The sequence below is a fragment of the Hymenobacter sp. CRA2 genome (assembly GCF_002007105.1).
In the GTDB taxonomy this organism is placed as follows: Bacteria; Bacteroidota; Bacteroidia; order Cytophagales; family Hymenobacteraceae; genus Solirubrum.
In genome coordinates, this window is sequence record NZ_MVBC01000002.1 from 228,383 (window position 1) to 286,053 (window position 57,671).

Genomic DNA, 57,671 nt, shown 5'->3' on the forward strand with positions numbered 1-57,671 from the left:
CACACACAGACGCAGCCGTGGTCCGGGAGTTGCGTATCCCGGCGCCTCGCCTACGTGCTGGCCACAAATAAACGCCCGTCGGGGCTGGCTACCAAACCGGCAACCAGCCCCGACGGGCGTATATCCGCCGTAAGCTTGCCCGGCGCTTATACCGCGGCGGCTTTGCTTCGGGCGGGCGCCGGCGCGGGCGCGGGCTCGGCCACAGGCAGCAGCAACACCGGCAGCGTGGCCTGGCGCAGTACCCGGGCCGTGACGCTGCGGTGAAACAGCTGCCCCAGGAAGCTGCGACGCCGGGCCAGCAGCACCAGCAGGTTGGCGTTGCGCTCGGCGGCCGTCTGCAGCAGGCCGGCTTCGGGCGTTTGGGCCAGCGGTTGGTAGAAGCTCACTTCCGTATCGCCGGGCACCAGGCCGCTGGCTTGCACCGCGCGCAGCACCTCGTTGCGGCTCAGGCTGCTGTCGGGCGTGGTGGTGTAGGTGATGGTGGGCACGGCCTGCCAGGTGGCGAGCAGCTCCTGAAACACAGTGCTGGCAGGGTCGCGCACCGCAAAGGCTTCGCCATCCACGCCGACTACTACACGGCGCGGGGGCAGCAGGGCGGCCGTTTCGGGCACGAGCAGCGCGGGGTAGGCGCTGTGGCGCAGCAGCGGCAGGGCGCGGTTGGCCAGCATGGCGTCGAAGTAGTTTTCGGTGGCCGTCAGGCCCAGCACCAGCAGCAGGGGCTGGTAGCGGGCCACGGCCGCTTCCAGGGCTTCGCCGAAGGCCCCGTCGACTACCTCTACCGTGGTGGGCACCAGCATTTCCTCGGCAATGGCGCGCAGGGCATCGGTCACTTGCTCCCGGTCGCAAGGCAGCACGTCGGTCAGGGCCAGGCCGGTTTCGGCGGGCAGCACCGGCGGCTGGTACACGTGCAGGAGCACCACGCGGGCGCCCAGCGGGCCGGCGAGTTGGGCAGCGTAGCGGCGGGCGCGCTCGGCCGCCGGCGAAAGGTTGGTGAGTACGACGAGGTTGTCCATGGCTGTGAGAGCGGGTTGGAATACGTCGTAAAGGTCCAGCTCGGGGGAAGCGGCGGGCATGAGCGTCGTCAGCCGAAAAGTTGATTTTGCTCAGGCCTGGCGGCTACCACAAGCCGCGCTGCTGCAGCATGCGGGCCACGGCTGAGCCCGGCCGCACCACCGCCCGCAGCTCGCGGTAGGGAATGACGATGGGCACCTGCTGAATCACGTGCGGCGCACCGAAGCTGCCGAGCAGGCAGTACGCGCCTTCGCTGTTCAGGCCGAACTCCTCCGGCAGCGAGACCAGCTGGCTTCCGTCCTCCCCTCCCGGTATGAGGCCTTCGGCGTAGGGCGAGGCGCGCAAATACCGCGTCAGCAGCCGCTGCAGAGCTTTTTCCTGGCCCGGGCGCAGCCAGTCCGCGGTGTGCACCTGCTTGCCGGTCATCAGGTCAAAGGTCTGCAGCTCCTGCTGGTTGTTGGGGTAGGCACCGCCCGTGTCCTCGCTTTCGTCGAGCTGCAGGCCGAGCAGTCCGTAGCCGTTCAGCACGACCATGACGAAGCCGTATTGGCCGAATGTACTCTCGCAGTCAAGGGCATCCAGCTCCACGGCCAGCTGATTGCGGCGCTGCTCGGGCAAGGGGCACTGCAGCGGGCGCAAAGCCGGCTGCAAGGTATCGGGGCCCAGCAGGTGCAGAAACACGCGCCCCACCTCGGGCGGGCGTGGGTGGGGTACTTCTTCTTCCGCGGCGGGCGGGCACGGGGCGCCGGTAGCCGTTTCGCGCAGCAGCTCGTAGCGCACGGCGCCGGTGTAGTCTTCGCGCAGCGCAAAGGGCAGCCGGTGCCGGCCGTCGGCGCTTTCCCAGGTGCCGTTGAGCACGGGGCCCGCGGGCTGAGCGGCCCGCCAGCGGCCCGTTGGGACTGTTTCGGCGGGGTTGTCGGGCTTGGGCCAGCCTTCGTTTAGCAACAAAGGCTGGCCGGGCTGGTATTTAGCCGGGGCGCTCAGGAGTAATTCCTGACCGCGCCGCTCGTAGTAGTAAGCGCCCGAAAGCGGCTCGGCGGAGCCAGCAGCCGGAATGGTCAGCTCAAGCACCGCCGGCAGCTTGCCCACGGTGCCCACGTAGCGGTGGTACCCGGTAAAAGCAGCCTGGGGGCTGGCGGTGGGCCGTGCCTTCGTGCGGGCGGGTACCGGTGCGGCGACGCGGCCGACCTGCTCCGGACTGGTCTGGCCCTGGCAGGCCCACCAGGCCGGAGCGGCTAGCAACAGGCTTAGCTGTTGGCCTAAGCGGCGAAATTTCATGGAATAAGGAATCAGATGCCCGAGTCAGCGACCTTGCCCGACGGCCCGATGCTGCCTACTTAAAACGTGCCAGTACCGGGGCCAACGGGCCGGTTGGACGGAGCAGCGGGCGCAGGTCGGCGTAGCTGATATTCACGGTCTGCGGGCCGATTACGTAGGGCCCTATCTCGTACTCATTCCACTGAAAGCTTATTTCGCCCGGCATGAGGCTGAAGCCGCTGCCGGGCAGCGGGACCAGGGCTTGCGGGTTTCCCTGCTCATCGGTCCAACGCTCAAACGGCTGCCCCGGCTGGCCGCCCTCGTCGCGGTAAAAATCCCCGTAGAGGTTGTCGGCGAGCAGCCGCTTGGTCAGCAGGCGGCGCAAGGGCTGCTCGTAGCCGGGCTTGAGTAAGTCAGGCAGCAGCAGCCGGCGCCCCGTGCGCAGGTCGAAGGTGAGCGGGGTAAACTCGTGCGTGGGGTGCGCGCCGCCAAACTGGTAAATCTGCTCAAACCGCGTCAGCGACAGCAGCTGGTCGGCGTTGTACGTTACCTGGGCCTGCTGTTCGGTCTGCTCGCAGCTACTGCTCGTCTGCTCATCGGCGTAGGCCTGCAGCGTCGGGTAGGGCGCGGGCAGCAGCTGTTTCTGGATGCGCTGCAGCACCGGGTTGCGGTCGGCGTCGAGCAGGTGCACTACCTCCAGGGCGTAGCTGGCGGTGTCGCCTGCCCGGAGGCATCCCACGCTGTCGGCGGCCTTTTTGCCCTGGCTGCTGTACCACTCTATGGCGTAGCGCACGGCGCCGGTGTAGTCTTCGGTCAGCTCGAAAGGCAATTCGCGCCGCCCATCGACGCTCCGCCAGGTGCCACTCAGCCGGGGGCCGGGCGCCTGGGCGCTCTGCCAGCGACCCGTGGGCTGGCTACCCGCCGTTTCCTCCAGCAGCAGGGGCTGATCCGGCCGGGCCTTGGCCGCTTTCAGCCCCAGGGTGCCACCCCGGCGCTGGTAGTAGTAGGTGCCGGCCGTGCCCGAGTCCGTGATTAGCAGCTCCACGACCACGGGCAGCTGCCCTACCCGCCCGGTGTAGCGGCGGTAGCCTTCAAAAGTGGCCGCCGGGGTCGTTTCCGTCGCGGCGGCCCCTGCCGAAGCGGCTGGCGGGACACTGCCCAAACTACTATCAGCGGGCTTTTCAGGCTGACAAGCGCTTAAAAGCAAGCCGACCAGCAAGCTCATACTTGCTGGTCGGCGGCAGGGTGAAAACATCATAGCTGCAAGTATAGCACTTGCCCCACAGGCGGCCGCCCGTGCCGGCTTACTTTTTCTGGGCTCCGTAGCGTCGCGCCACGGCCGTGGCCGGGCCGCCGCTGGCCGGCAGCTTCACCTCGAACAGGTAGCCAAATTCGTCGTCGGCAATGGTTTTGACGGGCCGCACGGCGCCCAGGGCCTCGATGGTTTCGAGCACGGTGTTGGAGTGGCCCACCACCAGCACGGCTTTGCCGGGCGTGGTCTGCCGGATGCGGGCGGCCAGGGCGGCCAGGCCGGGGGCATCGGTAGTGTACGTTTCGGTGGTCAGCTTTTTAGCCTCGGCCAGCGGGGCGGCGGTGTCGCGGGTGCGCTTGGTATCGGTGGAGTACACGGCCACGATGGGCTGCTTGCCCAGCGCGTCGCGCAGGGCGAAGGCGCGCTGGTCACCCGCCGTGCTCAGGGGCTGCTCGGCGGGCTTCTGCGGATCGGCCAGCGGGCCTTTTTCGGCGTGGCGCACGAGGTACACGGTTATGGCTTTGGGCTTGGCGAAGTGGGCCGGAGCGGCAGCCGGGGCGCTCAGCACCGTGAGCAACAAGTAGAATAAGCGGGTCAGCAGCAACATAGGCGAGACGGAAAAGGGAAAGGACACGGCCCAGAGACACAGCCGCGCGGGGTCGGGTGGCTTACTTCAGCTCCAGGATTTGCTTTAAATCGGCGGCCGACACGGTGAGCAGGCCCACTTTGGGCAGCCGCTCGGTGAGGGTGCGCCAGTTGGGCTCCTGGCGGAAGATGGGCTGCAGCAGCTTTTTGGCTTCGGCTACCTGCCCCTTGTTGGCCAGCGTGATGGCGTGCCAGTAGCGCATCTCGAGGTTGTTGGGGAATGCTTTTTCGGCCGTCTCGTACTCGCGCACGGCGGCGGGCATGTCGTTTTTCTCCACGGCCAGGTCGCCGGCGTTCATGTGGTCGTAGGCGCGCTGCAGCTGCAGCAGGCGGCGCAGCTCCTTGAGCGGCTCCTGGGCGTCGTCCACGCGCAGGTCCACCAGCCGGTCGTCCCAGGGGGCGGCGCTGGCCGTGCCGCGCACCACCAGCAGGGCCGCCGACTGCCGGCCGCGGATGTCGCCACCCTGGGCCTGGGCCGCGTCGAGGGCGGCAAGCATGCGCTCGGGCAGTGGCAGCTGGCTGTTGGCTTCGAAGGCCTTGGCCATGGCGGGCCACACCTTGTCGGAAAGCATCATGTTGGCCTGCACCGAAAATTGCTTGCCCTGCTGGTGCCCGGCCATATCCACGCACTTGTTGCCGGTGTGGGTGGCCACGTTGCCCTTGCTGTCGACAATGGCTACCTGGCGCACGTCGCGGCCTTCGTCGGTGCTGAGCAGCTCATCGAGGGCCTGCTGGGCAGTTTTGCCGCTTTTCAGCAAAGCCAGCCCGCGCAGGCCGAAGGATTTATTGGTAAACGACTGGGTGGCAATGGCCCCTACCCCGGCCTCGGCCCAAGACACGGCCGTTCCCACCGAAAACCAGTGGCTTTGCACGGCCACGGCCAGGTCGCCGGTTTGCGGGTCGCGGGCCACGATGGAGAAGGTATGGGCCAGCGGGTCGGTGGCGCTGTACACGTGCTGGGCGTGGGCCCGGAAGGCCGGGCTGCCTAGCAGCAGGGCCAGCAGTCCGCAGAGGCGGAACAGATAAGCGGAAACGGCCGGAAAACGGAGCATAGTCAGGTTAATTACAGCTGGGCAGGCAAGATACGCCGCGGTTTGGTTTGCCCTCATCCGGCCTTCACCCGGCACGTCTAGATTCAGATCATCCAGTCACCATAACCACATCATTCACAGCATAAAAAGCCCTTGCCCCTGCTACCCCCGCGCTGGTAGCTGCCGCCGCAGCCCAAGCCCAGACCACGCCGACCAAAACCACTACCACCACGCAAACGGGGTCGGCGTCGACGCGCACCAAGACCATGACCACGCCCAGCGGCCAGTCGTACACCGTGGTGCACTCGAAGGCGGCGAGTCAGCACCGCAAGACGATGACGCACACCACGCCCAGCGGCACCAGGCAGACCAAAACGTCGAGCACAACTACCAAGTCGGCTTCCCGGCAATAGGCTCCGCTTGGTCCGATAAAAAAACGCGCCCCGGTCACTGCTCGACCGGGGCGCGTTGGCTTTGCAGCGGGTGGCTTAGCCCTGCGGGTTGGCCGGGCCGTAGTCGCCGGGGCTGACGGGGCGCGGCTGGGCGGGCTCGGCCGGCACGGAGCGGCCCGGCACCTGTAGCGTCCAGTCGCTTTGCAGCTGGCGCAGGCCGGGGTGGTTGGTGAAATCGAACTGGCAGGGCACGATGCTCACGTAGTTGTGCGCCAGGGCCCATTCGTCGGTGTCTTCGGCTTCGAGGTCTTCGTTGACGAAGTTGCCGAGCACCCAGTAGTACGGGCGGTTGTAGGGGTCCTGGCGGGTATCAAACTCCTCCTGCCACTTGGCCCGGGCCTGCCGGCACACCTTGGCGCCCACGATGTCGTCGTCCGACTTCTTGGGAATGTTCACGTTCAGGGCAGTGCCGGCCGGAATGCCCTTGCTCAGGGCTTCGCGGGCAATGTGCTCAATCCACGGCTCGGCGTGGGAGAAATCGGCCTGGTGCGAGAAGTCGCAGAGCGAAAAACCGATGGCGGGCAGGCCCTCGATGGCGGCTTCCAGGGCGGCTGACATGGTGCCCGAATAAATCACGTTTACCGAGGCGTTGGAGCCGTGGTTGACGCCCGATACCACCAGATCGGGCCGACGGCCCTTCAGCACCAGGTGCTTGGCGATTTTGACGCAGTCGGCGGGCGTGCCCGAGCAGGTGTAGGCCTCCAGGCCAGGAAACAGCTGGCTGCGGTCGAGGCGCAGCGGCTCGCTGAGCGTAATGGCGTGGCCCATGCCCGATTGCGGGGCGGCCGGCGCTACCACCACCACCTCGCCGAGGCGCTGCATCACGCGCACCAGCACGGCAATGCCGGGGGCGGAAATGCTGTCGTCGTTGGAAATCAGAATTAGCGGCTGCGGGGAAGCGTCGGCACTCACGGCAAAAAATGGTCAGGTGAAACCCAAAAACTACGCGGCAAAGGTAGACCAGGCAGGTAAACGGAAGGTTAACGAATAAAAGGGGATTAAGGTCGGGCCGCTTGGATTCGAGCTTTGTACCGCGCTCCAGGCCCAACAAGCCGCGGGCAAGTGTCGTAGGTTTGCGCCATGCTTCGCTCCTTCGCTCTTTGCGCGGCCGCCGGTGCGGCCCTGCTGCTCAGCGCCTGCGGCCCCGACCGCCGCCCCGCCTCCGCCCCGACCACCACGGCCCCGATGCCTGCCCCGTCGGCGCCGGCCCCAGCCGTGCCAGCACCAGCGCCGCCCGCCGCGCCGGATAGCAGCCTGCTGCTGCGCGCCGGCTACGTGGGACCGCTGCGCCTGAACATGAAGGAGACGGCCCTGCTGGAGCTGCTACCGCCCAGTTCTCTGCGCAAAACCACCCGCAGCTTGGAAGGCATCGAGTACCCCGCCTACGAATACCGGCCGGCCGGCGCACCGGCCAGCGCTGCGCCCCTGCTGTTGGAAATGGTGACGGCCCTCGACGGCAACGGCAACCGCCTGTGGCGCGTGCAGCTTCAGGACCCGCGCTACCGCACCGCCGAGGGCATCGGGGTGGGCAGCCGCTACGGCGACGCCCGCCGCACCTACGGCGTTCAGACCATCGAGCGGGCCGAAGGGCGGCTGGTAGCCGTATCGGAGCGCGTGGGCATGACCTGGGTGCTCGACAAAACCGGCCTGCCCACTAAAGGGCTGCTGCGCAAGGATGACATTCCCCCGGCCACGCGCATCACCGGCATTATACTTTACCAGTAAGGCTTGGCTTTTGGCGGTGCGAATCAGCTGACGTTTGTGTACTTTGGCGGCGAAGGCCCGCAGTCGGCAGCTGGATGTTGCCGCGGCGCGGGCCGGTCCGCCCTACCTCACCGCCTACTGCCGCTATGCCCCTGCTCGAAAACCGTTACCGCTTCGCCGACTTGGGCCTGCTGCTGCTGCGCCTGGGCCTGGGCGTAATGCTCGTCGCCCACGGCTACCCCAAGCTGATGAGCGGGCCCGAGAAGTGGGCGGCGCTGGGCGGCGAGATGCGCCACTTCGGCATCACCTTCGCCCCGGTGGCGTGGGGCTTGGCCGCGGCCATAGCCGAAACCATCGGCGGGCAGCTGCTGGTGCTGGGGTTGCTGTTTCGTTGGGCCTGCGGGGCACTGCTGCTGACCATGGTGGTGGCGGCCGCTTCGCATATTGGCACCGGCGAGGGATTCAATGCTTACTCGCACGCGGTAGAAATCGGCTTTGTGCTGCTGGGGCTGCTGTTTATCGGGCCGGGCAAGTACAGCGTAGATCAGCAGGTGTTTCCGCCGAGCCGGCGGCGGTATTAGTAGCCGGGCAGTCAGGGCTCTGAGGCGACCGGGCGTTACAACGGTTCTTGCCTGAGTTGCTGTTTGAGCATCTGGTATTGCGCTAGTGTGTAGACAATCAGCCCGTCACTGGTTTTACCGCCGCCCAAGTACACCACCACACCATAGTCAGAGCCGGCGTAGAGCCGCCAACGCGTCTTGTTCACGCCGCGCCGCAAGGAGCCCTCCGGCAGCAGTTGCGCCGCCGGGAGCTGATTGAGCAATCCTCGAAACCATTTGGCAGTCGGGCCCGATAATTCCACGCGGTCAATCTTCCTTTCCGTTCCCAGGGCGTAGGCGTAAATGATGCCTTCGTTGCTAAGCCAGGCAATTTTGTTGCCTGTAACGTCGCCGTAAGAATAGCCGCGGCTGACCATGAATTTGTTATCAGCCATCAGGGGTTGGCCCAACAGGCTCCGCATTTCTTGCAAAGTCAAACGCTGGGCTTGCGCTTCAAGCGCAGTAAATGTCAGCATAACCGCCGCAGCGAGTCGGGGCATGAGCATGGGGGTACGCAAAACCGGGTAGTTGAGCAACCGAATCTAGTGGGTTCTTGTCAAGATAAGGCACCTCGTAGCTTTCTGGTGGCGAGCCGCCGGCATTTGCCGCTTCCGTGGCATCTTGCCGGCCCGAACGCTTTTCCTCATGCTCGCCACCCTCATGCTAGCCGCTGCCCTGCACACTGCCCCCGCCGCCGACAAACCCGACTGGCGTACGCCCTTCGAGCTGGGCAACGGCAACACCACGGCCACCTACGCCGAGTGCATTGCCTACTACAAGCGCCTCGACGCGGCCTACCCCGAAGTGACCATGCGCGAAGTAGGGCCCACCGACAGCGGGGAGCCGCTGCACGAGGTGGTCATTTCCCTCGATGGCGACGCCGATCCGGCTTCGGTGCGCGCCAAGAACCGGCGCGTGGTATTTATCCAAAACGGCATTCACCCCGGTGAGCCAGAGGGCATAGATGCCTCCATGATGCTGGTCCGCGACTACCTGCAGCAGAAAAAGCTGCGCGAGCAGCTGCAGAACGTGACCCTGGTGGTGGTGCCCGTGTACAACGTGGACGGCATGCTCAACCGCAACGCCACCACGCGCGTCAACCAGAACGGGCCCGAGCAGTACGGCTTCCGCGGCAACGGCCGGCACTACGACCTCAACCGCGACTACATCAAGCAGGAGTCGCGCAACGCCCGCTCCTTTGCCGAGCTGTTTCAGCGCTGGCGGCCCGAGGTGTTCGTGGAGACGCACACCTCCAACGGCGCCGACTACCAGTATACCATGACGCTCATTGCCACGCAGAAGGACAAGCTGCACCCGGTGCTGAGCCAGTACCTGCAGCAGCGCCTGCTGCCGGCCCTGTACGGCGGCATGGAGAAGCGCAAGTGGCCGATGACGCCCTACGTGGACTTCGAAGGTCAGACGCCGGAAAGCGGGCTGATCGGGTTTCTGGAGTCGCCGCGCTACTCCACCGGCTACGCGGCGCTGTTCAATACCATCGGCTTCATGCCCGAGACGCACATGCTTAAAGCCTTCAAGCCGCGCGTGGAATCCACCTACGCCCTGCTCGATGAGGTCATCCACTTCGTGCACCGCGACGCCGACGCCCTGGCCGCCGCCCGCGCCGAGGCCGACCGGCAGCTACTGGCCCAGACGCTGTTTTCGCTGACCTGGCAGCTTGACAAGTCGGCCGCCGACGAGGTGCAGTTTCGCGGCTACGAGGGCCGCACCCGGCCCAGCGAGGTGAGCGGCCAGCCGCGCCTGTACTACGACCGGAAAGCGCCCTTCACCCGCCCTGTGAAGCACTACAACACCTACCGCCCCGCGGCCACGGTGCAGAAGCCGGCTGCTTACCTGATTCCGCAGGCCTGGGAAACGGTGATTGAGCGCCTGCGCCGCAACGGCGTGCAGCTCCAGCGCCTGACTCAGGACGCCACCATCGAAGTCGATGCCCAGTACATCGAGGAATTTCAGACCACGCCGCGCCCCTTCGAAGGCCACTACGTGCACAGCCGGGTGCAGCTGCGCACGGTGCGCCAGTCCCAGCACCTGCGCCGCGGCGACTACGTGGCGCGGCTTGATCAGCCCGCCGTGCGCTACCTTGTGGAGACGCTGGAGCCGCAGGCCACCGACTCCTTCTTTACCTGGGGCTTCTTCGACAGCATCCTGCAGGGCAAGGAGCACTTCTCCGACTACGTATTTGAGGACCTGGCCGCTGAGGTACTGCGCCGCCAGCCGGCGCTGCGCCAGGAGCTGGAGGAGAAGAAAAAAGCCGACGCGAAGTTTGCCCAGGACGGTGCCGCCCAGCTCGAATGGGTGTACCGCCGCTCGGAGTATTCGGAGCCCGGCTACCGCCGCTACCCGGTGCTACGCCTGACGGGCGCGGAAAATCTGGTAGTGGAGTAGCACGTCCAGTCGAATTCTATTCTCAAAATCAGCCCCGTGCCAAATCAGCTCTATCTTCCCTGGTCTATTTTATTTCCTGTTAGTAATGCAAAACGCCCTGCGTATTTCACTGGCCGCCGGCTTGGCCCTGCTGAGCGGTGCTTGTGACACCTGCAAAAACGATGAGTCACCGACCAACACCCTGCTTTTCCGGCTCGTCTCCCTGGCTAACCAAAACCTGATTGGCCAGGGTCCTACCCAGTATTCGCCTGATTCTATTCGCGTGCTGCTGAACGGCCAGCCGTTCGACTTCGAGGTGACGACGCAACCGCTGTTTGGGGACGCTCCCGTTGTCGGACTATCGGCGCGTCACCTGTTTGCCAGTCCGCCCGAGGCGCGCCTGCTGCTACGGCTCAGCCGCACCGATACCGACACCATCGATTTGCGATACGCCGTGCGTGAAGGCCGCTGCTTCCGCTCCCTTGAGTACCAGGCCGTGCGCTACAACGGCCGCCTGGCGGCGCCTGACCCGGTCAGCGGCTACTACCACTTCGTCAAGCGTTAGCACGCTTTTCCGCTCCCATGTCTGCCATTCTCGACATTCAACATCTGACCAAGCGCTACGGCCGCACCACGGCCGTGCAGGACCTGACGCTCAGTGTACCCGCGGGCAGCGTATTCGGCCTGCTCGGGCCCAACGGCTCCGGCAAAACTACCACGCTCGGCATTGCCCTGGGCGTGCTGCACGCCACGGCCGGCTCGGTCAGCTGGTTTGGCGCGGCGCCTACGGCCGCGGCCCGGCGGCGCGTGGGCGCCTTGCTCGAAACACCCAACTTCTTTCCCTATCTCTCGGCCCGCCAAAACCTGCAGATCAGCGCCGACACCAAGCGCGCTACGCCGGCCACCATCGAGCGGGCCCTGGAGACGGTGCAGCTGGCGGGCCGCCAGCACGAGCCGGTGCGGGGCTTCTCGCTGGGCATGAAGCAGCGCCTGGCCCTGGCCGCGGCCCTGCTCGGCGAGCCGGAGGTCCTGGTGCTCGACGAGCCCACCAACGGCCTCGATCCGCAGGGCATTGCCGACGTGCGCCGGCTGGTGCAGCGCCTCGCCGCCGAAGGCCGCACCGTCATCCTGGCCAGCCACCTGCTCGACGAGGTGCAGAAAGTGTGCACCCACGTGGGCGTGCTGCACCAGGGCCACCTGCGCGCCGCCGGCCCCGTAGCGCAGATCCTGTCCACCGCCGACCGCGTGCACCTGCGCCTGGCCGCCGACGCCGACCCGCAAACCTTGCCCGAGGCGCTGGCCACCATTCCCTTCGTGCGCGACGTGCAGGCCGGCCCGCAGGGCGCCGTCAGCCTCACGCTTGCCGCCGACCACTCCGCGGCCGACCTCAACCGGGCTTTGTTTGGGCGCGGCGTCACGCTAGCCCACCTGAGCACGGAGCAGCGCAGCTTGGAAAGCCAGTTCCTGGAATTGATCAAGCCCGAAAGGTGAGGAAGGAAGCCCGGCCACTGCCGGCTTGGCTCATGTAGCTGTGGCCAGCAGCGGCAACTGCCGCGCCGGCCCAGCGCCCTACCTATTCTTCGTTCTTCATTCCTCCTTCGTCCTTCATGTTAAGAACCGAACTCCGCAAGCTGCTGCCCTACCGCACCGCCTGGATTATTCTGCTGTTGTTTACGGGCCTGCTAGCCGCCACGGTGGCCGGTGCGGGCAGCGTCAATGTCAACGGTTAGCAGCTGGGCCAGGCGCTGTACGCGCTGCCGGGGCTGTGGACCAATTTGGTGTACATCGCCGGGTATTTTTCCCTGCTGCCGGCCTTTCTGCTCATCATGCTCCTCACCGATGAGTTTCAGTACCGCACGCTGCGCCAGCAGGTTATCGACGGGGCCTCGCGTGGGCAGTGGGTGCTCGACAAGCTGCTGGTAGCCCTGCTGCTCACGGCCTGGGGCATGCTGTCGGTGCTGCTGGTAGGCGTGTTTTTTGGCCTGACGCGCACGCCCGACGCCTCCTTCGGCGCCGTGCTGGCGGCCGCGCCCCGGCCCCTGCTGCTCTACGCGGCGCAGTTGCTGGGCTACTTGTCCTTGGCCGCGCTGCTAGCCCTGCTCATCCGCAAGAGCACGCCGGCCATCGTAGCACTGCTGCTTTACGTGTGGGTGGTGGAGCGGCTGATTCGCTACTTTCTACCCGACGCCATCGACCGGTTTCTGCCCGTCAAGGCCCTGGATATTCTCACACCCTCGCCTTTTGCCCAGACGCTCGATACCGTGCTGGGGCCCAGCGGCGCCCTGTTGCCCGGTCAGGCCGTACTGGTGGCCCTGGGTTACGCGGCGCTTTTTTGGCTGTTGAGCCTCGCGTGGATACGCACCCGCGACCTATAGCCGTTACCTTTGCCGCGTTGCGTTTTTCAGCCGCAGCCGATGCGCGTATGCGTCCAGTAGCTTTACTCACCGGCGCCCTCGTGGCGCTGTCCCTTACCGCCACCGCCCAAACCGCCGGCACGCTCGAAGCAGAGCTGAAGTCCGGCCGGGACTTTGTGGCGGCCAACAACTTCGAAAACGCGGCCTGGCGCCTTGAAACCGTGCGCCAGCGCTGGCCCGACAACGCCGAGGCCCGTCTGTTGCTGGGCCAGTGCTACGTGGAACTAGGCAAATACGCCGACGCCCGCACCGAGCTGGCCAAAGCCGCCGCGCTGAACCCGGCTCTGCAGGAGCGCGCCAACCAGTACCTGGCCCTGGCCAGCACCCGCGAGCAAAGCGCCTCCCAGGCGCAGGCCAAAGCGCAGACCGAAAAGGACGCCATCCGCGCCCGCGCCGCGGCTGCCCTGCAGGCCCGCGCCACTGCCGACGCGGCGGCCAAAAATGCGGTGGGCGGCCCGGCCGCCACGGCGCCCATTGCCGCCGCGCAGCTGGTATACGGCGCCTACGTGTGCACCTACACCCTCGTCGACCCGGCCTCGAAGCGCATGACGTTTGTGCCGAAAGGCGCCATTCAGCTCAACGCCAACGGCACCTACCGCTACCTCGACGGCGGACCGCTGGGCCGCTACACGTACAATGCCGTCACGCGCCAGCTGACGTGGATATCGGGCTTCTTTGCCGAACGTGGCCAACCCAAAACTACCTTCTCGCCCGGCGACAAGGAAGCTCAGCTCGACATCGAGCTGCCGACCGCCACCGGAACCCAACGCTGGCTCTGCGGCTGCAACAAAGCCCAGCCCGTAACACCCAAGCCCGCTACGACCACGCAGCCCTGAACAGAAAGGCCCGGCCGCATGCGGCCGGGCCTTTCTGTTCAGGGCTGCGTGGCTGCCGGCGCCAGCGAGTTGGCATAGTCGACAATGCGCGACAATTCCTCGGGTTTGTTAAAGCTGAGCTTGTGCTGACGCGCATACTGCTTGATAGCAGCAGCGTTGGGCTTAAAAAGGGTCAGCGTTTCTTTTTCGGCTTGCTGCACCGGTACCACCAAGGCCGTAGAAGTAACCAGGTACAGTTGCTGCTCAGTCCTGATCTGCCGGGTCTGCGTAGTTTTCACCGGCGAAGGAATATCCTTATAGACCATCTGGTTGCGCAGGTCTCTGCGCATATCCGCCGTCAAAATGGGGTCCGTTTCGTACTTGCTCCGCTCCGGCGTGGATTTGCTGGGGCTGGAGTGCAGCGAGGTACGCTGCCACAGGCACACATCGCCCACGCTTAGCACTTCGTAAAAGCCGGGCTCCCCTGCACCCGGGCTTTGAGCTGCCGACTGCCGCATGATGCCGCGGTAGCTCACGAAGGCGTGCATTGCCGTATCCAGGGCTACTGTGGTGTAGGCTTGGTTGTGATACAACGTCTCGCCCATAGCGTTAATGTTTTGGTCTCTAAAAGCCAGCTTCTGCTGCACCTTCTGCAGCAAGCGCCCTTTAGCCGCAAAAGCCTTCACCGTGAGGGGGGAGTGCGTACTGGTCGCGCCGTCCGCGGTTTTGACGACGAGGGTATTGCTGTCGTTGTAGAGCGTCAGTTGACCGCGGAGCGTGTCGCCGGAAGCCAGTAGCACTGTTCCGCTGGAAAAACTCATTCCCAATTCGACTTGCGCCGAAGCCGGCAAGGCAACAACTACGCCCGCAGCCATAATGCCAGCTAACAGTAGGTACTTCTTCATAGGCGAATGGCTAAAAATGAACCTTAAGCTCAGAGTGAGCCAGGCCGTAAGCGTAGCAAACAAATAACGCGCCTAATTGCCCGCAGCTCGCAATTAGCTAGTCGGCTTCAGCGGGGAAAGCAGGGCGCAGGCATCGCGGAAAGGGCGGTGCCGGTTCTGCGAACAGCTGGCCGGAGCCCGAATACAAGCTGGCAGGGGTGCGGCGCAGGTGGCACAGCGCTACCCAGCCAGCGTGAGCAGCAAGGAGATTGGCTCCCGAATGAAAATGCAATAGGCTACAGAACCGCGTAAGGCATCGACCTAGAGGCAGTAGCGCCGATAGCGCGCCCACCCTGCTCCGGCTTTTTTATATGTTCGGGCGGTTTTTACGTAGCTGCTTTTCGTCTCATCCGCTATTCCCTATTGCCCATGTCCCTTTGTACTTCCCGCTGCGGGCTACTGGCCGCCGGTATCGTGCTGGCCACAGCGCCGGCTTTCGGCCAGGCCCCCGCTCTTACGGCCATCAGCCCGGCCCGGCACGCGGTCAATGTGCCCCGCACCGCCGGCATTTCGCTCACGTTTTCCCAACCCGTGACGGGCGCCGGCACCGTGCGCATCCACAGCAGCCAGTGGCGCGGCTACCGCGCGGCCAGCAACAACGGCGACGGCACCACCACCCTGCGCCTGCAGCCCACGCAGGCTTTCGCTCCCGGCGAGCTGGTCAGCGTCACCGTTCCGGGTACCGTGCAAAACAGCAGCGGCCAGAGCCTGACGGGCGGCAGCCAAGTACTGCAGTTTCGGGCGGCCGCCGGGCCGGGTAGCGCCACTTTCACCGGCTCGGCCGTGTACAACGAGACCAGTGCGTCTATTTACACGCCCCGGCTGGCCGACGTCAACAACGACGGGCGCCTGGATTTTCTGCTGGTCGACGGCCAGAGCAGCCGGGTGAAGCTGCGCCTGGGCGACGGGCGTGGCAACCTGGGCAGCCCCACCAACCTGATTCTGGGGCAGGACCCGCGCGAAATTCAGCTTGCCGACTTCAACAACGACGGCAACCTGGATCTGGCCACGGCGGCGCTGGGCGTTACGCGGTTCGTAACGGTGGCGCTGGGCTCCGGCACGGGCGCCTTCGCCCTCGTCACGCCCATACCCGCCACAGCCCTGCCCACGGGTCTGCAGGTGGGCGACGTGAACGGCGACGGCAACCAGGATCTGGTGTTTGCCGTGGTGGCGCCCCCGGCCACTCCGGCCGGCCCGGCCTCGCTGGCGGTACACCTCGGCGACGGGCAGGGCGGCTTTACGGAGCTGCCAGCTATGCCGCTCGTCGCGGGCAGCTCCTACCCCTACCTGCACGACCTGAACAACGACGGCCGCCTGGATTGCGTGGTAGGCAACGCCACCACGGGCCTGCTGACTTCTTACCTAGGCTCGGGTACGGGCACCTTTACCCCGGCTACCGGCGCCTCCCTAAGCGTAGGCACGGCAGCGCCGGGCGTGTCGGTAGCCGACCTTACCGGTGATGGAACCCTGGACGCCGTGGTGCCCGACAACACGGCCGGAACCGTGCGCGTGCACCCCGGGGACGGGCAGGGCAACTTCGGCGCGGCCGTGCAGACGCTGAGCTTGCCCGGCGCGCTGCGTACCTGGACGGCCGATATGAATGGCGACGGCGCCTTGGATATTGTGGTGGTAACGGGCGGCAGCGGAGCCCTGAACGGCAACGTCTTCGTGCTGCTCCGCAACAGCACGGGCGGCTTTCAGCCCGCGGTACAGGCCGCAACCGGCGCCACCCAGCTGGCCACCGGCGACCTGAACAACGACGGCACCCTCGACCTGGCCCTGATGGACCTGGGCATCAGCGGGACCGACCCGAAAGTGCAACTGCTGCTCAACCAAGCGCTGCCCACGGCGCCTACCATCAGCAACTTCACCCCTACCAGTACCAATCCGGGGGCGGTAGTCACGGTGAGCGGCACCAATTTTACCGGCGCTACGGCCGTGCTGCTGGGCGGAGTGCCTACGTCCTTTGCCGTGAACAGCGCCAGCTCCCTGCAGTTCTTCGTGCCGGCCGCCGCCACTGGCCAGGCGGCCCTGGTGACGGTGATTACCCCAAATGGCACGGCCACCGGCTTTGTGCCCTTCACCGCCGTGCTGGCTACCCGCCGTGGCGCCAACGCGCTGGCCGTAACGACCTACCCCAACCCTGCGCACGGGCGCCTGTTCGTGCAGCTAGTCAGCCCGGGCGCCGTGCACCTGACGCTATATAATCAGCTGGGGCAGCAGGTACGCCGGGCAGCCGCGACTTCCGGCAGCACCCCGCTTTCCTTCGACCTGACGGGCGTAGCGCCGGGCCTGTACACGCTGCGCGTGCAGACGGGCGAGCGGATGGCCACCCAACGCATCCTGGTAGAGTAATAACCTGCTAACCTGAAAACGCCACGCCCGCTACCGAATTCGGCAGCGGGCGTGGCGTTTTCAGAGCTAACGAATAGCAGCTTCCGCTATTCCGTGGGCAGCACTTCGGCGGCGGTTTGGGCGGGGTGCGGACCGCGGTCCTTCGTCAGAATGGTGTGGCCCAGCTTGTCGCGTTTGGTGGTCAGGTACCGCTCGTTGTGCTCGTTGGGCGTCACCTCGATGGCCACCGTATCCACGATTTCCAGGCCGTAGCCGATCAGGCCGGTGCGCTTGCGGGGGTTGTTGGTGAGCAGGCGCATCTTGGTCAGGCCCAGGTCGCGCAGGATCTGCGCGCCCACGCCGTAGTCGCGCTCGTCCATGCCGAAGCCCAGCTCCAGGTTGGCTTCCACGGTGTCGCGGCCATGCTCCTGCAGCTTGTAGGCGCGCAGCTTGTTGAGCAAGCCGATGCCGCGGCCTTCCTGGTTCATGTACACGAGCACGCCTTTGCCTTCGCGCTCAATCTGCTGCATGGCGTGGTGCAGCTGCGGGCCGCAGTCGCAGCGGCAGGAGCCGAAAATGTCGCCGGTCACGCAGCTTGAGTGCACGCGCACCAGCACGGGCTCGTCGCCGGAAATGTCGCCTTTCACCAGGGCCAGGTGCTGGGCGCCGGTGCTGCGCTGGGTGTAGGCTATCAGGTCGAAGTCGCCCCACTGGGTGGGCATCTTCACCGAGATTTCGCGGTCGATGAGGCTTTCCTGCTTGAGGCGGTACTTGATCAGGTCCTGCACCGAAATTAGCTTCAGGCCCCAGCGGTCCGCAATTTCGCGCAGCTCGGGCAGGCGGGCCATTTCGCCGTCTTCCTTCAGGATTTCCACCAACACACCAGCGGGCTCGAAGCCGGCCAGACGCGACAGGTCGATGGCGGCTTCGGTGTGGCCGGCGCGGCGCAGCACACCTTCCTTACGGGCCTTCAGCGGAAAGATGTGGCCGGGTTTGCCCAGCTCTTCGGGCTTAGTATCCGGGTCGATGAGGGCCAGGATGGTCTTGGAGCGGTCGGAAGCCGAAATGCCGGTGGTTACGCCGTTCTTCAAGAGGTCCACCGATACGGTGAAGGGCGTTGCGTGTAGGGCCGTGTTGCGACCCACCATCAGCTCCAGGCCCAGGGCTTCGCAACGGTCTTCGATGAGCGGGGCGCACACCAGGCCGCGGCCGTGGGTGGCCATAAAGTTGATGACTTCGGGGGTAGCGCAGCGGGCGGCGCAGATAAAGTCGCCTTCGTTTTCGCGGTCTTCGTCGTCCACTACCACGACCACTTTGCCGGCGCGGATGTCGGCAATGGCGTCTTCGATGGGGTCAAGCATGGCTTGCTTCAGGAATTGCGGCCGGCTGAGATGGGGCGGCCGCGGTGGGGTATTGGGCTGACAACCGCCAGCGGCCCTACAAAGTTAACGGCCCGGCCGGAATCGTTGGTGGTAGCCAGCCGAACACTTGTTAGGGTCGGTGCTCTTTTCGCTGCAGGCCCTGGGAAAGAGCGAAGCCGGCAGGCCAGTCCAGGTGGCCCCGCCCACAATCTAGCGCCGTTTATTCATGCTACCGCCAGCGGCTGCGGCGGCCCTGAATGCGGCCCGTAGCCGCAAACCGTTCGTACTCTTCGCCCTCCCACTGGCGCAGGCCGGCCCGCTCAAAGGCAGCGCTTAATGCATCGAGTTGCGCAGCACGGCAGTACACGTGCAAGGTCCCGTACTTGCACACGTGGGCCACAAAATCGTCGGTATCAGAAGTTAAGAAGATGTACTCGGGCGCGGCGGCATCGTAACGGCTGATGCGGAAGAGCACCCGCACAAATGCCGCCGTGGCAGCCAGCGGCACGTGGTAGGCCCCGCAGTAGCCGGGTGCGGCGCCCCAGCGCTTGAGTTGCCGCGTAGCCAGCTGCACCGGGCGGTACGAGTGGCGCGGGTTGCCTACCAATGGCCAGGCGCCAAACGGCAGACAATACCAGGTGCTGGCGCCCAGTTCTCGCAGCACCTGCCGCAACGCCGCGCCCAACTGGCCGGGCAGCGTCGCTAGCTCGGGACCGGGATGGTAGAGCCGTAACTCCAGCGTCGGCAGGTTGGGCGTCGGCAGCAGCTGCGGCTCGAAACCCCTTGCTACGATGTCGGCGGGAGAATCCTCGTCGTCATCGGCCAGGAAAGCGCGCTGCAAGCCGGCTACGACACTGCGCAGCAAAGGCAGAGCCAGGGCTTCGGCGCGGCTGATGAGTCGAACGGCATTTTGCATGGGGCTGCTTAACTACTCCCGCAGCAGCTGCGCCAGCCGCTCGGTGGTGCCCTCCCAGGTGTACCGCTCGCGCACAAACTCGCGGCCCTGCGCCGCCAATCCCGCCGCTTCCGCGGGCTGCTCCAGCAGCTGGCAGATGCTCTCGGCCAGCCCCACGGTATCAGCCCCTACGAGCAGGTGCTGACCGGGCGTGCCGCCGAGGGCGTTGTTGGCCAACGGCGTGGTCACGCTGGGGCGGGCCATGGCCATGGCTTCGAGCAGCTTGTTTTGCAGGCCGGTACCGGTGCGCATGGGCGCCACGAATACGCGGGCCGAGGCGTAGGCCGTGCGGATATCGGGCAGCCAGCCGCTCACCGTCACGCGCGGGCCTTGCAGAGCCAGCACGCGCGCGGCGGGCGTAGTGCCAGCCAGCAGCAGCCGCGCTTGCGGGTGGCGGCGCTGCACCTGGGGCAGGATTTCCTCGGCCAGCCACACGGCGGCTTCCACGTTGGGGTGGTAGGCCATGTTGCCGCAGAACACCAGCTCGTACGGCTCACCCGCAGCTACGGCATCGGGACGAAAAAACTCGGTGTCGATGCCGTTGGGCACCACCTGAATGCGCTGCCGGGCTTCGTGGTCGATGAGCTGCCGGTCCTGGTCGCTGATGATGGTGTGGTGGCGAAACCAATCGAAGGCGCGAGCTTCGTACTGCTGCAGGCGGCGCGCTTCCAGGGCCATAACCGGGCGCTGCCAAGCGGGCGCTTTGTCGGCCCAGCGCTGCATGCCGGTCGAGAATACATCCATGTAGTCCAGCGTGAAGGGCACCCGGTGGGCGTGCGGACGGGCGTACTCGGCCATGCGGATAAGCTGGCAGTAGCCGCGCTCGGGCCGGAACTGGCGCACCACCTCGGCCAGCCGGCGCTGGGCGGCCGCGTCGCGGAAGTAACCAACCTGGAAGGGCTGGCCCTTGAGGCCGGCCAGAGCCATGTTGGCGGCAATGCCGGGCTTCTGGAGCCGGTGCACGTGCACGCCGCCCCGGCAGAGCGGGGCCACGGCGGCATGGGCGTCGGGCGTTACGTCTTCGTCGCTAAGGGCGAAGAGGCACACCTCGAAGTGCCGCGCCAGGTAGCGCAGCTGGTGGTACGCGCGGAGCTTGTCGCCCTTGTCGAGCGGGTACGGAAAGCGGGAAAGCAGGACGAGCAGCTTCATCGGGGCGGCAAAGCTACGGCCTGGCCCGCACCCACGCGCTGGTACAGCTCCACAAAGCGCTGCACCACCTGCCGGTTGTCGTAGAGGCGCTGCACGGTGCGCCGGGCCTGCGCGCCCACGGCCGCAGGCTCCACCTCGCCGCGGCAGTACTGATCGAGCACGTGCAGCCACTGCTCCGGCTCGTCGCACACCAGGATGTCGTGCCCGTGGTGCACGGCAATGCCTTCGGCGCCCAGACCGGTGCTGATGATGCACTTGCCCAGGGCCATGCCCTCAATGATTTTGACGCGCATGCCGCCGCCCGAAAGCAGGGGTACAATCATCACCTCGTACTGCTGCATGAATGCCGCCGCCGATTCCACGAAGCCGTGCACCTGCACGCCCGGCAAGCGCAGCTGCCGGATGTACTCGGGCATGTTCTTGCCGGCCACGTGCAGCTCCAGCTTGGGGTAACGGCGCCGCGCCTCGGGCCACACGCGTTCCAGAAACCACTCCAGCCCTTCCTGATTCGGCCGCCAGTCCAGCGACCCGAGGAAAAACAGCGTGTGAGGCGCGGGCCAGATGGCGGAATCGGGCTGCATGCGGATGAGGTCGGCGCCGGCCGGGATGAACACCACCGGCTCCTGGCAGCCGAGCTGGCGCAGGCGGCGCTGGTCGGGCTCGGTGATGGCGGCCACGGCCGAAAAGCGCGGCAGGTACCGAGCCTCGAAGCGCTTAAGCCGGCGAGCCAGGTGGCGCAGGTAGCGGGCTTTGAACAGTTGTCGCTCCCCGGTAGCCAGCTGGTCCCAGATTTCGTGCTCCACGTTGTGGGCGCGCAGCACGGTGGGTACTTGTGGGGCCACGCGCTGCACCACGTCCACGTACCAGGCCACGAAGGTGCCTTCCATCTGCACCACGTCGAATTGCTCGGTGGTGAGCAGCTCCGCCAGCCGGGCCGCCAGCGCGTCGGACATGAAGCGCTCCACGTTGTAGGGGTTCGGGCTAAAGAGCAGATTGCGCAGAGCCTTGAGCGGCGACAGGCTCGTGTCCACGTCCACTGTGACCAGGCGCAGGTTGGGCCCGAGGTGCGCCAGCGCGTCGGCGGCCTGGCGGTGCTTGGGCGTGTTGGCGGCCAGCAACGTGACCGTGTGGCCGGCCTGTACCAGGCCCGCCGCCACGTCGTACATGGCAATGGCGCCGCCATCGGTGGGCGGAAACGGGACGCGGGGGCAGAGCTGAAGAACGTTCACAGACCGGTGCGGCTGGGCGGGTGGACCGCAAAGATAATGGTGTGAGTAGGTGATTGGGTGGCCACGGTAGGCAGATGCAGCCAGAACGTCATCCGCAGGCGCCACCGAAGGACTTCTCCCGACAGAGAGTAACTAACCCGGGTTAGGTTACGGAGCGGGGCTAGAGCTAGCTCCCCTCCCCAGCTGAGGAGGGGTTGGGGGTAGTTGAAAGGTTAGGGTTAAGGTTACTATCTAACGTCAGCACGCGGGATGTCTCGATTCCTCGCTTGATGCGCGACATGCTCGACATGACGGTCTGTTTCAGATGTTCAAGTGTCAGGTCAACCACCCCTTACCCCTCCTCAGCTGAGGAAGGGAACTAGCTCTAGCCAGTTAATGCTTGTTGCTCAGCGGTGAGAAGGTCCTTCGGCGGCGCCTCAGGGTGATAGTTTCAAAACACTTCCACCTGCTTCCCCAATCACCGCCGCAGCTCCCGCACCACGGCCATGATCTGCTCGTCGGTGCCGAGCAGCAGCAGCACGTCGCCGGAACCGGGGCGAAAGTCGGCGGCGGGGCTGACCTGGAACTGGCCGGTGCGGTCCTTCAGCCCGATGACGGTGGCGCCGGTACGCGAGCGGACGTCCAGCTCGCGGATGGAGCGCCCGCGCAGCTCGGGGCGCAGGTCCTGGTAATCCAGCTCTTCCAGGCGCAGGCGGTTGGGGCCCAGGCCGCTGATCATTTCCAGGAAGCGAATCACCTCGGGGCGCATCACCAGGTTGGCCATGTGCGAGCCGCCGATTTCGTCGGGCATCACCACCGAGTCGGCGCCGGCGCGCAGCAGCTTGGTTTCGGAGGTTTTGAGCGAGGCGCGGGCAATGATTTTCAGCTGCGGGTTCAGCTCGCGCGCCGTCAGGGTCACGAACACGTTGTCGGCGTCCTTGGGCAGGGCCGAAATCAGCGCCCGGGCCCGCTCGATGCCGGCCTGGCGCAGGGTGTCGTCGGCGGTGGCGTCGCCGCAGATGACGGGCACGGCCGCGTCGCCGAGGGCTTCGGCGTGGGCGCGCATCAGCTCCTGGTTCTGCTCGATGATGATGACTTTGGCCCCGTTGGCGCGCAGCTCGTGAAAGGCCTTGCTGCCGTTGCGCCCAAAGCCGCAGACGATGACGTGGCCCTGGATGTGGCGAATTTCCTGATCGGTCATAAACATCTTGAAAAGGGTGCGCAGCTCGCCATCAAATAGGTACTGGGTGAGCACCGACACGAGGTAGGCCACCACCACCAGGTTGTACATGATGTAGAGCGAGACGAACAGCCGTCCGCCGCCGGACAAGGGCTTGACTTCGCCGAAGCCGGTGGTGCTGACGGTGATAATCGTCATGTAGAAGGCCTCCATGAAGGTATAGCCCTCGATAATCATGAAGCCCGCCAGACCGATGCCCAGGCTGAGCACCGTCAGGATAATGGCCAGCATGAGCCGGCTGAGGTTGGCGCGTTTCCACATAATGCGTGGCGCGAAGGTAGCGGGCAACGCGGCTAGTTCGCACCTGAGCTTCCGGGCACGAGTATCGGCCGCCCCGGCTTGCCTGCAAGCCCTATTTGTGCGTATCTCGCAGCCACTTTCCTATTCCAAAGCACTTTATCAGATGTCATTTACCCCCAAGCGTTTGTTGTTCGTGCTGGTCGGCTTGTATCTGCTTTACCTGGCGGGCGGCATTGCGCTGGCGTCGCAGGGCGTTGTCGACCGCGTCTACTTCTTCCCCGGCTTTTCCATCAAGCGCCCCCATTCCGATCAGTCGGCTTTCTCGCCCGACGGCCCGCTGGTGCACTACCTCCCCGACGGCGCGGCCCTGAGCCGGTGCATCGTGCCGCAGGGCTCCGGCTTCGCGGTGCGGCTCGATACGCTGCGTCGCCCCACCGATTCGCTAACCTGCTTCGTGCAGGAAACCGGGCTCTCCTTCCGCTTCCCGCGCCACGCTTTCACTACTGAGGCCGCGGAGTATCCGGCCCCGGCCCGCATGCTGGTGGTGTCCGACATCGAAGGCAACTTCAAAGGGCTGCAACAGCTGCTACAAGGTGCGGGCGTGACGGATGCTCAAGCGCGCTGGCGCTTCGGCACGGGCCACCTGGTGTTCGTGGGCGACATGTTCGACCGCGGCCTGCAGGTGACCGAGTGCCTGTGGCTGCTCTACAAGCTGGAGCACGAGGCCGCGCAGGCCGGCGGCAAGGTGCATTTCCTGCTCGGCAACCACGAGGTGATGAACCTGACCGGCCACTACAAGTACCTGCGCCGCAAATACCGCAAGAACGCCGACTCGCTCGGCGTCGACTACGCCCGCTGGTACGCGGCCGACACGGAGCTGGGGCGCTGGCTGCGCACCAAGAATGCGGTGGAGCGCATCGGCCCGACCTTATTCGTGCACGGCGGCCTGAGCCCGGAAGTAGCCGCGTTGCAGCTGCCCCTCGCGCAGCTCAACGACCTGACCCGTCGGAGCATCGACGCACCGGCCACCACTGATCGGAGCGCCGCGGAAAAGCTCATTCGCAACCCCAAGCTTAGCCCCGATTGGTACCGCGGCATTGCACAGGAAGAGGCCCCGGCGGCGCACGTGCAGGCGGTGCTGCGGCAGTACGGCGCCACGCGCATGGTCATTGCCCACACCCCCGTAACGGAAATCAAGCCGCTCTACGACGGGCGCGTGGTGGCCATTGACCTGCCGCACCAGGAGCACACCGGCCAGGGCTTTATGCAGGCGCTGTGGGTGGAGGGCGGAAAGCTGTCGGTGGTCGACGACAAGGGCCGGAAGCGGGCGTTGTAGAATCCGCCCATCATTTGTTTACGCCTCTATATCATTGCTAATGATTCGCCAAGCAGCTGGTCTGGCCGCTACCTTACTCATGCTCGGTGCTACTCAGCTCAGGGCCCAGACCGACCACCTGGTCCCGGCCCCGGGCTATTTTTCCAGCTACTCCTACGCCCCGGACTACTACGCCAGAGTGCAGCAGACGCTGCTGAAAGGGCTTGCCGACAGCCCGGTACTGCGCATAGTCGTGCTGCCCTCGTTTTTGCCCGAATACGTGATTTCGCTTGAGCAACAGGGCCAGACCTACGCGCTGCAATGCGTCACCGCTCGTAGCAGCGTCTGGCACGCATTGCAAACCAAGGCGCCGGCGCCGGTAATCGTCGCCCGACACACGGCCGCCATCAGCCCGGCCGCGGCCCGCGCCGTAGCGGCGGCCTTCAACGCCGCTATCGACCAGACGCACTACCCCAGCCCCACGGACCGGCGCATGGTCATGGACGGGGTCAATTACCACTTCGTATCGTTTCGCGGCGGGCTGGGGCTGCGGGAAGGCACGGCGCACTCCCCGGCCCGTGGCAGCAACCTGGCCCTGCTGGTGCAGCTGACGGATGGGTTGCAGCAGCTGGCCCTACAGAGCCCGGACGCACCCAAAGAAGCCGAACTGATCAACCTGGCCGAATCCGCCGCAGCCAAATTCACCGCTGCTGCCCCGGCTACCGCGAAATAATGGTGCCCAGCATGCCCGCCAGCTGCATGTCCAGCTGCTTGAGGCTCTTGAAGATGGCCATCTGCGCCAGGTACTCCTCCACGTTGTTGGGGTCCAGGGAGTTCATGGTGTTCAGACACTGGGTCAGCTCGCGTTCCACGTTGCACTTGTTCAGGCGCAGAATGGCGTTTTCGCAGGCCACCTGCAGCTGATCCAGCTCGCGCGGCACGTAGATGCTGTGCGTAATCCAGTTCGGGCTCAGCTCGTGGGGCTCGGTCACCAGGTCGCTGATGGCGGCGCGGATATCGGCCCGGTCGTGGCGCACCAGTTCGCGGGCGTCGGGAAAGCGGCCGGCCTGCACGGCCTGGGTGCAGAGGTGCAGGAGGTCGGCGTAGAGCGGGGTGCGGAAGGGCGTTTCATCGACCTGGCCGAGCAGGTATTCGGCCACCGGCACGCCGTCGGCCAGGGGTTGGGCGGGGTAGTTCAGGATCAGGCGCACCACTTCCCGCTCGCAGCTTTGCTGCGCGTCGGGCACCGGCTCGTTGTCCAGGGCGTCGCCCGTGGGTTCGTCTTCCTCGTCGCCCATGTAGCCGTAGGCCTCGGGCGGCAGCTCGTCGTCGTAGCCGGGGCTGGTGGCCGGGGTCGGGCGGGCGCTGCCGAGGCCCGTGAGCTGGCCGCCGGGCTGCACGGCCGAGCCGCTGCTGGCCGGCCGTGGCCCCGCGGAGCTGGCGCCGGCGTTGCGGCTGCCCTCATTGCTGCGGCTGCCGGCACTGCTTCCACCGCCGGGGCGCGGGCCCGGCGCGGCCTGCTTCACCTGCTTGTTGTAGGCGTCGATGAGCACCTGCTCGTCGATGTGGAAGGTGGCCGAGGTCTGCTGCAGAAACACCTGCCGCTTGAGCGGGTCGGGCACCTTGGCAATGCTCTGCAGCACTTCGCGGATGGCTTCGGCCTTCTTCACCGGGTCGTTGGCGGCGTCTTTGGCCACCAGCCGGGTTTTGAAAGAGATGAAGTCCTGACTGTTTTCCTCCACAAACTGGCGGAAGCGCTGGTCGCCCACCTTGCGGATGTAGCTGTCGGGGTCGTCGCCGTCGGGAAACAGCACCACGCGCACGTTCAGGCCGTTTTCCAGGATGATGTCCAGGCCGCGCAAGGCCGCCCGGATGCCGGCCGCGTCGCCGTCGTAGAGCACCGTCACGTTGTCGGTGTAGCGGCTGATGAGGCGGATCTGCCCCTCGGTGAGCGAGGTACCCGACGAGGCTACCACGTTCTTCACCCCGCCCTGGTGCAGGCTGATAACGTCGAGGTAGCCTTCCACCAGATAGCACAGCTCCTCCTGCCGGATGGCCTGCTTGGCCTGAAACAGGCCGTAGAGCACGTCGGATTTGTGGTAAATCTCCGACTCGGGCGAGTTCAGGTACTTTGCCCCGGCCTTTTCATCCCGCCGCAGGGTGCGGGCCCCGAAGCCCACCACCCGGCCCGAAATGTTGTGAATCGGGAACATCACGCGGCCGCGGAATCGGTCGTAACGGCGGCCGTCCTCCTCGCGCTTGACGACGAGGCCGGTTTTCTCCAGGTACTTCACGTCGAAGCCCGCCTGCTGGGCCGAGTTCAGCACGTCGTCCCACTTATCGAGCGAGTAGCCCAGCTCAAAGGTTTCGATGGTTTGCTGGTTCAGGCCGCGCTCCTTCAGGTACGCCCACCCAATACTCTCCCCTTCCTCCGACTCGCGCAGCAGGGTCTTGTAGCGGTTTTTGGCCCAGTCCGACACGATGTACTGCGAGTCCCGCTCGTTCTGGGCCAGCTGCTGCTCGGGCGTGCGCTCCTCTTCCTTGATTTCGACGCCGTACTTCTTGGCCAGCCACTTGATGGCCTCGGGGTAGCTCACCGATTCCACGTCCATCACGAAGCGCACCACGTCGCCGGCCTTGCCGCAGCCGAAGCACTTGTAGATGCCCTTGGCCGGCGCTACGGAGAAGGAAGGCGACTTCTCGTGGTGGAAGGGGCAGCAGGCCCACAGGTTCTGCCCTTTCTTTTTCAGGGAGACGAAGTCACCGACGACCTCCACGATATCGGCGTAGTGGAGGACCTGGTCAATGGTTTCTTTGGGGATGAGGGCCAAAATACGGGGGGCAATAGGAGTGGTCAGGGCAGCGGGGCCGCAAAAATAACCACAAACCCCGGCCCCGCTCAGAAGTTGTGGCTGGCGGTGGTCTGCGGAATGATGACCACGTAGTCGTAGCCCAGCAGCACGGCCTGCAGCTCCTGGTCGGGCACGGGCAGCCCTTTGTAGAGCATGGCGCGGCGCAGCGGGCGCACATCAAACACCTGCCAGGCCGCGCCGGCGGGCGTGGCGGCCATAAACGGGCGCAGCATGGCCTCGTCGGCGGCGGAATAACTGCCGCTGTTCTTGCTGAAATCCTCCGGGTTCTGTCCCATCACCTTCGTGCCCTGCTTGCCGATGACGAAGATGTGCAGGGTTTTCTGGCTGTGGGCGTCGGCCAGGTTCACGGCCAGGTTGCCCACGTCGTAGATGTCGCCCCAGATGCTGCGGCCGCGGCCCAGGTGGTTGGCCCCGAACTTGAAGAGCATGGGCGGCAGCGGCTGCCCGGCCGTTTGGTAGGGCTGCAGCTCCTCCAGCAGGTTGCGCTTCATCAGGTTGATGCGGGCCTGGTGGCCGCCGGGCTTGCCGGCCGCGTTGGTTTGGAAGATGGCCACGCTGGCCTCCAGATCCTGCAGCATGCGGCGCACCTGCGGGCGCTCGGTGCGCGTCAGCAGCCGCAAGCTGTCGAGCGTGGCGGAGCGCAGGGTATTGACGGCCACGCTCTCGTAGCGGCCCGACACGAGAGCGGCGCGGTCCTGGGCCTGCGTGGCGGCGGCCAGCTGCCGCAGGTAGGTGCGGGCCAGCTTGGTTTTGGCCTCGTCGGCCATCAGCTCCAGCACGCGGCCCGGCGCGGCAAAGCCCACCTGCTCCACCCCTACCAAGGAGGTGCCCTGCGCCCGCAAGGCCCGGGCCAGCTCAAACTCCTCCGCCCAGCTGTAAAACGACAACTCCATCGGGTGCTGCTTCAGAAACGCCGACGGCAGGCCGGGCTGCGCCGCCAGGCGGCTCAGGTCGCGGGCCTGGTACCGGTCGATTTCGGCCACATAAACTTTGGGCTTCAGCACCTGGGCCACAGCCTGGGCGAAGGCCGGAATTTCAGCCATGCCGTGGTCTTCGCCTACGAGCACCCAAGCACTCTGGCGGATATCCTGCTGGAGCTTGTCCCAGCCCGGCCCGCTCAGCTGCGCTCCGGCCACCGTCAGCGGAGCCTGGTGCTTGCGCATCAGACGCACGAAAGCGGTATCTGCCGGTGCCGGCGCCTGGGCCACGGCGCGCTGGCCTGTCCACAACCCGCTCATTACCCCCAGCCACATGCCCACTGCCCGACCCGCCTTGGCCGCCCCGCTAATTCTTTTAATCATCCTGGTTAGAAATTCATTGCTTCCCAAGTTACAGAGTAGCTTAAGGCTAGCGGTTAGGGTTAGTTCCCCGCCTCAGCTGAGGAGGGGCTAGGGGTGGTTGGCCGAAGCGGCTGAACGTTATCCAGCTCCATATTTTCTAGCCCTAGTTTTTCAACTACCCCAACCCCTCCTCAGTTGAGGAGGGGAGCTAGAACTAGCTCCCTAATTTGGGTTTGCTACAAAACGCCTGAAGATAACGGCCGGCTGCCAGCTTTGGGCCCGCGCAAACCCTTCCGCCCTTTTCCGGTTTTTTGGCACGACCCCGCCGGTTTCGGGGTTATCTTTGCCGGATGGTAGCCCGTTTGGCTGCCCGCACGTTTGCCATGAGCATCACCAAAGAAGCTGTACTGAAAGCCCTGAGCTACGTCGAGGAGCCCGACTTGGGCAAGGACCTCGTCACGCTCAATATGATTGAGGACGTGCTAGTTGACGGCCTGAACGTCTCGTTCACCGTCGTACTGACCACGCCCGCTTGCCCGCTGAAAGAACTGATCCACAACGCCTGCGTGCGCGCCATCCACACGATGGTCGACAAGGATGCGCAGGTGACCGTGAACATGACCTCGCGCGTGACGACCATGCGCCAGAACCGCGACGTACTGCCGGGCGTGAAAAACATCGTGGCCATTGCCTCGGGCAAGGGCGGCGTGGGCAAGAGCACCGTGACGGCCAACCTGGCCGTGGCCCTGGCCCGCTCGGGCGCCAAAGTCGGCCTGATCGACGCCGACATTTCGGGCCCGTCCATGCCGGTGATGTTCGGCGTGGAAGACTCCCGCCCGCACGTGTTTCAGGCCGAAGACGGCCGCAACCTCATCGAGCCCATCGAGCGGTTCGGCGTCAAAATCATGAGCATCGGCTTCCTGGCGCCGGCCGAGTCGGCCATCGTGTGGCGCGGCCCCATGGCCTCGTCGGCGCTGAAGCAGTTCATCACCGAGGTGGACTGGGGCGAGCTGGACTACCTGCTGCTCGACATGCCCCCCGGCACCTCCGACATTCACCTCACGATGGTGCAGACGCTGCCCGTGACGGGCGCCGTCATCGTGACCACGCCGCAAAAAGTGGCCCTGGCCGATGCCCAGAAGGGCCTACAGATGTTCCGCCAGCCGCAGATCAACGTGCCGGTGCTCGGCGTCATCGAGAACATGGCCTGGTTTACGCCCGAGGAGCTACCCAACAACAAGTACTACATCTTCGGGCAGGGCGGCGGCGCGGCCCTGGCCGAGAAGCACGAGGTGCCGCTGCTGGGCGAAATTCCGCTGGTGCAGGGCATCCGCGAAAACGGCGACCAGGGCATTCCGGCTGTGCTGCAGAGCACCTCGCCGGTGGCGCCGGTGTTCGAGCAACTGGCCGAATCGGTAGCCCGCGCCGTGTCGATTCGCAACAACGTGGCCCCGCGCACGCAGGTGGTAGAAATGAAGTAACCGGCCGAAGTGCCGCGAATGTGCGAACTTCGTGGCCCGCCCCAATGTCTCGTAAGTATGTCTGCAACCGCCACCTTGATTGAACACCCGCTGCTGCCGCGCATCGAGCAAGCCCTCGACGGCATCCGCCCGTACCTGAAAGCCGACGGCGGCGACGTACGCGTGCTCGACATCAGCGAGGATATGGTCCTGCGCCTGGAGCTGCTCGGCGCCTGCGGTACCTGCCCCATGTCGCCGATGACGTTGAAAGCCGGCGTGGAGGAATCGGTAAAGAAGGCCGTGCCCGAAATCCGCAGCGTGGAAGCCGTGAACGTGGCGAACATGCAGCAGCCCGCCGGCCAGGAAGGCCGCCCGCAGCCGCCCACCCCGGTGCCGACGCCCAACTAGGTTTAGTATTTCTCTCAACAGCAGCGCGCCCCGCTCCTGCCGGTTTCGGTGGAAGCGGGGCGCGGTGGTTTTTTGGAAACTACGTTCAGAGGTTGGGGGCTCGAGCCGAATCGAAAATACAAAACCTAACTAGCCCGTTAGCTTCGTTTGATGCAGTATCCGGCTATGCGGTATTTTACCTTGCAATTCTTTTATCAGTTGGCACATTTATAATCCCGCAGCCGTCGACCATCCAATTATTATTTTCCGGAGCTACTTTTATTGCCAGTTTAAAGTCTGGCCAGTCCTTTCCTTTAACCACTACATAGTTTGTCTTGCCATCCAAGGAATCTAGCACAAAGCCCTGATCGGGGTAGTCCTGGGCGTCGAATATTGGATCTGCGTCCAAGCCCATTTCGGGGTCCAGCTTGTAAGCCTGATCTACTATTGATTTCACTTCAGATTTGAAACGATTCGTTGCCAAATTATTTGACTGCACCCATTCAACGACCCCGACTGATTCTTTCATTTTATTACAGTTATTGACGTATGCGTTTATAAATTTTAATGCAACGTCAGCAGCTCCGTTGGCTTGATCCTTTGCTTTTGCCGCATCTGCTTTTCGTATCGTTTTAGTTTCCGCAACCTGCTCACAAGAAGCGTTCAGGAATATCGCCAACACCAAAATTATTTGCTTTACAAACGTTTTTCCGGAATAGAACATAGAATCTGGAGGACTGCTCGGTATTGAGGTCATTGGCCCAACAATGGTCGCATGATAAGCGAATTGTTCCTGACGGCAACCGTTCCCGCCAGTTGGAGGCGGCTCAAGATAGGCTGACCACTGATTTTGTGCAAATGGCCACTTGTCAGATGGCTCCTCCCCAATTCCTCATCAGCGTCTACCTTTGCCCCTACACCACCCCTACTCCGCATTCCGAACATGGCCAACCCCAACGACCCCGCCCTGCACTCCTGGATTGACATTCCGCCGCACAGCGACTTTCCCATCCAGAACCTGCCCTTCGGCGTGTTCTTTACCGAAGAGCGCGGTACCCGCGTGGGCGTGGCCATTGGCGAGTACGTGCTGGATTTGTACGCAGTAAGCCAGTTCGGCTTTTTCCGCGGGCTGGACCTGCCCACCGAGCCCAAGGTGTTTCGCCGCCGCTCCCTGAACAGCTTTATCAGGCTGGGGCGCCCGGTGTGGCGGGCCGTGCGCCAGCGCGTGAGCCAGCTGTTGCGCCACGACAACACCGAGCTGCGCGACAACGAGGACGCCATGCGTAGCTGCCTCGTTCGTCAGCGCGACGTGCAGATGCTGCGCCCGGTAAAGCCCCAGAATTACACCGACTTCTACAGCAGCATCGAACACGCCACGAACGTGGGCACCATGTTCCGGGACCCGAACAATGCCCTGCTGCCCAACTGGCGCTGGATTCCCATCGGTTACCACGGGCGCACGAGCAGCATCGTAGCCAGCGGCACCGACATTCGGCGCCCCAACGGGCAGCGCAAGGCCCCGGATGCGCAGGTGCCCACCTTCGGGCCCTCGCAGCAGCTGGACTTCGAGCTGGAAGTATCGATGGTGGTGGGCCAGGGCACGGCGCTGGGCCAGACGGTGCCGCTGAGCGAGGCCGAGGACCACATCTTCGGGCTGCTATTATTCAACGACTGGTCGGCCAGAGACTTGCAGAGCTGGGAGTACGTGCCGCTGGGGCCGTTCTTGGGCAAAAACTTCGGCAGCAGCGTCTCGCCCTGGGTGGTGACGATGGACGCGCTGGAGCCCTTCCGCGTGGAGGGGCCGCGGCAGGAGCCCGAGCCCCTGCCCTACTTGCAGCAATCGGGCGGCGCACACAACTTCGACATTCAACTGGAAGTGAGCCTGGCTCCGCAGGGCGGCGCTGAGACGGTCATCAGCCGCACCAACTACAAGGACATGTACTGGAGCATGGCCCAGCAGCTGACGCACCACGCCTCCAACGGCTGCAATATGGAAGTCGGTGACCTGTACGCTTCCGGCACCATCAGCGGCGCCTCGCCCGATTCCTACGGCTCGATGCTGGAGCTGACCTGGCGTGGCACCCGCCCGCTGACCCTGGCCGACGGCTCGCAGCGTAAGTTCCTGCAGGACGGCGACACGGTCATCATGCGCGGCTTCTGCCAGCGCGGCCCGCTGCGCATTGGTTTCGGCGAAGTGCGTGGCACGGTGCTGCCGGCGGTGGAATAGTAGCGGATTAGCTAATAAGTGAACAAGTAGAAAAGCACGTCATCCTGAGCGCAGCGAAGGCCCTTCTCACCTCAGAACGATAATCGTATCGACGACTCGTTCCCGTGAGACAAGGTCCTTCGCTGCGCTCAGGATGACGTGCTTTAAGCTGCCGTTCTGCTTATCTGTTCATATACCGACGCCAAATCGACTGATGTGCGCTTCCTGACGCAGGCGGCGCCAACGCCGCACCAGTAAGAAACCACCAGCCAGGCCGCCCAGCACCACCCAGTACACCAGCTCGGCGGCCCACACGCCCGCCAGCGGCAGCTTCAGCAGCTCCACGGCGGCATAGGCGGCAGCTAGGTACGCGCCGATGGCCACGACTTCCATCTGAAACGCCTGCGCGGCTCCGCCCAGGCCGATGATGCTGTTGTAGAGGATATTGCTGACGGCGAAGAGCACCAGAATCATCACCAACACCGGCGCCAATGGCACCAGGGCCTCGTTCAGCACCGCCTCCGATGAGAACAGCCCGCCGATGTGCACCGGCAGCAGCCCGATGGCCAGTGCGGCCGGCAACGTGACCAGCAAGCTCAGCAACACGGTGCGCCCCACCACAGGTGCCAGCAGCTCGGGCCGGCGCTGGCCCAGGTAGCGGCTGGTGAGCGTGTAAATAGCCGAAGCCAGGGCCAACGACGGCAGACTCACCACGGTGTACACGCTGCGCAGGATGTTGGACACGGCCAGCGCCTGCGTCCCCAGCCGGCCTATTAGCACGAAAAACACGAACCAGCCGGCCGTTTCGACCAGCTGCTTGCCCACGATAGGTGCGCTGAAGAGCAGCAGGCGACGCATGGACAGGCGCAGTGGGCCGTGCCGCAGCAGGGCGTAGCGCGGCCGCAGCCCCGGCCGCCACAGCGTCAGCAGCAGGACCAGCGCGCCCAGCATTTCCGATACCACAGCGGCCCAGGCGGCCCCCACAATGCCCAGCAGCGGAAACCCGGCCCCGCCCCACACCCAGGCATAGTTGAAAAACACGTTGGCACCCGTCATCAGCGCGGTGCTCAGCGTGATAATGCGCGTGCGCCCAATGCCGGTGTAAAACCCCGACAGGCAGTGCCAGGTGAAGCTGGCCGGCAGGGCCCACACTACCGTTTGCAGGTACAGCTGCATGGGTCGGGCCACGGCCTCCTCGGCGACCAGCAGGCGGGCCAACGCGGGTGCCACTGCGTAAGTGAGGCCGCCCAGCGCAGTAGCCAGCCCCAGGCTTAGGTACAAGGCGTTGTCGAACAGCCGGCCGACGGCCCGGCGGCGACCCTGCCCGATGCGCCGGGCGGTAAGAATCTGTAGGCCCACGGCCAAGCCCGCCCCCACCGTGGTGAGCAGGTAAAACAGCAGCCCGCCCAGGCCAATGGCAGCCAGCGGAGCTTCGCCCAGGCGCCCCACAAACACCGAATCGGTGAGGTAAATGGCGCTTTGGGCGAGGCTACCCAGCATGATGGGCGCGGCAATGTCGAGGATGGCGCGGTAGGACGCCGGACGCCGGCGACGGGGCATGGGGCAAGTGGTGAAATGGAGAGGTTGTGAAATGGCGAGTTGATGTTCTGACGGCGCAAGCTGAACGCCAACTCACCACTTCACAACTTCACCACCTCCCCTTTGTAGTAGCAATTCAGAATGGAATCCATCGGCTCGCGCCCGGCCGCTACGGCCGCCACTTTGGCCTGGTAGCGGGCTTCGAGCAGCGGCAGCAAGGGCTGGGTCACCTGGTTGAAATGGCGGAAGGCCTCGGTGAGCTTGGCATCCCACTCGGGGTGGAAGTTCAGCAGGTCATCGGGCAGCACTTGGGTGCGGGCGCTGCCGGCCTCGGGCAGGCAGTCAAACGGCTCCCATACATTCAGGTAGCCATAGTCGTCGGTCAACTCCTCGCCGGGGTGAATGTCGCGCACGGCCAGTTCGAAGTTGTAGGCGGTGGACACGAGCGAGCTGTTAAAGGAGTGGTTGACGTAGCGCGAATGGTCCCAGCACAGCACGAAGTCGCCGTGCGCGTCGCGGTAGCTGTACTTGTTGAGGACGTCCTTGTGGATCTGGTCCAGTTGCTGCACCTGCGCGGGGCTGAAGACCTGATCAAAAGCGTCGAAAATCCAGCAGATCGTGCCCTTGGGAATGAACTGCGTAGCCACCACGCCATACCCGATTTCGGGGGAAATGAAGCGCAGTTCGGTGTTGGGGTGAATCATAAGGAGCGAAGCAACGAAAACCCAAAACAGGTCGCTGCGCGTGCGGCACCGCCAGCTGAAGCCTTCGTAACGTGAAGGCCTCGTTTCGGTTACAGCGTCGGGGGCGGCAATTGGTATTCGGCGGCCAGTTGGCGAAAGGCCTGCACCTGCGCCGCAGCCCAGGCGTCGTCACGGCCCAACTCCTGGGCCAATAGCTGCGCCACCGCCGGGGCCGAGCGTGCGGCCGCCGCGGCGTTCAGAAACAAGGCGCGGTTGCGCCGGGCCAGCACGTCCTCCACCGTGCACGCCATTTCGTGGCGGGCCGCCCACACTACCTGTCCCGCCAGGATGGGCAGCTCGGCATCCAAGGGCTGGCGCCAGGCCGCATCCTGCGCCAGCAGCGCGTCGAGTTGGGGCTGATCAGTACCGTACGGGGTACCGAATTCTGCGCCTTCGGCCTCAGCTGGGGCACCGTGAATGCGCAGGGCGGCGCTGCGGCTGGGCCGTGGCGGCAGCTGCCCGAGCTGCTGGGCCCACGCCACCGCGTCTTGCCCCATCTGGCGAAAGGTGGTCCACTTGCCGCCGGTAACCGTCAGCAGCCCGGCCGGGCTTACGTGCAGCTGGTGGCTGCGCGACAGTTCTTTGGTGCTGCTACCGTTGGCGGCAGCCAGCGGGCGTAGGCCGGCCCACACGCTGAGCACATCGGCCCGGGTGGGCGGCTGCGCCAGGTAGCGCCCGGCGGTGCGCAGAATGAAGTCGACTTCGGCGGGCAGGGCGCGGGGCTCCAGGCTGGCGGTAGCCACCGGCGTATCGGTGGTGCCCAGCACTACGTGGTCCAGCCAGGGCACGGCGAAGAGTACGCGGCCGTCGGCGGTGCGGGGAATGAGCAGGGCGGCCGGGCCGGGCAGAAACCGGCGCGCCACCACCACGTGTACGCCCTGGCTGGCCTGCACCAGCGGTGTGGTGGCGGGCTCATCGAGGCGGCGCAGCTCGTCCACAAACACGCCCGTGGCATTGATGACCGCCCGCGCCCGCAGCTCGTGGGCGGTGCCGTCTTCCAGATCTTCGGCCCTGACGCCCGTGATGCACCCCGCCGTGTCTTTGCGCAGGCTTGTCACCCGCAGGTAGTTCAGCACGGTGGCCCCGTGGGCGACGCAGGTCTGGGCCACGTTGAGCGCTAAGCGGGCGTCGTCGAACTGCCCGTCGTGGTAGAGTACGCCGCCCCGTAGCGCGGCCGGTTGGGCGTTGCCGAGCAGCCCCAGCACCTGATTACGGCCCAGCAGCCGCGCCGCGCCGAGGTTGCGGCGGCCGGCCAGCAGGTCGTAGAGCTTGAGCCCGAGCAGGTACCAGGGCCGATTCCACCAGCGGTAGGCCGGAATGACGAAGCGCAGGTCGCGGACGAGGTGCGGGGCATTCCGGCGCAGCAGGCCCCGCTCGCGCAGGGCTTCGTGCACGAGTCGTACGTTGCCCTGCGCCAGGTAGCGCACACCGCCGTGCACCAGCTTGGTGCTGCGGCTGGAGGTGCCCTTGGCAAAATCGGCCTGCTCCAGCAGCAGGGTTTTGTAGCCGCGGCTGACGGCGTCCAGGGCCGCACCGAGTCCGGTAGCCCCGCCCCCGATGATAATAATGTCCCACTCGGGCGTGGCAGTCAGCTGGGCCAGTTGGGCTTCACGGGCGAATGGTACGAGGTAGGCGGGCTGTGGCATATGGTACCTGCTTACGGCGTATGGCCCGCTCGGAACAGTTTCTTGTGCCACCGACTGTTTGTGAGCTTCAGCATAGGGGCACTTTGAGCGTAACTATTAAAGTTATTTACTATCCGCAGCTGCACACTGCTAAACAGGTTTACTGACTGTTCGAGGTTTTTAGGTTATTCAGGGGCCATATATAAGTAACCTATCTTATTTCTACATGCAGTTCAATTGTAGACTTATCTCCGATCTGCACACGCCTTTACTTCTCCCTACTAAGACCAAATGTGACTGTGGCCGTCAAAGCTGCGGGCTGAGTGAGGCTTTATCCGCGGCAATATAGGCCGGAAGCCGGATGGTAGGTAGCACCCAACTACCTTCATTGCTTGTCTCTCCAAGCTCGGGTATAACTGCTGCGCTACCAGCCAATTCGCTTTTGGCAAGCTCGTCATTTGAAACCTTCCCTCCTATAGTTAGTACTATTTCAACTCGGCATTCAACCATCCACCCCCGGGCGTCTCCGGCTTCCGGCGCACCTTGGTTGGCTACCGAGCTTGTCCAATTGCACCCCTAACCAAAATACCTATGCTCGCCATGGATTACCGGGGCCCGAAACGGGTCCGCGTTACCCAAAAGCCCATGCCCGAAATCAAGCATCCCGAGGATGCTATTGTCCGGGTGACGCGCTCCTGCATCTGCGGTTCCGACCTGCACCTCTACAACGGCAACGTGCCCGACACCCGCGTAGGCACCACCTTCGGCCACGAGTTTATTGGGGAAATTGTGGAAGTTGGCTCCGAGGTCACCAAGGTGAAGGTGGGCGACATGGTCATCGTGCCCTTCAACATTGCCTGCGGCCGCTGCAGCTTCTGCCAGCAAGGCCTGTTTGGCAACTGCCACGAGTCGAACCCCATGGCCACGGCCGTGGGCGGCATCTTCGGTTACTCGCACACCGCCGGGGGCTTCCACGGCGGGCAGGCTGAGTACGTACGTGTGCCCTACGCCAACGTCGGCCCGACGGTGATTCCGCCCGGCATGGACCCCGATGACGCCGTGCTGCTCACCGACGTGGTGCCCACCGGCTACCAAGCCGCCGAAATGGCTGGCATTCAGCCCGGCGACACCGTCGTGGTGTTCGGCGCCGGCCCCGTGGGCATTATGGCCGCGCGTTGCGCCTGGCTGTTCGGCGCGGGCCGCGTTATCGTGCTCGACCACGTCGACTACCGCTTGGAGTTCGTGAAGAACTACGCGCCGGCCGAGGCCTACAACTTCAAAACCGACATGCAGGACCCGGTGCTCTTCATCAAGAAGCAGACCGACTGGCTGGGTGCCGACTGCGTTATCGACGCCGTGGGGGCCGAGGCCACCGGCGACGTGATGCAGACCATCACCGGCCGCAAAACGCTGCTGCAGGCCGGCTCGGCCACGGCCGTGCACTGGGCCATCAACTCGGTGAAGAAGGGCGGCATCGTGAGCATCGTGGGCGTGTACGGGCCCACCGACAACCTGGTGCCCATTGGCAACGTGCTCAACAAGGGCCTCACCATCCGGGCCAACCAAGCCTCGGTGAAGCGCCTGCTGCCGCGCCTAATCGAGCACGTGAAGAACGGCGTCATCCGGCCCAAGGAGCTCATTACGCACCGCATCCCGCTGGAGGAAATTGCCGACGGCTACCGCCTCTTCTCCGACAAGCTCGACAACTGCATCAAGCCGGTGCTGACCATGCCGTCGTCACGCTAATTCCCCACCCTTCCTTCGAACACCATGCAAAAGCACGTAATCGATCCGAAATCTGTGCCGGGCTGGGGCATCGACGCCGACCCGGAAAACGACCCGACCTACCCCATGAAGCCCAACCGTACTGACATCGAGCAGGCGGGCTACAGCTGGGAACGGCCCACGCAGCAACCCATCGACGTGGAAGTGCTGCACTCCAACGAACGGCCCAACGTGTCGTCCGTCTTCGGCACGGCCTCGCCCCCGATGGGGCTGAGCGGCATGATTCGCCGCTGGGCCTTCCGCTGGAGCGAAAACGAATACAACCACTGGCTCCCGCTGATTCTGGCCGACCGCGTCAACGTGGTCGAGGGCGTTCTGGAAGACATTGCCCACGGCAAGTTTCCGAACATCTGGAAGGAAAAAGGCTACAACGCGTCCTGGAAGCACGACCGTACCAGCCTGATCCTGCGCCTGGCCACCTTCACGGCCGTAACCGGCGGCCTAATCCTGTGGCTGTCGTCGGGCGACGATAAGAAGAAGGCCAAGCGCGCGAAGCACTACCGCGGCGCGTACTACGATTACGACGAATAGCCGTGTGCCTCTGAGCTATGCCACAAGGCCGCCCGACGCATTGCCGGGCGGCCTTGTTGTTTTTGAAGCGGATGCAGTGGTTTGAAGCGGCCAGACAGACAAACGGTAGCACTAGTTGTCATTGCGAGGACGAAGGACGAAGCAATCCTTCCTCTCGTGGCACAATGGCGCGGGCCCGTTAACTGAACTCGTGCAGCTCATACAGTATTCGCTCAACAACATCCTGAAAAGCTGTCCTTCTTGATTCCAACTCTTTTTGGGGAGTTGACTTAGTCACACTTTTATTCTCGCAAGCAACAGCGTACGCCAACTCTTGCGACTGGGTCTGTTTCAACCTAAACCAAGTTTGATGATTTAGTAAAGCGACCTTTTCTACTACGTCCTCCATGAGCTGACTTAGGCGGTAAGTTTGTCCGGGGCGCAGGGCCTTGATCTGCTCGATCAGGATCTTTAGTTCAGCCTTTGTGGTGTCGTCATTCATATTTTTCGTGCCTCCTACTTCCGCCCCTCGATGATTTCGTCGACCACGGTGGGGTCGAGCAGGGTGGTGGTGTCGCCGAGGTTGCTGGTTTCGCCCTCGGCTACCTTGCGCAGGATGCGGCGCATGATTTTGCCGGAGCGCGTTTTGGGCAGGCCCGAGACAATCTGAATCTTGTCGGGCCGGGCGATTTTGCCGATTTCAGCCACCACGGTTTCGATGATGCTGGCTTCGAGGTGCTGCGGGTCGTTGTTCACTACCCCGTCGCCCGGGCGGCAGATGACGTAGGCGTAGATGCCCTGGCCTTTCACGTCGTGCGGGAAGCCCACCACGGCCGACTCCACCACGTGCGGGTTCTGGTTGATGGCATTTTCAATTTCAGCCGTGCCGAAGCGGTGGCCCGACACATTAATCACGTCATCGACGCGGCCGATGATGCGGTACAGGCCCTGCTCGTCGCGGCGGGCGCCGTCGCCGGTAAAGTAGTAGCCGGGGTACGGCTGGAAGTACGTCTGCTCGGCGCGCGTATGGTCGCCCCAGGTGGTGCGGATGACGGCCGGCCACGAGGCCTTGATGGCCAGGTAGCCCTCCTGGTCGTTGCCCTCGATTTCCTGGCCCTCATGCGTCAGCAGCACGGGCTGCACGCCGGGCAGCGGCAGGCCGGCGTGGGCGGGCTTGCTGGGCGTGATGCCGGCCAGGGCCGAGAGCATGATGCCGCCGGTTTCCGTCTGCCACCAAGTGTCCACCACCGGGCAGCGCTCCTTGCCTACGTGCTGGTAGTACCAGTACCAGGCTTCCTCGTTGATGGGCTCCCCCACCGAGCCGAGCACCCGCAGCGAGTCGAGCGAGTAGCTGAGCACGTTGTCGAGCGGGGCGGCCATGAGCGAGCGGATGGCCGTGGGCGCGGTGTAGAAAATGCTGACCGAGTGCTTGTCGATGACCTCCCAGAAGCGGCCGGCGTCGGGGTAGGTGGGCACGCCCTCGAACATGAGCGAGGTGCTGCCGGCCAGCAGCGGGCCGTAGAGCAGGTACGAGTGGCCCGTGACCCAGCCCACGTCGGCGGTGCACCAATACACGTCGTTTTCCTCCACCTGAAACACGTTGCGGAAGGTGTAATCGGCCCACACCATGTAGCCGGCGGTGCTGTGCACCACGCCCTTGGGCTTGCCAGTGGAGCCGGAGGTGTAGAGAATGAACAGCGGGTCTTCAGCGTCCATTTCCTCGGCCGGGCAGGTTTTGGCCACGTCCTGCACTTCCTCGTGGTACCACACGTCGCGGCCCTCGTGCATGTGCACGGGCCAGCCGAGGTGCTCCACCACCAGCACCTTGCGCACCGAGGGGCAGTGCTCCAGGGCCTCGTCGACCACGCGCTTCACCGGAATCTGCTTGGGGCCGCGGTTCAGCCCGTCGGCGGTAATCACGAAGCTGGCCCCCGCGTCGTTGACGCGGTCGGCAATGGCGGTGCTGCTAAAGCCGGCAAAGATGACCGAGTGCACGGCCCCGATGCGGGCGCAGGCCAGCACGGCCACGGCCAGCGGCGGAATCATGGGCATGTACAGGCACACCCGGTCGCCCTTCTCCACGCCGAGGTTGTGGAGCACGTTGGCGAAGCGGCACACCTCCTGGTGCAGCTCGCGGTACGTGAGGCGCAGGTGGCGCTGCTTGGGGTCGTTGGGCTCCCAGATGATGGCCAGCTTGTTGCCGCGCTGGGCCAGGTGCCGGTCGAGGCAGTTCTCGGTGATGTTGAGGCGGCCGCCGTCGAACCAAGTGCTGCGGCCGGCCGGCGAAAACTCGCCGCCGCGCACGGTGTTCCACTTGCGGCGCCAGGTAAAGGGCTCGGCTACTTCGGCCCAGAACGCGTCGGGGTCTTCTACGCTGCGGCGGTAGGCGGTTTGGTAATCTTCGAAGGAGCGGATGCGCGGATGCGTAGCGGACATGAGGTGTTGGCTGGTATTCGGGGCGGCAGTTTACAAAAAAGTCGATGGGCCGCCGTTGTCCAATCGTCGCAGATTGTGGCGCGGAAGTCGCAAAACGGCGTGTAGCGCGAACGTTCAGTTCGCGTTTCGTTGCTGTGTTTGCCCGGTAGTCGTTCTGCGATACGCGAGGTAAAACTTGACTACGTCGAGCTTCGCTTCGCGCTGCATCAATCCATGATGCGCACGTTGCGCACGTCCTTCATCAGCGCCGAGCCAATAACCCAGCAGATCAGCGCAATCAGCACCGGGTAGATCAGGCCCGACAGGGACGCGTGCTCGTGGAAGAAGGTACCTTCGGGCTGCGCCTTGGCCCACACGGCAATCCAAGTGGCCACCAGCGGTACGAAGCCGCCGAAGACGCCGTTGCCGATGTGGTAGGGCACCGACAGCGAGGTGTAGCGCACTTTCGTGGGGAACAGCTCCACCAGGTAGGCCGCAATGGGGCCGTACACCATCGTCACGAACAAGACCAGGCAGAAAGTCAGCGCGGTCATCAGCAGCAGGTTGGGCGCCAGGGCTTTCTGCACGGCCGCTACGGCCTGGCCGGCCGCATCCACGGTGGCGGGTGTGGTCTCGGTGAGCGGCCCGGCGTAGGCCTGCAGGCCGTAGAAAATCGGCACGGTAAACAGCGTAGCGCACAGCATGCCGGTCATGATGATGCGCTTGCGGCCGATGCGGTCGGACAAGGAGCCGAAGTACACAAAGAAGGGCGTGGCCAGCACCATGGCCACCACCAGCACAATGCTGGCGTCGACGAGGTCGAGCTTGAGCGTGTTCTGCATGAAAGAGTAGGCGTAGAACTGCGAGGTGTAGAATACCACGCCCTGGCCCATGGTGACGCCAAAAAGAGCAATGAGCACGAGGCGACGGTTCACCGGGTTCATAAACGACTCGCGCAGCGGGTGCTGGCTGGTGCGCCCTTCGGCCTTGGCCTTGGCAAACAGCGGCGACTCGTGCAGGCGGCGGCGGATGTAGTACGAGGCCACAATCAGCAGGGCGGAAAGCAGGAAGGGAATGCGCCAGCCCCATTCCTTAAAGGCCGCGTCGGGCATGGCTTTCTTGGTCAGCACAATCACCAGAATGCTCAGCACCAGGCCCGCCGTAGCGGTAATCTGGATGTAGCTGGTGAAGTAGCCGCGGCGCTTGTCGGGCGAATATTCGGCCACGTAGGTGGCGGCCCCGCCGTACTCGCCGCCCAGCGCCAGGCCCTGCAATAGGCGCAGCACCAGCACGATGAGCGGCGCGGCCACCCCAATGCTGTCGTAGCTCGGAATCAGGCCCGTGACGACGGTGGCGCCGCCCATGATGAGCAACGTGAGCAGGAAGGTGTACTTGCGCCCGATCATGTCGCCGAGGCGGCCGAACACCAGCGCCCCGAAAGGCCGCACCACAAAGCCCGCCCCGAACACGGCCAGCGCCCCCAGCAGGGTATCTTCGGGCTTGCCCTGCGAGCCGAACAGCACCGGCCCGATGATGGCCGCCAGGGAACCGAAGATGTAGAAGTCGTACCACTCGATGACGGTGCCCACCGAGGAGGCCGTGATGACCTCCCAGATTTTGCCGACGGCGACGCTGTTGTTGTCGTGGGCAGCGGGCGCGGCCGGGCCGGCGGTGACGGGCTCGGTGGCCGGGGCGCGCTGGGGTAAAGCGGAATGCATGGCGAGGCGGGAAGGTTAGGTAGTAGGTCGTGTGCCGTCCAAGGTACACGCTCCGCGGGCCCAACCTGCCTGTACTCACCCATTCCGGGCCGTCAAAACCTATCTAAAACGGTTTCGCCTGCCTCAAGACGTCTTGGTCAAGTCTTCCTGCGTGCGAGTTGGAAGCTTAGCTCTTGTTCATTACACACAGCACTTACCTTGTACCCAATTATGCTAACCATCAAAGATTTTTTCGCACTCGACGATTTAATAATGGCTCGGTGGGGACGTAATGCGTTCCGTTACGTGGACTACTGTGGGCTGATTCCCATTCGCCCACTGGAAAATTGGGCTTACGCGTGCACGCCGGTTAACTCGTTGAGCTTTGCGCGCACGGGTGGCAATGGGGTGCATTTTGGAATTTTAGAGGCACGTGATGTAACGGCTACCGGCCCGGTCGTCATGACAGTGCCAATGCCCGGGGTGAACATCGTCGTTGCGGAGACGCTGGACGAATTCTTTGGCATTGGCTGCTGGGCGGGCTGGTTTGGGCTGGAACAACTCGTCTACGACACTCCCGAAACCTTGGCGTATTACGCCGCTGAACCGACAGATCTATTGCCCGAGGAGCTGAACTTTCTGGATATGGTGCGCGCCGAGCTACGTACGCAGCCCGTTGCCCTTACAGCCGAGCGTTTGGCCGCGCTTGAGCAACGTTTCCAGCCGCAGCTGCAAATCAAGCCGCACGACGGTAAGTATTAGTCCACAAGTAAAGGTCGGCACATTCTAAGCTCACGCATCAGAGCTACTAATCACAAAATCCAGCTCGTACCTACACCCGCAGCAGCGCGGCCAGCACCGCATCCGTAGCCAGGGCCAGACGGTGTAGGTCCAGCCGGGTCAGGGTGTCGCCGGTTTGGTGGTACTCCCGGTTGCGGTAAAAGGCCGTGTCGGTGAGCAGCAGGGCTGAGTAGCCGAACTTCCAGTAGTTCAGGTGGTCGGAGAAGTCGATACCGGGCAGCCAGGCCGGGGCCTGAAAGCGGCGCACCGGCAGCTGCGCCAGCTGCCGGTAGTGGCGGGCAAAGGGCCGAGCGAAGGAACCGTGGCCGAATTTGCGGGCAGCCGTGACGTAGTTGCCCCGCCCGCCGTAGATCAGCTTCAGTGGGCCGAAGGGGTAGTGCTGGGTGCCGGGCCGGTCGTCGTAGTAACCGAGCATTTCCAGCGCCACCATGCCGCGCACGGGCACCTTGGCATCGTGCAAGGACTTGGCGTGCACGTAGCTGCCCATCTGTGGGGTGCGGAAGTAGGGCGGTTCCTCCAGGGTGTAGGCCACCAGATCAATGCGCTGCCTCAGGTTGGGTTGCCGGCCGAGCAGGCGGGCCAGCTCCAGCAGGGCCGCTACGCCCGTGCCGTTGTCGTCGGCGCCGGGCTGCTCGCCGCACACGTCGTAGTGCGCGCCCACGATGATGCGCGGGGCGTTTTCGGGCCCAAACGAGCCGATAACGTTGCGGTAAGTGCGCCCGCTGACCTGGTAAGGCTGCTCCGTGACGCGGGCCCCGGCCTGGCGCAGTTCGCGGCCGAGGTAAGCGGCCACGGTATCGAGCACGGCCACGTGCTGGTAATTGCGCGGCTGCGGGGTGCTCACAAGGTAGCGCAGGTGGCGACGCAGGCGCGCGGAATCGGCGGACGCGGGCGCCGCAGCGGCCGTGAGCGGAACCAACAGGCTAAGCAGAAGGAATAAGCGCAGAATCATTACAACTTACGGGCACCGAACAACGCGCCTCGTTCCCGTGAAAGTATCCATCCGCCGGGATTCCCTACTGCTCACCGGCTTATTTCTAGTCGCCTTGGTGTATGCCCAGGCCGAATGGAGCGATTGGTTCCTGCTGCTGTTTCAGCTCCTTATTGGCCTGGGCCTGGCGTTTGTGTGGTTTTTGCTCTGGCTGGCCTGGTGGCCGTGGGCCGTGCCCTTCCGCCGGGTAACGGGCGCGCTGACGGTGGCCATTTTCCTGAGCTGGCCGTTGCTGCTTCCCATCTGGCACTGGCAGGAACAGCGCACCCAGCACCGGGCGGCCCGCATCGTGCAGCAGCTCGATGCCTACCGCCGCGCCCACGGCCACTACCCCGATTCGCTGGCCCAGCTCGCGCCCCACTACCTGCCGCAAGTGCCCACCACGGCGCAGGGCGTACTGCACCCACCGGCCTTTACCTATTGGCACTGGCCGGAGCGGCCCGCCGAATTTGCGCTGAGCTACTACGCCGGTTTCTGGGTGGATGCCACCTTCAGCAGCCAGACGCGGCAGTGGCAATACGCCGATTAAGCCGCCCCTGCTTCCACCTACCGGGTACGTTTCCGGGGCCAAAGCTGCTATATTTGATGATGCGGTGATTCCCACGTCGCCCACCCACCGCCCGCTTCCCCTTGACTACCCCCACCCTATTGCTTCGCCGCTGGCTGCTGCTGACGGCCCCTCTGCTGGGGTTGCTGGCTGGCTGTGCTCAGTCGGAAAAAGCCCCCACCTACCGCATCGGCTTCTCGCAGTGTAGCACCGTCGGGCCCTGGCGCAAGGACATGCTGGCCGGCATGGAGCGCGAGCTGACCTTCCACCCCGAGGTGGAGCTGCGCATGCTCGACGCGCACGACAACAGCCAGGTGCAGCAGCAGCAAATCCGCGAGCTGCTGCGCGACGGCATCGACCTGCTCATCGTCTCGCCCTACGAGTCGGGGCCCGTCACGCCCGCCGTGGAAGAGGCGTTCCGCCGGGGCATTCCGGTAGTGCTGCTCGACCGCCGCACCGCCTCGCCGCAGTACACGGCCTACGTCGGCGGCGACAACCTGGAAGTCGGGCAGACGGCCGCTCGCTACGCCGCCCGGCTGCTTCGCCAGCACGCCCAGGCCCTGGAAGTGCTGGGCACGCCCGGCTCCTCCGCCACCACCGACCGCCACCGCGGCTTCGTGCAGGGCCTCTCGGCTTACCCCGGCATGCGCCTCGTGGGCCAGGTGACGGGCCACTGGAAGGAAAAGCCGCTGCCCGAGCTGACCAAGCTGCTACAGGCGCACCCCGACGTGACGCTGATTTTTGCCCAGAACGACGCCATGGGCCGCGCCGCCTACCAGGCGTGCCAGGAGCTGGGCCGCACCAAGCAGGTGCGCATCATCGGCGTTGACGGGCTGGCGGGCCACAACGAGGGCATCGACCTGGTGCAGCGCGGCGTGCTCGACGCTTCGGTGCTCTACTCGCCCGGCGGCGAAGAGGCCATTCGCACGGCGCTGAAGATTCTGAAGAAGCAGCCTTACAAGCGCGAAAACACCCTCGGCACGCTGGTCATCGACTCCACCAACGTGGTGAGCATGCAGCAGCAGACCGACAAAATGGTGAGCCAGCAGGAGGACATTCTGCGCCAGCAAGGGCTGCTGCGCACCCTGCGCGCCACTTACGGCCGGCAGCAAACGGTGCTCTACGGCCTGGTGGTGTCCTTGCTCGGGGCGTTGGTGCTCGGGGCCGTGGCGCTGAAATCGGCCCGGCGCAACCGACAAATCAACCAGCAGCTGGCATTGCGCAACGCCGAAATCGACGCCATCAACCACCAGCTGGTGGCGCAGAACGAGGAAATCAGCTCGCAGCGCAACCAGCTGGAGGCCATGGCCGCCCAGGCCCGCGCCGATACCGAAGCCAAGCTGCGCTTCTTCACCAACTTCTCGCACGAGCTGCGCACGCCGCTCACCCTCATCCTGGGCCCGGTGGAGGAGCTGCTCACCAGCGGCCAGCAACTCACCGCCCCCCAGCGCCACGACCTGGGCCTGGTGCGCCGCAACGCCCAGCGTCTGCTCCAGCTGGTGAATCAGCTGCTCGACTTCCGCAAGCTGGAGGTGGGCAAGATGCCGGTGCGCGCCACCGAGGGCAACCTCGTGGCCTTCGTGCGTGACATCGTGGACGCCTTCGAGAAGCCGGCCCGCCTGCGCGGCCTGCGCCTGCGCTTCGAGGCCGCCGAGCCGGTGCTTATGGCCTGGTTCGACGCCAACGTGCTCGACAAGGTGTTCTTCAACCTGCTCAGCAACGCGCTGAAATTCACGCCCGACGGCGGGCAGATTACCATCAGCCTGCAGCCCGCCGACCAGGGCCGCCGCCTGCGCGTGAGCTTCGCCGACACCGGCCGGGGCATCAGCGAGCAGGACCGCGCCCACATCTTCGAGTGGTTTTACCAGGGCGAGCAGGGCGCCGTGGCCAAGGGCTCGGGCATGGGCCTGGCCTTGGCCCAGGGCCTGGCCCGCCTGCACCAGGGCGAGCTGACCTTCAGCAGCCAGCCGGGCAAGGGCAGCACCTTCGTGGTGACGCTGCCGCGTGAGCTGCCCGCGGCCCTGCGCGCCGGCAGCGCCGAGCCGGCCACCTTCGTAGCCGACGAGCTAAAACCCTGGCCCACTGACCTGGACGACGCGCCGGAGGCTGTTAGCAGTCCGGCCGAAGTAACCGAGACGCTGGTACTCGTCATCGAGGACAACCCCGAGGTGAACGACTTCCTGGCCCGCAAGCTGGGCTCGGCCTACCAGGTGCGCACCGCCGCCGACGGGCACTCCGGCTTCCGGCTGGCCACGGAGCTGATTCCGGACCTCATCGTGTGCGACGTGATGATGCCCGGCCTGAGCGGGCTGGAAGTGGTGCAGCAACTGCGCGACGACTGGCGCACCTCGCACATCCCCGTCATCATGCTCACGGCCCGCAACGCGCCCGAGCAGCAGCTGGAAGGCGTGCAGGCCGGTGCCGACGTGTACCTGACCAAGCCCTTCAACCCGGCCTTTCTGCTCGAGAGTGTGCGCACACTCATGGCCAACCGCGCCCGGCAGCGCGAGCATTTCCGCCGGGAGCTGTCGGTGGATACGGCCACGGTGGCCCCGAGCAATCCGGACCAGAAATTTCTGAGCGACCTGACGGCCATCGTGGAGGCAAACCTGACCAAAACCGACCTATCGGTGGAGGAAGTGGCGCGCGGCCTGGGCATCTCGCGCATGCAGCTTTACCGCAAAGTCAAGGCGCTGCTGGGCACCGGCGTTACGGACTTTATTCAGGGGCTGCGCCTGACCAAAGCGCGCGAGCTGCTGCTTGATGACTCACTCACCATTGCCGACGTGGCCTACGAGCTGGGCTTCTCCTCGCCTTCCTACTTTTCCAGCAGCTTCAAGGCGCGCTACCAGATTTCCCCCTCCGAGTTTCGGACGCTACACATAGCCCCGCAGCACTGAAATAATTTCGCAAGCGCTGCAACAAAAGCAAAAGCCCGGCCTGTAGCAGGCCGGGCTTTTTCAATTTATACTACCTGATTAACTGATAGTTAGCTAAAAGTTAAGGTGTGAACGGATTTTGAAAGAAATCAGCAAGTGCCAGCGCGCCGCCCCGGTGACATTTGCACAGTGAGTTCCGCCTAGGGCACAATGCCGCAAACGATTGCGCACCCGCTCCCAGCCCGGCCGCTTCTCCCCCGAGCCGCCGCGCCGCCTCTTTCGGCCGGGCTCCAGCGCCCCTCCCACCCCCGCCTTGACCACTTCTCCAGACACACTTTTCTCCTGTCCCACCATCACTCCTCACTCCATGTCGTCACGTCTACGATTCCCACACGGGCGGCCTTTCGCGCAAAGGCTCCTCGTCCCGACGCTGAGCGGAATTCTTCTTACCAGCCTGGTGCTGGCCCAGCCGACCCTGGCCGCGGGCGAGGCCGATCTGTTGGCTAAATCGACCGTCGTGCAGAACGGGCCCGTGTCGGGCCGCGTGCTCGACGACAAGGGCCAGCCCATGCCCGGCGCCACGGTGGTGGTGGAAGGCACCACGCTCGGCAGCGCCACGGCCGCCGACGGCTCTTACTTTATCCAGAACGTGCCGGCCGGGCCGCACACGCTTATCATCTCGTCGGTGGGCTTCAGCACGGTGCGGGTGCCCATCACGGTGACGGCCGGCCAGCCCACGCAGGTGGCCTCGGCTACCCTGGCCGAAAGCACCCAGGGTCTGGGCGAAGTGGTAGTGGTGGGCTACGGTACCCAGTCGCGGGCCAACGTGACCACGGCCATTTCCTCGGTGAACGGCACCGAACTGGCCCGCCAGACGGTGGCTGGCTTCGACCAGGCGCTGCAGGGCAAGGTGCCCGGCGTGCAGGTGACGGCGCCTTCGGGGGCTCCGGGCTCGGGCATCAACGTGCAGATCCGCGGCAACAACTCCTTCAGCCTCACTAACTCACCGCTGTACGTCATCGACGGGGTGCCGGTGCTGCCGACCTACGACCGGGAAGTGGGCGTGGGCAACCAGCGGCCCAACCCGCTGAACACCATCAACCCCTCCGACATCGAGAGCATCGACGTGCTGAAGGATGCGGCGGCGGCGGCCATCTACGGCCTGCGCGCCTCCAACGGCGTGGTGGTCATCACCACCAAGCGCGGCAAAGCGGGCAAGCCCGAAATCAGCTTCAACGCCTACACCGGCGTGCAGCAGCTGCGCAAGAAGATTGACCTGCTGAACGCCAATGAATTCGCGGCCTACTTCAACGACGCCCAGCGCGCCGCGGGCCGGGACATCAACCAAGCCAACCAGGGCTTCCCGGACCTGAACAACCTGCCGCCCTACGACACGGACTGGCAGGATCAGATTTTCCGCCAGGCCGGCATGCAGAACTACCAGATAGCGGCCCGTGGCGGCTCGGACAAGACGAAATACTACATCTCGGGCGGGTACTTCAATCAGAAGGGCATCATCCTGAACTCGGGCTTCAACCGCTACACCTTCAAGCTGAACCTGGACCAGCAGATGACGGACCGGTTCCGGGTGGGCACCAGCCTGAACCTGAGCCGCACCCAGAACAACAACTCGGTGCGCTCGGAGCTGGGCCTGGGCAACTCCGGCGTCATTGCCGGGGCGCTGGCGTACATCCCCACGGTGCCCGTGCGCACCGCCACCGGCGCTTACAGCACCAACCCCTTCCTGCTGCTCGACAACCCGGTGGGCAACCTGCTGGAAACGCGCAACAAAGCCAACATCTACCAGGCCATCGGCAATGTGTACGCCGAGCTGGACGTGCTCAAGAACCTGACCTTCCGCAGCCAGGCCAGCATCGACTTCCGCTCGCAGATCGAGAACCAGTTTCAGACGCGCGAGTACCCGGGCACGGCGGCCTCGGCCAACCGCGGCCGGTCCCAGACGGGCACCAACCAGCAGACCATCTGGCTGATCGAAAACACGCTGACCTACAACCCCGAGCTGGGCGAGCGGCACCACCTGACGCTGCTGGCGGGCCAGTCGGCGCAGGAGTCGGACCGCTTCACCTCGGGCGCCAATACGTCGAACTTCTCCAATAACGCGGTGCCCTTCCTGCAGGCCGGCACCGTAATCAGCACCCCGTACACCTACCAGGACCAGTGGGGGCTGATGTCGTTCTTTGGCCGCGCCATTTACAACTACGACCAGCGCTACCTGCTGACGGCCAGCCTGCGCGCCGATGGCTCCTCGCGCTTCGGCAAGGGCAACCGCTTCGGCTATTTCCCGGCCGTGAGCCTGGGCTGGCGCGTGGCCAGGGAAACCTTCTTCCCGCAGAGCGCGGCCGTGAGCGACCTGAAGCTGCGCGTCAGCTACGGGGCAGTGGGCAACTCCGAAATCGGGCCCTACGACCGGTTCCCGACCTACACCCCCGGGGCCAGCTACGCCGGGGCGGGCGGCATCGTGGGCGGCGTGGCGCCGGGCCGGGTGGGCAACGCCGACGTGGCCTGGGAAAGCACCTACCAGCTGAATGCCGGCATTGACCTGGGCCTGGTAAAAGACCGCCTGCTGCTGACCCTGGACGCCTACCGCAAGCGCACGGACAACCTGCTGCAAAACGTGCCGCTGCCCGTCAGCACGGGTGTCAACCCGCTGGAGGTTATCGGCAACGTGGGGGAAATCGAGAACAAGGGCCTGGAGTTCGGCCTGACCAGCACCAACGTGCGCAGCAACGACAACGGCTTCAACTGGACCACCAACGCCAACATTTCGCTGAACCGCAACAAGGTTATCGACCTGGGCCAGCTGCGCAACGAGCAAAACCAGCTGGTAGACCGCGAAATCATCAACTCCAACGGCTACACCATTACCCGCAAGGGCGAGCCGCTGGGCTCCTTCTACGGCTACGTGGTGGAGGGCATTTTCCAGACGCAGGATGAGATTCGCAACCACGCCGTGCAGCAAACCGGCACCAACTCCTCCAACAGCACCGCCCCGGGCGACCTGAAGTTCAAGGACCTGAACGGCGACAACGTTATCAACGGCTCGGACCGCACCATCATCGGCAACCCGAACCCGAAGTTTATCTACGGCCTGACCAACAACCTGAGCTGGAAAGGCGTGGAGCTGAGCTTCTTCTTCCAAGGCTCGCAGGGCAACGACATCTACAACGAAAACCGGCGCACCATCGAGGGCCTGAACGGGCCTTACAACCAGACCCGGGCCGTGCTGAACCGCTGGACGCCCACCAACACGAACACGGACATTCCGCGCGCCATCACCGGCGACCCGAACCAGAACGCCTCCGGCGGCCGCGGCGTGTCGACGCGCTTTATCGAGGATGGCTCCTACCTGCGCCTCAAGAACGTGACCCTGGCCTACACCCTGCCCAGCAGCGTGCTGCAGCCCGTGCACCTGAGCAACGTGCGCCTGTACGTGACGGGGCAAAATCTGCTGACCTGGACCAACTACTCCGGCTACGACCCCGAGGTTAGCGCCGACCCCTTCTCGGCCACCGGCTTCGGCCGCGACCTGGGCGTGTACCCGCAGGCCCGCACCTACACCGTCGGCATCAACGCCTCCTTCTAATTCCCCGCCCCTTGCCTTTCCCGACCGTGAAAAAGACCCTCATTCCCGTTTTGGCCCTGATGCTGCTGGGTACCGGCTGCAACATCCTGGACAAGGACCCGCTGACCACCATCGCGCCGGCCAACTTCTTTAAGAATGCCGACGACGCCGAAGCCAGCATCACCGCCGTGTACGACGTGCTGCAGTTCACCGGCGCCTATGGCCAGGATATGAACGTGGTGGGCGAAATGCCCTCGGACAACTGCACCACCACCAACAACGACGTCAACGCGATGGAGCGCATCATCTGGACGCCGACGACGAGCCAGGTGAACAACGTGTTCCGCGACATGTACATCGGCATCAACCGCGCCAACGCCGTCATCAAGTACGTGCCCGGCGTGGATATGCCCGCCGAACGCCGCGACCAGATTCTGGGCGAGGCCCGGTTTCTGCGGGCCCTGTTTTACTTCAACCTGGTGCGCCTCTACGGGGGCGTATCCATGCGCCTAGAACCGGTAGAGAGCAACGCGCAGGAAGTGGTATCCGTGGCCCGTGCCACGCCGGAGCAGGTGTACGCCCAGATTGTGGACGACCTGGGCCAGGCCGAAAACCTGGTGGCCACGAGCCAGGGCACGCTGAACGGCACCCGCGTCAATAAGCCGACGGTAAATGCCCTGCAGGCCAAGGTGTACCTGACCATGCGCCAATGGAGCGACGCTGCCACGGCCGCCAACAAGGTCATCACCTCGAACGTGGCGTCGCTGATGGCCACGCCCAAGGCCCTGTACCCGCCCGAAAACAAGGGGGAGTCCATCTTCGAGGTGCAGTTTGCTGGCACCGCCGACGGGGGCTTCCTGCTGCCCGACCTGGTGCTGCCCGCGCCGCCGGCCTCGTACTCCTTCCAGAAGTTCAACATCCCGACGCTGTTCCGCACCGGCACCAGCGCCCAACCCACCGACCTGACCTCGGTGGTGGATACCCTCAACGACCTGCGCTGGAAGTACGTGGGCACCACCGACGCCGGCCGGGACCACGTGAGCTACGTGGACAGCAAGCGCAGCGGCAACGACCGTGGGCCCTTCGTGTACAAGTGGACGAGCACCCCGGTGCAGCCCTTCAACTCGGCCGACAACTACTACCTGCTGCGCCTGGCCGACGTGTACCTGATGTTCGCCGAAGCCAGCAACGAGCAGAACGGCCCCAACGCGGATGCCCTCGGCCGCCTGAACAGCATCCGCACCCGCGCCGGGCTGCCCGCTCTCACCTTGGCGAACCTGGGCACCAAGGCGGCTTTCCGCAACGAAGTGGACAAGCAGCGCCGCCTGGAGCTGGCCTTCGAGGGTGAGCGGTGGTTTGACCTGCTGCGCTACGCCCGCCACAACCAGGCCGAAGCCAACGCCCACGCCGTGACGGCCCTGACCATCATTCAGCAGCAGAAAGGCACGGCCGATGCCAACTTCCTGCTGTTCCCGATTCCGCAGAGCGAGCTGAACAACAACGTCAACACGCAGCAAAACCCGGGCTTTTAAGCAGCGCGGCCGTTTCGGGATGGGAGGCCGGAGGTGAGTGACTGGCCTCCCGTTCCAAAACGCTGCCTGCCGCCTTGGCCGCTCCGGCCTCTACAGAAGCCGGCGGCCACTTTTTCGAAATTCCCCTTTTCCCGATGGCTGCTCCCATATTATCCACCGCCCACGCCCCCGCCGCCACTGAAGCCGGTGCCCAGCCGCGCTATACCTCGGCGTTGTCGTCGTTGACGGTGCTGTTTTTCATGATGGGCTTCATCACCTGTCTGAACGACATCCTCATCCCGTACCTGAAGGCCATCTTCCAGCTGAGCTACGCCCAGGCCAACCTCATCAACCTGTGCTTCTTCGGGGCGTACTTTTTCATGGGCATTCCGGCCGGCTTGCTGGTGCAGCGCATCGGCTACAAAGGCGGTATGCTCACGGGGTTTGTGGTGGCAGCGCTGGGCTGCTTCCTATTTTACCCGGCCGCCGACAGCCGCTCCTACCCCTTCTTTCTGGTGGCGCTGTTCGTGCTAGCTACCGGCGTGGTACTGTTGCAGGTAGCTGGCAATCCTTACGTAGCCGTGCTCGGTCCGGCCAAGTCGGCTCCGGCCCGCCTCACGCTTACGCAAGCCTTTAACTCGCTGGGCACCACGGTAGCGCCGCTGCTGGGCTCCGCCCTGATCCTCTCGCACCTGCCCGATCTGGACACGGCGTCGGCTGCGGCCATCGACGTGAAGGCGGTGCAAACGCCTTACCTGGCCATTGGGGCGGCGCTGCTAATTATCAGCGGTCTGCTGGCCATCCTGAAGCTGCCGCGCATTCAGCACGCCGCCGACCCTACTGACCACGCCGGCCGTCAGGCCTGGCACTTCCGCCACCTCGTGCTCGGGGCCGTGGGCATCTTCGCCTACGTAGGCGGGGAAGTGGCCATCGGCTCGCACATCGTGAGCTACCTGCACCTGCCCGACGTGGCCGGCCTCGCGCCCAAAGTCGCTGGGGAGCAAGTGTCCTACTACTGGGGCGGGGCCATGGTCGGCCGTTTTATCGGGGCCTACCTGCTCAACAAAGTAAACCCCGGCCGCCTGCTGGCTCTCAATGCCGTGGGGGCCGTGGTGCTGGTGCTGATTTCGGTGCTGAGCACCGGGTCGGTGGCCATGTGGGCCCTGCTGGCCGTGGGGCTGATGAACAGCATCATGTTCGCCACCATTTTCACCCTGGCCGTGGCCGGGCTGGGCCGCCACACCGAGCAGGCCTCCGGGCTGCTGAACGTGGCCATCGTGGGCGGGGCCGTGGTGCCCATGCTCTTCGGCCTGGTGGCCGACGCCGCCTCGCTGCGCTGGGCCTTCGTGCTGCCCGTGCTCTGCTACGTCTACATCATGTGGTACGGGCTGAAAGGCCACGTGCCGCAGCGGTCCTAACGGCCTACCTTTCCCTCCTGCCTTCCCTCCACCTGCGCATGCATTCTTTTTCCTCCAAGCGTTTACTCCTGATTGGCGGCTGCCTGGCTGCCCTGAGCTGGACCGCGGCCTGCCAGTCACCGAAGGGCGCGGGCACCACCGGCAAAGCCGCCAAGGACGCCGAAGCCTGGCTGACCACCCCCGACAAATCGGCGCTGTTTCAGCGGCAGCCGGCCCGCCTGGCCTTCGGCACCGCCACCAACGCCAACCCCACCATTGACATCGACGAGCAGCAGCAATTCCAGCCTATCGACGGCTTTGGCTACTGCCTGACCGGCGGCAGCGCCATGCTGCTGCACCGCATGGACGCCGCCGAGCGCACCAAGCTCCTGAAGGAACTCTTCGGCACCGACGGCAACAACATCGGCGTGAGCTACCTGCGCGTGAGCATCGGCGCCTCCGACCTGGATGACCGCGCGTTCAGCTACGACGACCTGCCCGCCGGGCAGACCGACCCGCAGCTCACCAAGTTCAGCCTCGCGCCCGACCAGGAGCACCTGATTCCGGTGCTCAAGGAAATTCTGCGCATCAACCCGCAGATCAAGCTGATGGGCTCGCCCTGGTCGCCGCCGCCGTGGATGAAAACCAACGAAAGCTCCAAGGGCGGCTCGCTGAAGCCGGAGTTCTACCCCACCTACGCGCAGTACTTCGTGAAGTACCTGCAGGGCATGCAGGCCCAGGGCATCCGCATCGACGCCATTACGGTGCAGAACGAGCCCCTGCACCCCGGCAACAACCCCAGTCTGCTCATGCTGGCCGAGCAGCAGGCCGAGTTCGTGAAAAAGCACCTCGGCCCGGCCTTCAAGGCCGCTAAGCTCGACACGAAAATCATCGTGTACGACCACAACTGCGACAAGCCCGAGTACCCGCTGGCCATCCTGGGCGACCCGGAAGCCAGGCAGTACGTCGACGGCTCGGCCTTCCACATGTACGGCGGCAAGATCGAGGCCATGAGCCAGGTGCACGACGCGCACCCCGACAAGAACCTGTACTTCACCGAGCAGTGGGTGGGCTCGAAGAGCAAATTCTCCGACAACCTGCCCTGGCACGTGCGCACGCTCATCATCGGGGCCACGCGCAACTGGGCCCGCACCGTGCTGGAGTGGAACCTCGCGGCCGACCCGCAGCAGAACCCGCACACGCCGGGCGGCTGCACCGAGTGCCGCGGCGCTCTTACCCTCGACGGCAACAAAGTGACCCGCGAAGACGCCTACTACATCATTGCCCACGCCAGCAAGTTTGCCCGCCCCGGCTCGGTGCGCATCGCCTCCACCCTGCCCGACAAGCTGCCGAACGTGGCCTTCAAAGCGCCCGACGGCCGCAAGGTAGTGGTGGTGCAAAACGACTCACCCACCGCCCAGAACTTCAACATCCGCACGCAGGGCCGGCAGTTTGCCGCCGCGCTGGCACCGGGGGCCGTGGGCACCTACGTGTGGTAAGCTAGCCTACCGTATTGATGCCGGTCGACCACCGGCATCGGGCCCGCCACGCGGCGGGCCACCACAGAAGTGAGGCCCGGGAAAGCCTCGCTTCGGTCCGCCAGAAGCTCGTGGGAAAGCCGCTGGCGGACTTGGCAGGGGGAGCCGGCGGCAGCAGCGCCGCCGGCTTTTTCCCCGCTATTTTCCCGCTGTTCTTTCCGTCGCATTCCCGTTAACTTGTTATGAAAACGTTTACGCCCGTTTCCGCCGTCGCCCGCCGCGCCCGTCCCTGGCTCGGCGCCGGCCTGCTGGCCGCCACCTTGCTGGCCGGCTGCCAAGACAAAGGCAATACCCCAACGCCCACCCCCAACCCGCCCGCGCCCCCCACGGGCCCCACCACCAGCGAGGTGGATGCCTGGCTGACCACGCCCGAGCAGAGCGGCGCCCGCCTGACCAAGCAACCCTTCCCGCTGAACTTCGACGCGGCGGCCGGCGACGCCACCGCGCCCATCATCGAGGTGAACCCGGGGCAGGAGTACCAGCCCATCGACGGGTTCGGGGCAGCCGTCACGGGCTCCTCGGCGTACCTGATTCAGCGCAAGATGAGCACCGCGCAGCGCGACGAGTTGCTACGGGACCTGTTCACGACCACCGGCAACGGCATCGGGCTGAACTACATCCGCATGACCATCGGCTCCTCGGACTTCTCCCTGGGCAACTACTCCTACGACGACCCGCCCGCCGGCCAGACCGACCCGACGCTGGCCCGCTTCAGCATCGCGCCGGACCAGCAGGATTTGGTGCCCACGCTGCAGCAGATCGTGGCCTTGAACCCCGGCATCAAGCTGATGGGCTCGCCGTGGTCGGCCCCGGCCTGGATGAAAAGCTCGCAGAGCATGATTCGGGGCCGGCTGAACACCAGCGCCTACCCGGCCTTTGCGCAGTACTTCGTGAAGTACGTGCAGGCTTTTCGGGCGGCGGGCGTGCCGGTGGATGCCATTACCGTCCAAAATGAGCCGCTGTACGAGCCCTCGGGCTACCCGGGCATGCTGATGTCGGCGCCGGAGCAGGCCGATTTTATCAAGAACTTTCTCGGCCCGGCCTTCAGCACCAATAACATCAGCACCAAAATCATTGCCTACGACCACAACTGGGACCGGGCCGATTTCCCCATCACGGTGCTCAACGACCAGGGCGCCCGCCGCTACGTAGCCGGTTCGGCCTTCCACGGCTACGGCGGCAACGTGTCGGCCATGGGTACGGTGCACGACGCGCACCCCGACAAGGACCTGTACTTCACGGAGCAATCGGGCGGGGAGTGGGCCCCCAGCTTCGCCAACAACCTGCGGGACATGACCCGCGACCTGATTATCGGCACCACGCGCAACTGGTCGCGCAACGTGCTGCTCTGGAACCTGGCCCTTGACGACAACCACGGCCCCACCAACGGCGGCTGCCTGGACTGCCGCGGGGTGGTGACCGTCAGCCAGGGCTCGGGCACGGTGACGCGCAACGTGGAGTACTACGTGCTCGGCCACGCCAGCAAATTTGTGCGGCCCGGCGCCGTGCGCATTGCTTCCACCGCGGCCAATGGCTTTCCCAACGTGGCCTTCAAAAATGCCGACGGCTCCAAGGTGCTGCTGGTGCTCAACGAGC

Annotated in this window: 48 protein-coding genes (1 of these 48 cut by a window edge); 25 read left to right on the forward strand and 23 right to left on the reverse strand. The window is 64.8% G+C overall.

The window, feature by feature from the left end; all coding sequences use genetic code 11:
• Window positions 1-146: 146 nt before the first annotated feature.
• From B0919_RS04750 to B0919_RS04770, 5 genes are all read right to left on the reverse strand, one after another.
• A complete protein-coding gene (locus B0919_RS04750; protein WP_078011074.1) occupies window positions 147-1,073 on the reverse strand; it encodes a universal stress protein in 927 nt (308 codons plus the stop codon).
• Window positions 1,074-1,116: 43 nt separating this feature from the next.
• Entirely contained in the window at window positions 1,117-2,289 is a 1,173-nt protein-coding gene (locus B0919_RS04755) for a hypothetical protein (protein WP_078011075.1), read from the reverse strand.
• A gap of 55 nt (window positions 2,290-2,344) precedes the next feature.
• A complete protein-coding gene (locus tag B0919_RS04760; protein ID WP_139361909.1) occupies window positions 2,345-3,430 on the reverse strand; it encodes an RsiV family protein in 1,086 nt (361 codons plus the stop codon).
• A 142-nt stretch (window positions 3,431-3,572) separates the two neighbouring features.
• The gene (locus tag B0919_RS04765; protein WP_078011077.1) at window positions 3,573-4,127 is read right to left on the reverse strand and encodes a SixA phosphatase family protein; all 555 of its coding nucleotides are present in this window, start codon (window positions 4,125-4,127) and stop codon (window positions 3,573-3,575) included.
• Window positions 4,128-4,188: 61 nt separating this feature from the next.
• Window positions 4,189-5,217, reverse strand: coding sequence for a DUF1028 domain-containing protein (locus B0919_RS04770; RefSeq protein WP_176132854.1), 1,029 nt, complete (start codon window positions 5,215-5,217; stop codon window positions 4,189-4,191).
• Window positions 5,218-5,462: 245 nt separating this feature from the next.
• Here B0919_RS04770 and B0919_RS25125 point away from each other — a divergent pair, with 245 nt between their 5' ends.
• On the forward strand, window positions 5,463-5,609 hold the full coding sequence (locus tag B0919_RS25125) for a hypothetical protein (protein ID WP_176132855.1): 147 nt from the start codon (window positions 5,463-5,465) through the stop codon (window positions 5,607-5,609).
• 75 nt (window positions 5,610-5,684) lie between these two features.
• Here B0919_RS25125 and surE read toward each other — a convergent pair whose 3' ends face one another.
• Window positions 5,685-6,560 (reverse strand): 5'/3'-nucleotidase SurE, encoded by an 876-nt coding sequence (gene surE / locus B0919_RS04775; RefSeq protein ID WP_078011078.1) that lies wholly within the window; start codon window positions 6,558-6,560, stop codon window positions 5,685-5,687.
• Window positions 6,561-6,728: 168 nt separating this feature from the next.
• Between surE and B0919_RS04780 the strand changes: the two genes are divergently transcribed.
• Window positions 6,729-7,373: a hypothetical protein gene (locus B0919_RS04780; protein WP_078011079.1), complete on the forward strand. Its 645-nt coding sequence runs from the start codon at window positions 6,729-6,731 to the stop codon at window positions 7,371-7,373.
• Between the two features lie 125 nt (window positions 7,374-7,498).
• Window positions 7,499-7,933 carry a DoxX family protein gene (locus B0919_RS04785; RefSeq protein ID WP_078011080.1) on the forward strand — a complete coding sequence of 145 codons (435 nt, stop codon included), beginning with the start codon at window positions 7,499-7,501 and terminating at the stop codon, window positions 7,931-7,933.
• A 35-nt stretch (window positions 7,934-7,968) separates the two neighbouring features.
• Here the strand turns inward: B0919_RS04785 and B0919_RS04790 are convergent, their stop codons facing one another.
• On the reverse strand, window positions 7,969-8,451 hold the full coding sequence (locus tag B0919_RS04790) for a hypothetical protein (protein ID WP_139361910.1): 483 nt from the start codon (window positions 8,449-8,451) through the stop codon (window positions 7,969-7,971).
• Between the two features lie 145 nt (window positions 8,452-8,596).
• On the opposite strand from B0919_RS04790, the gene B0919_RS04795 reads away from it, so the two are divergent.
• The 6 genes from B0919_RS04795 to B0919_RS04815 all read left to right on the forward strand — a co-directional run bounded on the left by B0919_RS04795 (window position 8,597) and on the right by B0919_RS04815 (window position 13,583).
• Window positions 8,597-10,354 carry a M14 family metallopeptidase gene (locus B0919_RS04795; protein WP_078011082.1) on the forward strand — a complete coding sequence of 586 codons (1,758 nt, stop codon included), beginning with the start codon at window positions 8,597-8,599 and terminating at the stop codon, window positions 10,352-10,354.
• An 85-nt stretch (window positions 10,355-10,439) separates the two neighbouring features.
• On the forward strand, window positions 10,440-10,898 hold the full coding sequence (locus B0919_RS04800) for a hypothetical protein (protein WP_078011083.1): 459 nt from the start codon (window positions 10,440-10,442) through the stop codon (window positions 10,896-10,898).
• A gap of 17 nt (window positions 10,899-10,915) precedes the next feature.
• Window positions 10,916-11,824 carry an ABC transporter ATP-binding protein gene (locus tag B0919_RS04805; protein WP_078011084.1) on the forward strand — a complete coding sequence of 303 codons (909 nt, stop codon included), beginning with the start codon at window positions 10,916-10,918 and terminating at the stop codon, window positions 11,822-11,824.
• Window positions 11,825-11,940: 116 nt separating this feature from the next.
• Window positions 11,941-12,063 carry a hypothetical protein gene (locus B0919_RS25845; protein ID WP_262490539.1) on the forward strand — a complete coding sequence of 41 codons (123 nt, stop codon included), beginning with the start codon at window positions 11,941-11,943 and terminating at the stop codon, window positions 12,061-12,063.
• Between the two features lie 96 nt (window positions 12,064-12,159).
• Complete coding sequence (locus B0919_RS04810; protein WP_139361911.1) at window positions 12,160-12,708, forward strand: ABC transporter permease subunit; 549 nt, start codon at window positions 12,160-12,162, stop codon at window positions 12,706-12,708.
• Window positions 12,709-12,755: 47 nt separating this feature from the next.
• Window positions 12,756-13,583, forward strand: a complete 828-nt coding sequence (locus tag B0919_RS04815) for a tetratricopeptide repeat protein (protein ID WP_078011086.1) — start codon at window positions 12,756-12,758, stop codon at window positions 13,581-13,583.
• A 38-nt stretch (window positions 13,584-13,621) separates the two neighbouring features.
• On the opposite strand, the gene B0919_RS04820 is transcribed toward B0919_RS04815, so the two are convergent.
• A complete protein-coding gene (locus B0919_RS04820) occupies window positions 13,622-14,467 on the reverse strand; it encodes a hypothetical protein (RefSeq protein ID WP_139361912.1) in 846 nt (281 codons plus the stop codon).
• Window positions 14,468-14,875: 408 nt separating this feature from the next.
• On the opposite strand from B0919_RS04820, the gene B0919_RS04825 reads away from it, so the two are divergent.
• Window positions 14,876-16,861, forward strand: a complete 1,986-nt coding sequence (locus B0919_RS04825) for an FG-GAP-like repeat-containing protein (protein ID WP_078011088.1) — start codon at window positions 14,876-14,878, stop codon at window positions 16,859-16,861.
• A gap of 86 nt (window positions 16,862-16,947) precedes the next feature.
• Here B0919_RS04825 and B0919_RS04830 read toward each other — a convergent pair whose 3' ends face one another.
• From B0919_RS04830 to B0919_RS04850, 5 genes are all read right to left on the reverse strand, one after another.
• Window positions 16,948-18,213, reverse strand: a complete 1,266-nt coding sequence (locus B0919_RS04830; protein ID WP_078011089.1) for a bifunctional 3,4-dihydroxy-2-butanone-4-phosphate synthase/GTP cyclohydrolase II — start codon at window positions 18,211-18,213, stop codon at window positions 16,948-16,950.
• A gap of 217 nt (window positions 18,214-18,430) precedes the next feature.
• Window positions 18,431-19,117, reverse strand: coding sequence for a hypothetical protein (locus B0919_RS04835; RefSeq protein ID WP_078011090.1), 687 nt, complete (start codon window positions 19,115-19,117; stop codon window positions 18,431-18,433).
• Between the two features lie 12 nt (window positions 19,118-19,129).
• Window positions 19,130-20,305, reverse strand: a complete 1,176-nt coding sequence (locus tag B0919_RS04840; protein WP_078011091.1) for a glycosyltransferase — start codon at window positions 20,303-20,305, stop codon at window positions 19,130-19,132.
• Complete coding sequence (locus tag B0919_RS04845) at window positions 20,302-21,534, reverse strand: glycosyltransferase family 4 protein (protein ID WP_078011092.1); 1,233 nt, start codon at window positions 21,532-21,534, stop codon at window positions 20,302-20,304. The genes B0919_RS04840 and B0919_RS04845 overlap by 4 nt, the downstream gene beginning before the upstream one ends.
• Window positions 21,535-21,991: 457 nt before the next feature.
• Window positions 21,992-23,014: a potassium channel family protein gene (locus B0919_RS04850; RefSeq protein ID WP_078011093.1), complete on the reverse strand. Its 1,023-nt coding sequence runs from the start codon at window positions 23,012-23,014 to the stop codon at window positions 21,992-21,994.
• A 142-nt stretch (window positions 23,015-23,156) separates the two neighbouring features.
• On the opposite strand from B0919_RS04850, the gene B0919_RS04855 reads away from it, so the two are divergent.
• Window positions 23,157-24,329 (forward strand): metallophosphoesterase, encoded by a 1,173-nt coding sequence (locus tag B0919_RS04855; RefSeq protein WP_176132856.1) that lies wholly within the window; start codon window positions 23,157-23,159, stop codon window positions 24,327-24,329.
• Window positions 24,330-24,369: 40 nt separating this feature from the next.
• On the forward strand, window positions 24,370-25,041 hold the full coding sequence (locus B0919_RS04860; RefSeq protein ID WP_078011094.1) for a hypothetical protein: 672 nt from the start codon (window positions 24,370-24,372) through the stop codon (window positions 25,039-25,041).
• Here B0919_RS04860 and dnaG read toward each other — a convergent pair.
• Both dnaG and B0919_RS04870 read right to left on the reverse strand, forming a co-directional pair.
• Complete coding sequence (gene dnaG, locus B0919_RS04865; protein WP_078011095.1) at window positions 25,028-27,139, reverse strand: DNA primase; 2,112 nt, start codon at window positions 27,137-27,139, stop codon at window positions 25,028-25,030. The two genes, B0919_RS04860 and dnaG, sit on opposite strands and share 14 nt — an antisense overlap.
• 68 nt (window positions 27,140-27,207) lie before the next feature.
• Complete coding sequence (locus B0919_RS04870) at window positions 27,208-28,482, reverse strand: hypothetical protein (protein ID WP_139361913.1); 1,275 nt, start codon at window positions 28,480-28,482, stop codon at window positions 27,208-27,210.
• A 362-nt stretch (window positions 28,483-28,844) separates the two neighbouring features.
• Between B0919_RS04870 and B0919_RS04875 the strand changes: the two genes are divergently transcribed.
• Window positions 28,845-29,942 (forward strand): Mrp/NBP35 family ATP-binding protein, encoded by a 1,098-nt coding sequence (locus tag B0919_RS04875; RefSeq protein ID WP_078011393.1) that lies wholly within the window; start codon window positions 28,845-28,847, stop codon window positions 29,940-29,942.
• A 57-nt stretch (window positions 29,943-29,999) separates the two neighbouring features.
• Complete coding sequence (locus tag B0919_RS04880; RefSeq protein ID WP_078011097.1) at window positions 30,000-30,329, forward strand: NifU family protein; 330 nt, start codon at window positions 30,000-30,002, stop codon at window positions 30,327-30,329.
• A 175-nt stretch (window positions 30,330-30,504) separates the two neighbouring features.
• On the opposite strand, the gene B0919_RS24590 is transcribed toward B0919_RS04880, so the two are convergent.
• Window positions 30,505-31,032, reverse strand: a complete 528-nt coding sequence (locus B0919_RS24590) for a hypothetical protein (protein ID WP_139361914.1) — start codon at window positions 31,030-31,032, stop codon at window positions 30,505-30,507.
• Between the two features lie 219 nt (window positions 31,033-31,251).
• Between B0919_RS24590 and fahA the strand changes: the two genes are divergently transcribed.
• Window positions 31,252-32,535: a fumarylacetoacetase gene (fahA, locus tag B0919_RS04885; RefSeq protein WP_078011098.1), complete on the forward strand. Its 1,284-nt coding sequence runs from the start codon at window positions 31,252-31,254 to the stop codon at window positions 32,533-32,535.
• Window positions 32,536-32,703: 168 nt separating this feature from the next.
• Here fahA and B0919_RS04890 read toward each other — a convergent pair whose 3' ends face one another.
• From B0919_RS04890 to B0919_RS04900, 3 genes are all read right to left on the reverse strand, one after another.
• Window positions 32,704-34,074 carry an MATE family efflux transporter gene (locus B0919_RS04890; protein ID WP_078011099.1) on the reverse strand — a complete coding sequence of 457 codons (1,371 nt, stop codon included), beginning with the start codon at window positions 34,072-34,074 and terminating at the stop codon, window positions 32,704-32,706.
• Window positions 34,075-34,154: 80 nt separating this feature from the next.
• On the reverse strand, window positions 34,155-34,757 hold the full coding sequence (locus B0919_RS04895) for an SET domain-containing protein (protein ID WP_078011100.1): 603 nt from the start codon (window positions 34,755-34,757) through the stop codon (window positions 34,155-34,157).
• Between the two features lie 89 nt (window positions 34,758-34,846).
• Window positions 34,847-36,442 carry a glycerol-3-phosphate dehydrogenase/oxidase gene (locus tag B0919_RS04900; protein WP_078011101.1) on the reverse strand — a complete coding sequence of 532 codons (1,596 nt, stop codon included), beginning with the start codon at window positions 36,440-36,442 and terminating at the stop codon, window positions 34,847-34,849.
• 570 nt (window positions 36,443-37,012) lie between these two features.
• On the opposite strand from B0919_RS04900, the gene B0919_RS04905 reads away from it, so the two are divergent.
• The gene (locus B0919_RS04905) at window positions 37,013-38,167 is read left to right on the forward strand and encodes a zinc-dependent alcohol dehydrogenase (protein ID WP_078011102.1); all 1,155 of its coding nucleotides are present in this window, start codon (window positions 37,013-37,015) and stop codon (window positions 38,165-38,167) included.
• Window positions 38,168-38,191: 24 nt separating this feature from the next.
• Complete coding sequence (locus B0919_RS04910; RefSeq protein WP_078011103.1) at window positions 38,192-38,737, forward strand: hypothetical protein; 546 nt, start codon at window positions 38,192-38,194, stop codon at window positions 38,735-38,737.
• A gap of 178 nt (window positions 38,738-38,915) precedes the next feature.
• Here B0919_RS04910 and B0919_RS04915 read toward each other — a convergent pair whose 3' ends face one another.
• The 3 genes from B0919_RS04915 to B0919_RS04925 all read right to left on the reverse strand — a co-directional run bounded on the left by B0919_RS04915 (window position 38,916) and on the right by B0919_RS04925 (window position 42,849).
• Window positions 38,916-39,218 (reverse strand): hypothetical protein, encoded by a 303-nt coding sequence (locus tag B0919_RS04915; protein WP_078011104.1) that lies wholly within the window; start codon window positions 39,216-39,218, stop codon window positions 38,916-38,918.
• 14 nt (window positions 39,219-39,232) lie between these two features.
• Window positions 39,233-41,152 carry an acetate--CoA ligase gene (gene acs, locus B0919_RS04920; RefSeq protein WP_078011105.1) on the reverse strand — a complete coding sequence of 640 codons (1,920 nt, stop codon included), beginning with the start codon at window positions 41,150-41,152 and terminating at the stop codon, window positions 39,233-39,235.
• Window positions 41,153-41,358: 206 nt separating this feature from the next.
• Window positions 41,359-42,849: an MFS transporter gene (locus tag B0919_RS04925; protein WP_078011106.1), complete on the reverse strand. Its 1,491-nt coding sequence runs from the start codon at window positions 42,847-42,849 to the stop codon at window positions 41,359-41,361.
• A gap of 210 nt (window positions 42,850-43,059) precedes the next feature.
• On the opposite strand from B0919_RS04925, the gene B0919_RS04930 reads away from it, so the two are divergent.
• Complete coding sequence (locus B0919_RS04930) at window positions 43,060-43,590, forward strand: hypothetical protein (RefSeq protein ID WP_078011107.1); 531 nt, start codon at window positions 43,060-43,062, stop codon at window positions 43,588-43,590.
• A gap of 70 nt (window positions 43,591-43,660) precedes the next feature.
• On the opposite strand, the gene B0919_RS04935 is transcribed toward B0919_RS04930, so the two are convergent.
• On the reverse strand, window positions 43,661-44,581 hold the full coding sequence (locus B0919_RS04935; RefSeq protein WP_078011108.1) for a M28 family peptidase: 921 nt from the start codon (window positions 44,579-44,581) through the stop codon (window positions 43,661-43,663).
• 37 nt (window positions 44,582-44,618) lie between these two features.
• Between B0919_RS04935 and B0919_RS04940 the strand changes: the two genes are divergently transcribed.
• From B0919_RS04940 to B0919_RS04975, 7 genes are all read left to right on the forward strand, one after another.
• Window positions 44,619-45,149: a hypothetical protein gene (locus tag B0919_RS04940; protein WP_139361915.1), complete on the forward strand. Its 531-nt coding sequence runs from the start codon at window positions 44,619-44,621 to the stop codon at window positions 45,147-45,149.
• 101 nt (window positions 45,150-45,250) lie between these two features.
• Window positions 45,251-48,067 (forward strand): substrate-binding domain-containing protein, encoded by a 2,817-nt coding sequence (locus B0919_RS04945; RefSeq protein ID WP_139361916.1) that lies wholly within the window; start codon window positions 45,251-45,253, stop codon window positions 48,065-48,067.
• 346 nt (window positions 48,068-48,413) lie between these two features.
• Complete coding sequence (locus B0919_RS04950) at window positions 48,414-51,650, forward strand: SusC/RagA family TonB-linked outer membrane protein (RefSeq protein WP_078011111.1); 3,237 nt, start codon at window positions 48,414-48,416, stop codon at window positions 51,648-51,650.
• 26 nt (window positions 51,651-51,676) lie between these two features.
• On the forward strand, window positions 51,677-53,161 hold the full coding sequence (locus B0919_RS04955; RefSeq protein WP_254846482.1) for a RagB/SusD family nutrient uptake outer membrane protein: 1,485 nt from the start codon (window positions 51,677-51,679) through the stop codon (window positions 53,159-53,161).
• 134 nt (window positions 53,162-53,295) lie between these two features.
• A complete protein-coding gene (locus B0919_RS04960) occupies window positions 53,296-54,558 on the forward strand; it encodes a sugar MFS transporter (protein ID WP_078011112.1) in 1,263 nt (420 codons plus the stop codon).
• Between the two features lie 38 nt (window positions 54,559-54,596).
• Window positions 54,597-56,036 carry a glycoside hydrolase family 30 protein gene (locus B0919_RS04965; RefSeq protein WP_078011113.1) on the forward strand — a complete coding sequence of 480 codons (1,440 nt, stop codon included), beginning with the start codon at window positions 54,597-54,599 and terminating at the stop codon, window positions 56,034-56,036.
• 221 nt (window positions 56,037-56,257) lie between these two features.
• Window positions 56,258-57,671, forward strand: partial view of a glycoside hydrolase family 30 protein gene (locus tag B0919_RS04975; protein ID WP_078011115.1) — the 5' portion only. The gene runs 98 nt beyond the window's last position; 1,414 of the gene's 1,512 nt are visible here — the first part of the coding sequence; it begins with the start codon at window positions 56,258-56,260; its stop codon lies off the right edge, out of view.

Coding starts and splice junctions, on each gene's coding strand:
- B0919_RS04860 (WP_078011094.1), top strand. CDS start 24,370: ATGATTCGCCAAGCAGCTGGTCTGGCCGCTACCTTACTCATGCTCGGT.
- fahA (WP_078011098.1), top strand. CDS start 31,252: ATGGCCAACCCCAACGACCCCGCCCTGCACTCCTGGATTGACATTCCG.
- B0919_RS04810 (WP_139361911.1), top strand. CDS start 12,160: ATGCTCCTCACCGATGAGTTTCAGTACCGCACGCTGCGCCAGCAGGTT.
- B0919_RS04815 (WP_078011086.1), top strand. CDS start 12,756: ATGCGTCCAGTAGCTTTACTCACCGGCGCCCTCGTGGCGCTGTCCCTT.
- B0919_RS04765 (WP_078011077.1), bottom strand. CDS start 4,127: ATGTTGCTGCTGACCCGCTTATTCTACTTGTTGCTCACGGTGCTGAGC.
- B0919_RS04905 (WP_078011102.1), top strand. CDS start 37,013: ATGCTCGCCATGGATTACCGGGGCCCGAAACGGGTCCGCGTTACCCAA.
- B0919_RS25845 (WP_262490539.1), top strand. CDS start 11,941: ATGTTAAGAACCGAACTCCGCAAGCTGCTGCCCTACCGCACCGCCTGG.
- B0919_RS04930 (WP_078011107.1), top strand. CDS start 43,060: ATGCTAACCATCAAAGATTTTTTCGCACTCGACGATTTAATAATGGCT.
- B0919_RS25125 (WP_176132855.1), top strand. CDS start 5,463: ATGACCACGCCCAGCGGCCAGTCGTACACCGTGGTGCACTCGAAGGCG.
- B0919_RS04805 (WP_078011084.1), top strand. CDS start 10,916: ATGTCTGCCATTCTCGACATTCAACATCTGACCAAGCGCTACGGCCGC.
- B0919_RS04965 (WP_078011113.1), top strand. CDS start 54,597: ATGCATTCTTTTTCCTCCAAGCGTTTACTCCTGATTGGCGGCTGCCTG.
- B0919_RS04910 (WP_078011103.1), top strand. CDS start 38,192: ATGCAAAAGCACGTAATCGATCCGAAATCTGTGCCGGGCTGGGGCATC.
- B0919_RS04780 (WP_078011079.1), top strand. CDS start 6,729: ATGCTTCGCTCCTTCGCTCTTTGCGCGGCCGCCGGTGCGGCCCTGCTG.
- B0919_RS04800 (WP_078011083.1), top strand. CDS start 10,440: ATGCAAAACGCCCTGCGTATTTCACTGGCCGCCGGCTTGGCCCTGCTG.
- B0919_RS04935 (WP_078011108.1), bottom strand. CDS start 44,581: ATGATTCTGCGCTTATTCCTTCTGCTTAGCCTGTTGGTTCCGCTCACG.
- B0919_RS04835 (WP_078011090.1), bottom strand. CDS start 19,117: ATGCAAAATGCCGTTCGACTCATCAGCCGCGCCGAAGCCCTGGCTCTG.
- B0919_RS04960 (WP_078011112.1), top strand. CDS start 53,296: ATGGCTGCTCCCATATTATCCACCGCCCACGCCCCCGCCGCCACTGAA.
- B0919_RS04750 (WP_078011074.1), bottom strand. CDS start 1,073: ATGCCCGCCGCTTCCCCCGAGCTGGACCTTTACGACGTATTCCAACCC.
- B0919_RS04880 (WP_078011097.1), top strand. CDS start 30,000: ATGTCTGCAACCGCCACCTTGATTGAACACCCGCTGCTGCCGCGCATC.
- B0919_RS04900 (WP_078011101.1), bottom strand. CDS start 36,442: ATGCCACAGCCCGCCTACCTCGTACCATTCGCCCGTGAAGCCCAACTG.
- B0919_RS04850 (WP_078011093.1), bottom strand. CDS start 23,014: ATGTGGAAACGCGCCAACCTCAGCCGGCTCATGCTGGCCATTATCCTG.
- B0919_RS04820 (WP_139361912.1), bottom strand. CDS start 14,467: ATGAAGAAGTACCTACTGTTAGCTGGCATTATGGCTGCGGGCGTAGTT.
- B0919_RS04875 (WP_078011393.1), top strand. CDS start 28,845: ATGAGCATCACCAAAGAAGCTGTACTGAAAGCCCTGAGCTACGTCGAG.
- B0919_RS04785 (WP_078011080.1), top strand. CDS start 7,499: ATGCCCCTGCTCGAAAACCGTTACCGCTTCGCCGACTTGGGCCTGCTG.
- B0919_RS04950 (WP_078011111.1), top strand. CDS start 48,414: ATGTCGTCACGTCTACGATTCCCACACGGGCGGCCTTTCGCGCAAAGG.
- B0919_RS04795 (WP_078011082.1), top strand. CDS start 8,597: ATGCTCGCCACCCTCATGCTAGCCGCTGCCCTGCACACTGCCCCCGCC.
- B0919_RS04825 (WP_078011088.1), top strand. CDS start 14,876: ATGTCCCTTTGTACTTCCCGCTGCGGGCTACTGGCCGCCGGTATCGTG.
- B0919_RS24590 (WP_139361914.1), bottom strand. CDS start 31,032: ATGTTCTATTCCGGAAAAACGTTTGTAAAGCAAATAATTTTGGTGTTG.
- B0919_RS04915 (WP_078011104.1), bottom strand. CDS start 39,218: ATGAATGACGACACCACAAAGGCTGAACTAAAGATCCTGATCGAGCAG.
- acs (WP_078011105.1), bottom strand. CDS start 41,152: ATGTCCGCTACGCATCCGCGCATCCGCTCCTTCGAAGATTACCAAACC.
- B0919_RS04925 (WP_078011106.1), bottom strand. CDS start 42,849: ATGCATTCCGCTTTACCCCAGCGCGCCCCGGCCACCGAGCCCGTCACC.
- B0919_RS04790 (WP_139361910.1), bottom strand. CDS start 8,451: ATGCCCCGACTCGCTGCGGCGGTTATGCTGACATTTACTGCGCTTGAA.
- B0919_RS04870 (WP_139361913.1), bottom strand. CDS start 28,482: ATGATTAAAAGAATTAGCGGGGCGGCCAAGGCGGGTCGGGCAGTGGGC.
- B0919_RS04770 (WP_176132854.1), bottom strand. CDS start 5,217: ATGCTCCGTTTTCCGGCCGTTTCCGCTTATCTGTTCCGCCTCTGCGGA.
- B0919_RS04855 (WP_176132856.1), top strand. CDS start 23,157: ATGTCATTTACCCCCAAGCGTTTGTTGTTCGTGCTGGTCGGCTTGTAT.
- B0919_RS04840 (WP_078011091.1), bottom strand. CDS start 20,305: ATGAAGCTGCTCGTCCTGCTTTCCCGCTTTCCGTACCCGCTCGACAAG.
- B0919_RS04890 (WP_078011099.1), bottom strand. CDS start 34,074: ATGCCCCGTCGCCGGCGTCCGGCGTCCTACCGCGCCATCCTCGACATT.
- B0919_RS04895 (WP_078011100.1), bottom strand. CDS start 34,757: ATGATTCACCCCAACACCGAACTGCGCTTCATTTCCCCCGAAATCGGG.
- B0919_RS04755 (WP_078011075.1), bottom strand. CDS start 2,289: ATGAAATTTCGCCGCTTAGGCCAACAGCTAAGCCTGTTGCTAGCCGCT.